This is a genomic window from Gabonibacter massiliensis (assembly GCA_001487125.1).
Classification (GTDB): Bacteria; Bacteroidota; Bacteroidia; order Bacteroidales; family Marinifilaceae; genus Gabonibacter; species Gabonibacter massiliensis.
Genome location: LN913010.1, coordinates 57672 through 113287 on the forward strand (window position 1 = coordinate 57672; position 55616 = coordinate 113287).

At 42.2% G+C, this 55616-nt stretch carries 30 protein-coding genes (1 of these 30 only partly in view); 17 read left to right on the top strand and 13 right to left on the bottom strand.

The window, feature by feature from the left end:
* The 17 genes from BN3283_RS00740 to BN3283_RS00820 all read left to right on the top strand — a co-directional run.
* A protein-coding gene (locus tag BN3283_RS00740) for a FecR family protein (RefSeq protein ID WP_059025325.1) crosses the window boundary here: on the top strand, positions 1–464 show its 3' portion. 724 nt of this gene lie to the left of the window's left edge; 464 of the gene's 1188 nt are visible here — the last part of the coding sequence; its start codon lies beyond the left edge, outside the window; the stop codon is at positions 462–464.
* 137 nt (positions 465–601) lie between these two features.
* Positions 602–3790, top strand: a complete 3189-nt coding sequence (locus BN3283_RS00745) for a SusC/RagA family TonB-linked outer membrane protein (RefSeq protein WP_286137422.1) — start codon at positions 602–604, stop codon at positions 3788–3790.
* 12 nt (positions 3791–3802) lie between these two features.
* Positions 3803–5308 (top strand): RagB/SusD family nutrient uptake outer membrane protein, encoded by a 1506-nt coding sequence (locus BN3283_RS00750; RefSeq protein ID WP_059025327.1) that lies wholly within the window; start codon positions 3803–3805, stop codon positions 5306–5308.
* A gap of 159 nt (positions 5309–5467) precedes the next feature.
* Entirely contained in the window at positions 5468–8866 is a 3399-nt protein-coding gene (locus BN3283_RS00755) for a SusC/RagA family TonB-linked outer membrane protein (protein WP_082667034.1), read from the top strand.
* A 35-nt stretch (positions 8867–8901) separates the two neighbouring features.
* Complete coding sequence (locus BN3283_RS00760) at positions 8902–10029, top strand: metallophosphoesterase (protein WP_070807432.1); 1128 nt, start codon at positions 8902–8904, stop codon at positions 10027–10029.
* A 269-nt stretch (positions 10030–10298) separates the two neighbouring features.
* The gene (locus tag BN3283_RS00765) at positions 10299–10883 is read left to right on the top strand and encodes an RNA polymerase sigma-70 factor (RefSeq protein ID WP_059025330.1); all 585 of its coding nucleotides are present in this window, start codon (positions 10299–10301) and stop codon (positions 10881–10883) included.
* A gap of 135 nt (positions 10884–11018) precedes the next feature.
* Positions 11019–12206, top strand: coding sequence for a FecR family protein (locus tag BN3283_RS00770; RefSeq protein ID WP_059025331.1), 1188 nt, complete (start codon positions 11019–11021; stop codon positions 12204–12206).
* Positions 12207–12485: 279 nt separating this feature from the next.
* Positions 12486–15908: a SusC/RagA family TonB-linked outer membrane protein gene (locus tag BN3283_RS00775; RefSeq protein WP_059025332.1), complete on the top strand. Its 3423-nt coding sequence runs from the start codon at positions 12486–12488 to the stop codon at positions 15906–15908.
* A 14-nt stretch (positions 15909–15922) separates the two neighbouring features.
* The gene (locus tag BN3283_RS00780; protein WP_059025333.1) at positions 15923–17431 is read left to right on the top strand and encodes a RagB/SusD family nutrient uptake outer membrane protein; all 1509 of its coding nucleotides are present in this window, start codon (positions 15923–15925) and stop codon (positions 17429–17431) included.
* Between the two features lie 9 nt (positions 17432–17440).
* A complete protein-coding gene (locus tag BN3283_RS00785) occupies positions 17441–18202 on the top strand; it encodes a DUF4843 domain-containing protein (protein WP_059025334.1) in 762 nt (253 codons plus the stop codon).
* 18 nt (positions 18203–18220) lie between these two features.
* On the top strand, positions 18221–19846 hold the full coding sequence (locus tag BN3283_RS00790) for a PKD-like family lipoprotein (RefSeq protein ID WP_059025335.1): 1626 nt from the start codon (positions 18221–18223) through the stop codon (positions 19844–19846).
* Positions 19847–19962: 116 nt separating this feature from the next.
* Entirely contained in the window at positions 19963–22299 is a 2337-nt protein-coding gene (locus BN3283_RS00795) for a S9 family peptidase (RefSeq protein WP_059025336.1), read from the top strand.
* Between the two features lie 5 nt (positions 22300–22304).
* Positions 22305–24626 carry a S9 family peptidase gene (locus BN3283_RS00800; protein WP_059025337.1) on the top strand — a complete coding sequence of 774 codons (2322 nt, stop codon included), beginning with the start codon at positions 22305–22307 and terminating at the stop codon, positions 24624–24626.
* Positions 24627–24720: 94 nt separating this feature from the next.
* A complete protein-coding gene (locus BN3283_RS00805) occupies positions 24721–27045 on the top strand; it encodes a S9 family peptidase (protein ID WP_059025338.1) in 2325 nt (774 codons plus the stop codon).
* 282 nt (positions 27046–27327) lie between these two features.
* Positions 27328–29958, top strand: coding sequence for a zinc-dependent metalloprotease (locus BN3283_RS00810; protein ID WP_059025339.1), 2631 nt, complete (start codon positions 27328–27330; stop codon positions 29956–29958).
* 74 nt (positions 29959–30032) lie between these two features.
* Positions 30033–32660, top strand: coding sequence for a zinc-dependent metalloprotease (locus tag BN3283_RS00815; protein ID WP_059025340.1), 2628 nt, complete (start codon positions 30033–30035; stop codon positions 32658–32660).
* A 92-nt stretch (positions 32661–32752) separates the two neighbouring features.
* Complete coding sequence (locus BN3283_RS00820) at positions 32753–35473, top strand: S9 family peptidase (RefSeq protein ID WP_070807435.1); 2721 nt, start codon at positions 32753–32755, stop codon at positions 35471–35473.
* Between the two features lie 160 nt (positions 35474–35633).
* Here BN3283_RS00820 and BN3283_RS00825 read toward each other — a convergent pair whose 3' ends face one another.
* The 13 genes from BN3283_RS00825 to BN3283_RS14585 form a co-directional block, all read right to left on the bottom strand.
* Positions 35634–37226: a PKD-like family lipoprotein gene (locus BN3283_RS00825; protein WP_059025342.1), complete on the bottom strand. Its 1593-nt coding sequence runs from the start codon at positions 37224–37226 to the stop codon at positions 35634–35636.
* Between the two features lie 21 nt (positions 37227–37247).
* Positions 37248–37943: a DUF4843 domain-containing protein gene (locus BN3283_RS00830; protein WP_059025343.1), complete on the bottom strand. Its 696-nt coding sequence runs from the start codon at positions 37941–37943 to the stop codon at positions 37248–37250.
* Positions 37944–37954: 11 nt separating this feature from the next.
* Positions 37955–39451: a RagB/SusD family nutrient uptake outer membrane protein gene (locus tag BN3283_RS00835; RefSeq protein ID WP_059025344.1), complete on the bottom strand. Its 1497-nt coding sequence runs from the start codon at positions 39449–39451 to the stop codon at positions 37955–37957.
* 10 nt (positions 39452–39461) lie between these two features.
* Positions 39462–42902, bottom strand: coding sequence for a SusC/RagA family TonB-linked outer membrane protein (locus BN3283_RS00840; protein WP_059025345.1), 3441 nt, complete (start codon positions 42900–42902; stop codon positions 39462–39464).
* 75 nt (positions 42903–42977) lie between these two features.
* Entirely contained in the window at positions 42978–44162 is a 1185-nt protein-coding gene (locus BN3283_RS00845; protein ID WP_059025346.1) for a FecR family protein, read from the bottom strand.
* 166 nt (positions 44163–44328) lie between these two features.
* Entirely contained in the window at positions 44329–46629 is a 2301-nt protein-coding gene (locus tag BN3283_RS00850) for a Gldg family protein (RefSeq protein WP_059025347.1), read from the bottom strand.
* Between the two features lie 18 nt (positions 46630–46647).
* Positions 46648–47580: an ABC transporter ATP-binding protein gene (locus BN3283_RS00855; protein WP_059025348.1), complete on the bottom strand. Its 933-nt coding sequence runs from the start codon at positions 47578–47580 to the stop codon at positions 46648–46650.
* Between the two features lie 50 nt (positions 47581–47630).
* Positions 47631–49931 carry a Gldg family protein gene (locus BN3283_RS00860; RefSeq protein ID WP_059025349.1) on the bottom strand — a complete coding sequence of 767 codons (2301 nt, stop codon included), beginning with the start codon at positions 49929–49931 and terminating at the stop codon, positions 47631–47633.
* 20 nt (positions 49932–49951) lie between these two features.
* On the bottom strand, positions 49952–50878 hold the full coding sequence (locus BN3283_RS00865) for an ABC transporter ATP-binding protein (protein ID WP_059025350.1): 927 nt from the start codon (positions 50876–50878) through the stop codon (positions 49952–49954).
* A gap of 200 nt (positions 50879–51078) precedes the next feature.
* Positions 51079–51633, bottom strand: a complete 555-nt coding sequence (locus tag BN3283_RS00870; protein ID WP_059025351.1) for an RNA polymerase sigma factor — start codon at positions 51631–51633, stop codon at positions 51079–51081.
* A gap of 523 nt (positions 51634–52156) precedes the next feature.
* A complete protein-coding gene (gene hutH / locus BN3283_RS00875) occupies positions 52157–53656 on the bottom strand; it encodes a histidine ammonia-lyase (RefSeq protein WP_041504878.1) in 1500 nt (499 codons plus the stop codon).
* Between the two features lie 169 nt (positions 53657–53825).
* The gene (hisS, locus tag BN3283_RS00880) at positions 53826–55187 is read right to left on the bottom strand and encodes a histidine--tRNA ligase (RefSeq protein WP_041501950.1); all 1362 of its coding nucleotides are present in this window, start codon (positions 55185–55187) and stop codon (positions 53826–53828) included.
* 200 nt (positions 55188–55387) lie between these two features.
* The coding region (locus BN3283_RS14585) for a hypothetical protein (RefSeq protein WP_286137426.1) at positions 55388–55616 on the bottom strand (229 nt) is incomplete at its 5' end.

The window sequence follows — 55616 nt, forward strand, 5'->3', positions numbered from 1 at the left end:
GAGAAACGTCAACGGAAGTATTGGGTACGAAATTTAATGTTTCTGCTTACCCGGAGGATGAAGAGGTAAAAACAACATTAATACGCGGGAGCGTCCGTTTTACGGCGAAGGTTCGGGGAAAATCATTCCTTCTGAAGCCTTCGGAGCAGGTCAGCTTTAATAAATTGTCCGGAGAAGCAAAAGTGGAAGAGGTAGATGTAGCTGATTTTATTGCCTGGAAAGAGGGATTGTTTCGTTTTAAAGATTGGCGGTTGGAAGAGATCATGGAGCAGTTGGCCAGGTGGTATGATATGAAGGTCGAATTCCGGGAAGAAGTTTTAAAAGATATCCGGTTCGGTTGTTGTTTTAATCGTTACCGGGATATTACTCCGGTATTGGAGTTGCTCGAGGAAACCTGTAAAGTGACGGTGAAGGTAGAGGGGAACACCGTCGTATTGGAAAAAGCGAATACTAAGACTAAATAAAAAACTACGTGATGCGGGAACATCGCGTAGCTCCAGTTCTTGTAAAACAAGAACTTATGTTAAACTTAACACACAAAGTTATGGAAAAAAAAAGAATTTCTTTCACACGGAAAGAATTAAAAAAGGTTTTTTTTCTGATGAGATTAGCCTTTTATGTGGTTATTTGGAGTCTGTCAGACCTATCGGCGGGAAACCTTCCCTCCGCTAACACGACAAACGAGCATGCGCCGGAACTCTGGGTGATAAAGGGGATGGTCATCGATAGTGTGACGAAAGAACCGATGCCGGGAGTTTCCGTTCGTTTAAAAGGAACGCAAATCGGTACGGCTACGGCTGCCGACGGTAAATTTGAACTTAAAATTCCGAAATCTAAGGAGATGATTATCGTGGTCTCTTTTATCGGCATGAAGACCAAAGAGATCAAAATCACTAAACCGGAAACAACGTTGAAAATTTTATTGCAAGAAGATGTGGCAAGAATAAAAGATGTAGTGGTGACCGGTTATGCGACCGTCCGCCGGGAAGCGTACACGGGTTCGGCTACCGTAATGACAGCAAGAAAGATCGAAGAGCGGCCGGTGGCCTCTTTTCAGGATGTATTGCGGGGAAATTCGCCGGGGACGTTAGTAACCTCGACCGGACAACCGGGAGTTTCCGGAACTATCCGTTTAAGAGGAATCAGTTCTATGAATGCTTCCAATGCTCCGCTTTATGTCGTGGACGGGATTGTTTGGGATGCCGCCAACATGTCGGGTAGCGCAGAGTTCCCCACCAATCCGTTGAATACCTTAAATCCTTCGGACATTGCCAGTATGACGGTTTTGAAAGATGCGGCATCGGCTTCTTTATACGGTTCGCGCGGAGCCAACGGGGTAATTGTAATTACCACGAAACAAGGCCAGATAGGGAAAAGACCGCAATATACGGTTGATATGCAATTCGGTTTTTCCAAAATATTTGAAGCCTCCAAACCGGAGTTGGTAAACGGAAAAGAGTTTACGGAGCTTTGGCTGGAAGGGGAGATGCACCGGATGGTATATGCTGCCTGTTCCAAGGAAGATGATTTCTTTGCGATCATTAAGGATTTGTATAAAGACAAGGAGGGATATAAGTTTGACGGGAAAAATTACAACGAATGGTATGCGGATGCCAAAACCGAGTTTTGTGACGTCTTTAAAATCAAAAAAGGAGCGGATAGTGACGAGTACTATACCGATCTGTTCGGGGCGGATGCCGACAGGATGCCTGATGTGAATTGGTATGACGAGGTGACCCGTACGGCTCCTTTCCAGAAGATCAATGTTTCGGCCCGGGGTGGTTCGCGTGTCGGAAAATTTTATGCTTCGTTGGAGTATTTCAATCAACAGGGAGTTTTGAAATCGAGCGAATTAAAACGTTACTCTCTACGTATGAATTTGACTTCCGATGATCCGGACAATTTCTTTAATTGGGGGCTGAATACTCAATTAACTTACTCCGCCCAATCGGGGCCCCGCCGGGATGCATTGGGGTACGCCATGTTGCATTATACGGCTTTATCTCTTGCTCCGATTGTTCCGGTCTATTTAGAGGACGGATCTTTTAATTTCAATTTTCCCAAAAATGTCAATTCGAATATGAACCCCCTGGCTGTAGCAAAATACAATAGCTACGATCGTCCGCAGACAAAAGTATTGACATCCGGTTTTTTACAGTTTAATCTTACGAAGTGGTTAAAGATAAAGAGTACTTTTGGTCTTGATTATCTGCACGCTCGTCGTCGTCAGTATTATGATAAGGATTTCGGTGACGGAGCAAAGAGTGATGGTTATTTATACGAACGGGATGCCCGTCGACGGAAGATCTCCAATACTAATTTAGCCTATCTTGAAAAAACCTTTAACGAAGTACATGAGGTATTAATCTATGGAGGAATCGAGTGGGAAGATATGAAATCTGAGTATATCAGGGCAGAAGCGACGAAGTTTCTTTCAGACGATTTTCCTTATCTAAGTGCGGCTGCCGTACCCGATGAGGTCGCTGGGGACGGAGATCGTTACTCCATGCTTTCCTGGCTGTTGAAAGGAGATTACAGTTATGATAATAAATATTTCTTTTCTGCTTCTTTCCGAAGTGACCGTTCTTCCCGCTTCCATAAAGATTACCGGGTGGGTAATTTTTGGTCCGTATCAGGAGCTTGGCGTATAAAGGAAGAGTCTTTTATGCAAGGTTTAGATTGGTTGAATAACCTGAAAGTCAAAGCCAGTTACGGTATAAACGGAACCTTGCCGAGTTCTTATTATAGCTGGCGTTCCCGTTACTCTTTCGGCTATAATTACAATGGACATTTGGGTTTAAAACCGACGGCAATTGCTTCTAAGGACTTGTCATGGGAAGAGAATAAAATCTTTAATATCGGTTTGGAGATGGGCTTTTTCAATCGGATCGATTTGAGCGTGGAGTATTATAACCGAAGGACGGAAAATTTATTACAAGATCTGCCGATCTCTTACGTAACGGGACATAAAGAACGTTTGGTGAACTCTTCTGCCGGACTGAAAAATCGGGGATGGGAAATCGAATTACATGCGTCGATTGTTCAGGAGCGTCAGATCAATTGGGATTTTAATATCAACATAGCCACGTTGAGAAATGAATTTTTCGGTTTGACCAACGATGATATCGGTACTCAGATCAAACGTAACGGAGAGAGTTATTACTCCTGGTACTTGAGGGAGTGGGCCGGTATAGACCCGCAGACAGGGGAACAGCAGTGGTATAAAAAGGACGATCAGGGGAATAAAGTAATCACCAAGGATTATGATGAAGCAGACCGGGATATCCGGGGGACGGCACTTCCGAAGGTAAACGGAGGGTTCTCCAGTACCGTTTCGTATCGGGGGTTGGAGTTGAGTTTCCTGTTTACCTATGCTATGGGGCATAAGGTGTTGGATTATACCGGTCGTACGGCCACGAAAAATGACGGGGCCCGGGATATTCGGGCGATTGAAAAAGATCAGCTGGATCGTTGGACTCCTGATAATCCTACCGGGAAAAATCCGCTACGGATCAATTCCAAGAAATGGAGTCGCTGGACCTCTACCCGGTACTTGTATAAGGGAGATTATTTGAAATTGAAGAATATTAAATTGCAATACGATTTTCCAAAACCCTGGATGGATAAATTGACATTGAGAAGCGCCAAAGTTTTTGTACAGGCGGAGAACCTGTTTGCCCTTTCCAAATTGAAAGGATATGATCCCGAAATGACCTTAAACGGTTATCGTAATCCGGACGATTATCCTTCGGCTATGACGTTTACGGCAGGTTTACAGATTAACTTCTAAAATGATACAGTTATGAAAAAGATATATCTATTAGGAATATTGGTGGTCATGTTATCCGGTTGTGATCACTTTCTGGACCGGACACCTTACGATAATATGGATGAAGATATTGTATTCGAGAAATTGGAGCATGTACAGGGGGCTTTGTATGGAGTGTATGATGCGATATCTCATGAAAATTATTATGGACGCCAAGTGTATGCTTATGAGGCGGCAAAAGGCCCTGACTTTTACGTAAACAGCGGGACGGGAAACCGTTTCGAACGGGAGAATGGTTACCAGGAGTCCTCTTCTTCCGGCGGATTTGCGATCGATACGTGGGAACAGCTTTATGGCGTGGTAAAGGCTACGACCAATATCATCGGACGTATCGATAATGTTCCCGGTAATGAGGAAGAGAAAAAACGGATAAAAGGAGAGGCTCATGCTTTACGCGGATTGACCTATTTCGATTTGATGCGGATGTTTGCTTATCCTCCGATCTTCTCTTGTCCGGGAGGGGCTAAGTACGAAGATAAATATAAGAAGGGAGTACCTGTAGTTTTGACGATCGAGGAGTTGAATAGTGTGATTACTACACCTATCGGTCGTTCGGATGCAGCCACTTGTTATGAGAAAATTCTCCATGAGTTGAATCAGGCGAAGACTTGTTTGAAGGGAATGCCGGTAAAACAGGGAGAGATCTCTTATTATGCCGTTTGTGCTTTGCTTTCCCGGGTATACCTTTATTTGGGGAAATGGGAAGAGGCGATCACGGAAGGGGAGTTGGCTTTAGGGGGAAAAAGTAAGATGATGGATTATAGCGAGTACAAAACGAATTATTATAAACCTTTCTGTAAGGAGAATATATGGGAGTTGGCTTATACGGCAACGGATAATTTGAGTACGGCAGCCTTGAATTATATTATACGCTATCCGACAATTGATAATCCGGAAGATCCGAAGGACGGAAAAGTTTCGGCCAAGCAGGGATATGCTGCTTATAGTATCAATTCGTTGTGGATGAATATCGTAAAAAAGGATGCAAAGGACGTGCGGAGTTATTTGATTTGTGACAATAGAAAAGGCAAGGGGTGTCGGAGATATATAGGTGATCCTACCCATTATCAACATAATATTCCTGTGGTTTGTTTGGCTGAGGTCTATCTGAATCTGGCCGAAGCTTACGCGGAGAGTAGCCGTCCCAACGGATTAAAGACGGCTTTGGATTATATGAATGAGGTGCATGAAGCTCGGACGGACGAAACGTTTGAAGGAGGATTGTTGACAAAACAGGAATTGATCGATGCCATATTATTGGAGCGTCGCAAAGAATTGGTTTTATTGGGACATACCTATTGGGATTGTTTCCGTCGGGCGATTCCTTTTAAACGGGAAAGGAAAGGATGTGTGACGGCTGCAAACGAAAATATTGATTATACTTTGCCTCAGGTAGTATATCCGATACCGGAGAATGAGATGGATGCGAATCCCAATATCCGGGGAGAACAGAACCCGGGCTATGCGCCTTATCAGTAAGTTTGGGTGAATAGATTTGCTTGTTTGTAGAGAGATTGTCCGAAAACGGGTTTCGGACAATCTTATTTGCGTCAGGGATACTACCGGGTTTATGCCGGAGAATTACAGTAATCGATAACCAGAATAAAATCGTAAGATCGAGGACGAACAGAAGCATTTATGAAAAGATTTATTAAATATCTATTGCTTTGGGTGTCTCTGAGCATGGGGGAAACTCTTCAGGCTCAGGAGCAACGGGTTAATTTGAATCTGAAGGATGTCATGTTACGGGATTTGATCTGGGAGTTGCAGCGTAAAACCGATTTGATTTTTATTTATAGTACGTCCGATGTGGAATCGGTACGACTGTCCCGGGTAAAAGAGAGAAACAAGGGGGTTCGGGCGATTCTGGATAAATACCTCGAGGGTACCGGGTTGTGTTATGATGTCCGTCACGAGGTTTTTGTACTTCGACAATGCGACAAGCAGCCTGTAAAGATGAAAATGAGAACGATACGGGGATGCGTACGGGACGAAGAGGGAGTCGTGTTGCCGGGAGTTACCGTACGGTTGAAAGGAAGTTCTATCGGAGTCGCCACGGATATAAACGGTTGCTACGCTTTGCGAGTACCGAAAGAGGGACGATCGATATTGGTTTATTCTTTTATCGGGATGGAAAGTTGTGAAGTGGAGATTACTGCAGGAGCGACCGTTGACGTGGTGTTGCGGCCGGATTGTAAACATTTGAGGGAAGTGATCATTACCGGGTATGGTCAGTATGCACGGACCGGCTACACGGGATCGGCTACGGTTATCGGATCGGAAAATATAGGAGGGCGTTCCGTCAGTTCGTTGCAAGATGTTATCCGGGGACTCTCTTCCGGTACGTTGGTCGGCGGATCGGGACAACCCGGGGTGGCTTATTCCGTTTTAATCCGCGGGGTAGGTTCCATGCATGCTTCCAAGGATCCCCTGTATGTCGTGGACGGGATGGTTTGGGATTTGATGAATCTCTCCGGTGACGATGAATATCCGATCAATCCTTTGAACACGATTAACCCGCAGGATATTGTTAATATTACGGTATTGAAAGATGCAGCTTCCGCTTCCCTTTACGGTTCCCGGGGAGCAAACGGTGTTATCGTTATTACGACAAAACAGGGAAGCGGAAACGGGAAGACCCGTTATACCCTGGATGCCCAGTTGGGGTTGTCTTCGTTGTTCTCCGGAGCAAAGCCCGATCTGGTGAATGCAGACGAGTTTACCGATTTATGGGTGGAGGGTGAAATGCACTGTTTAGTATACCAACAGATCTCTAAAAATAATTTTTTTGAAGAGGTGAAACGGTTGTATGCGGATAAAGAAAACTATCTGATCGAGGGGAAGAACTATTATGATTGGTATCATATCGCACAACAAAGGTTTAATGAGGTCTTTAAGATAAAAAGAGGAGACGGGGGGTATTACGAGGATTTGTTTGGGGTGGATCGAAGAAAGTTACCGGATGTCAATTGGTATGAGAAAGTGACTCGCTTGGCTCCGTTTCAAAAAATTAATTTCTCCATGGATGGAGGAGATCCTGCCGGAAACTACTATATTTCGCTGGAGTATCTGAATCAACAGGGAGTTATTCGGGGAAGTCAGTTGAAACGTTATTCTTTACGGGTGAATTTTGCTTCGGAACCCGCGGGAAAATCGTTTCATTGGGGAATAAAGACTATGCTTTCTCATTCCGATCAGAGAGGGCCGCGACAAGATGCTATGGGGTATGCCATGCCTCAGTATACGGCTCTTTCTTTGGCTCCGGTCGTTCCGGTTTATTTAGAGGATGGATCTTTGAATCTGGAATTTCCGTACGGACAGAATAGCAATATGAATCCGTTAGCCGTTAATAAATATAACATTTATGCCCGTCCGCAAACAGTCGTTTATGCTTCGGGATGGATACGTTGTTTGTTGTCTCGATCTCTTTCTTTTCGGGGAACCGTTTCTTTGTCGGCTTTAATGGCCCGTCGTCGTCAATATTACGATAAGGATTTCGGAGATGGACAAAAAGATGGAGGGGCTCTTTACGAACGGGATGCCCGTCGCCGGAAAATCGTGGGTACGGGAATACTTTACTATTGTCCCGTTCTGGGGAAGGGGCACGAGTGGAGTTCTTATACCGGATTTGAACTGGAAGATGTAAAGGAGGAGTATATATCGGCCAGAGGAATACGTTTCCTCTCGGATGACTTTCCTTATTTATCGGCTTCCGCCAAGGTGTCGAGAGTAGGAGGCGGCGGAGAAGGTTATGCCATGTTTTCCTGGTTGTTTAATTCGAATTATACGTACAGGCAGAAATATTATTTGTCGGTTTCTTTGCGTGGGGATCGTTCTTCTTGTTTTCATCCCGACTATCGTTTCGGATTTTTTGGTTCTGTTTCGGCGGCCTGGAGGATTTCCCAGGAGCGATTTATGCAACGGCAGGATAAGATACAAGAATTGAAATTGAAGGTCAGCTACGGAAGTAACGGCTGTTTGCCTCAGAAGCTTTATGGTTGGCGTTCCCTTTATTCTTTTGGTTATGAATATAACGGTAAACCGGGATTGAACGCCGAAACAATTGCCAATAAACGTTTGACTTGGGAAAATAACCGGATATTGAATCTGGGGGTAGAAGCCGTTCTTTTGAACCGGATGCATCTGAATCTGGAATATTATTACCGGGTGACGGCAAATTTGTTGCAGGATGTTCCTCTCTCCTACGTAACTGGTTATTCCAGCCGCTTGGAGAATACGGAAGCAGGATTGTGCAATGCCGGGATTGAGTTGGACGTGGAGTTGGATCTCCTGAAAAAGAGATTCTGGAGTTGGGGTATTGATTTTAATCTGGCAACCCTGAAGAATCGATTTTTCGGATTGAAAGGAGACTACCTCGGATTACAGATACAGCGGAACGGGGAGAGTATATATTCCTGGTATTTAAGGGAATGGGTCGGGGTGAACCGGCAGACGGGCGAACAGCAATGGGTTCATGTGGAAAAAAATGGGAAAAAGGAGCTGACAACAAAATATTCAAAAGGTTCGCGGGACGTGAGAGGTAGTGCTTTGCCTAAGGTTAGCGGAGGATTGACAAGTGTGTTGCGGTATAAGAATTGGGAATGGAGATGTTTGTTTACTTATGCCTGCGGATATAAGGTCTTGGATTATACCGGTTTTTATAGTACGAAGAATGATGGTGCCCGGAACTATCGGAATATAGAGCGGGATCAATTGGATCGTTGGACACCGGATAATCCGGCCGGGAAAAATCCGATCCGTATAAATAATGGTTGGGATCGTTATAATTCGACCCGGTATTTGTATGACGGGGATTATTTAAAGTTGAAGAGTATGAAGGTTCAATATAACCTGCCTGAAAGTTGGACCCAAAAATTTAAAATAGAGCATGCGCATTTGTTTTTGCAAGCAGAAAATCTTTTTGTGTGGACCGAATTGAAAGGATTCGATCCGGAAATCACCTTAACCGGTTATAGAAGACCGGAGGTTTATCCTTCGGCCACGACCTATACGGTCGGATTATACATGGTGTTTTGAAAATGTTTTTTTAGATTTTAATGAAAGGTATGAAAATGAACAGGATAATATGGGGATTGCTGTATTTCATAATGTGGCTCCCTGCAGATCGGGTATTTGCACAAGAAATACAAACGAAAGATACGGCCCTTTCGGTAGATGGGCCTTATATTCTACACGAGAAAGAGGGGTGGTTGAGGTTGTTGAAAGTGGATGAGGCCGGAAAATTGACGGATAGTTTGTTTTTTCCGGATGATCGCTTCTCTTTTCAGGTACGTTCGGAGGATGGAGAACACCGTTTTTCCGTCCGGTTACATGAATTTGAACGGGAGGAGTATAGAATTCCCCGGGTTTCGGATCAGGTTTTTGTAATTTCCGATCCTCACGGGAATTTGGATTGTTTTGTTTCCATATTGCAGGCCGGAAAAGTTATAGACAAGACATATAGTTGGATTTTCGGTCGAAATCGTTTGGTTATTATCGGAGATGTTTTCGATCGGGGAAAAGACGTGCTCCCGATCTTCTGGTTGATTTATAAATTGGAACAAGAGGCCCGGGAGGCGGGGGGAGCCGTTACCTTATTGTTAGGGAATCACGAAGAGATGGTATTGCGGGGAGACTTACGTTATACCCGGAAAAAATATTTGAATCTGGCCAAGCGTCTGGGGCTTTCTTATCAGAATCTTTGGCATGGAAATAGTGAGTTAGGCCGCTGGCTTCAAACCAAAAATACGGTCGCTCTTATCGGGAGAAACATTTTTGTGCATGCCGGTTTTAGTCGAGAGTTTGCCACTTTGAAGGAAGATTTGGGAGTGGTAAATCGAACCGTAAGTACTTCTTTGTTTTTATCTAAGCCGGAACGTAAGGCCGTATCCGAACTGTCCGCCTTTCTATTTTCGGGGAAAGGACCTTTATGGTACCGGGGGATGGTGCTGAACAAGAAAAAATACGATCCGATGACTTTAAAAGAGGTTAAATCCGTTATGCAGAAATTGGAAGTAGACAAGGTATGGGTAGGGCATACTATCTTTAAGGATATATCCCGGTTTTACGGGAAACGGGTGATTGCGGTAAACGTGAATAATGTAAAAAATCGGGAAGCCCAACGGGGACGCGGCGTTATGATGAAAAAGGGGAAATTATACCGGGTTTATGATTCCGGTAAATGGAGAGAGATGAGGTAATAGATTGAAGAGAGTAGGACAGATATGGTTTTTATAATTTGTGAATTTCCTTTTAATGAACAAAAAGGAAATTATTTTAAGTCGTAAATGTACAGTCATTTTCTATAAATGGGAAGAAGAGGACCTTTTTAGCTTATTTGGGGTTCTCTTTTTGTATTTATTGAGCTATTTTTGTATTGTTTTTATTAGTATTTTTTCTTAATTTTTCTATTTTGTTCATATCGTTTTCACGTGAGAAATTGGTTACTTTATCACCATTTTTGTTGTGTATGAAAGACGTGTACGAGATGACTGATAGGAATTTGAAAAAGGTAAACGGATATGCATATAATGTAGAGACTGTATTTAAAGAATATTATAGTCCCTTATGTTATTTTGCATCTCAGTATATCCAGGATGACAGTATTACGGAGGACATAGTGCAGGATGTTTTTATCAGTTTATTGGAGAAGAAAGTTACTTTTCAGACAGAACTTCATTTGAAAAACTTCCTGTATCTATCTGTGCGGAATGCTTGTTTAAATGCTTTGAGGAATAAGGTTTCCAGGGAAAAGTATATAGAGTTTATTACCCGGGAGGAGTCTTCTGAGAATTTTGAAGATAACCTGATTCTTACCGAGGTTCATAAAGAGTTGGCCGAAGCGGTGGAGAAGCTGCCGTCCGAGTGTCGTAAAGTGTTCGATCTTTCCTATTTTCAGGGAAAGGACAATGAAACCGTGGCGGAAGAGTTAGGACTAAGCGTGAATACGGTGAAGGCTCAAAAAGCGCGCGGGAAAAAAATTTTGAGAGAGGGGTTAAAAGACATTTTTCCTTTCGTGATGTTTTTTTTGAATATTTTGGATAAATATAGTTGATGTGATTATTAACTTGTATACAAGGATTTTATGATGTATTTGTTTTTAGGATAATTGTTCCTGAAGCGGAGGCAAAAACTTTTTTCGAAAAAAACGAAGATTCATTTAATCCTTTTGAATACCCTTCGTGTAATAATGATGATGAAAAGAGAAAACCGGACATATCAGTATGACATTGCCGCCATAATAGTTTCCTATTTGCGGAATGAAATCAATGAGGCCGACCAACGGAAGTTAGATGCGTGGGTGGCTTCTTCAGTTCGTCATAAGGAGCTCTTTTCACGGATTTGTGACGAGACGATGCAGTTGGAGGAGATTCGGAAAATTCTGTCTCATGATGCCAACAGTGCATGGGTGGTGTTAAAGATAAAAGCCGAAAGGCGCCGTAAACAACGTTTATTCAGGATATACAAGGTTGCAGCTTCTGTCGTGGTCTTGTTCGGTGTGTCTATGATTTTGTGGTTGAAATCTTCGAATAAGCTTGCGGAGGAGGAGAAACTGGCCGTTCGAGAAGAGATCGTGCCGGGACGTTCGATGGCGAGGTTGACGGTTGCTTCAGGGATTACATATCAATTGGATACGTTGGGAGATTTGATGTTGGCAAGTTCTGCAGCAGAGAATAACGGACGGGAAGTGGTGTTTAAGGATTTAGATGAAGTACTGCAGGATTCGTTACCCCAATATGGAAAAATGGAGATTCCGCGCGGAGGAGAATATAGAATGGTTTTAAGCGACGGCACCAAAGTTTATTTGAATTCGGCGACGGTGTTGCGTTTTCCGGAGAGTTTTGCGGGCTGTAAGGAACGGGTGGTGTATCTTTCGGGAGAGGCCTTTTTCGAGGTGGCTAAGGATGCCGATCGGCCTTTTGTCGTTGTGTGTTCAGCTTACGATGTCCGGGTTTTGGGAACCTCTTTCAATGTTTCCGCTTACGAGGACGATGAAGATTCGAGGACAACGTTGGCTTCTGGGAAGGTCGAAATAAATACGCGTAATAACAAGCAAATCGTATTGAAACCGGGGGAGCAGGCCATAGTGACGGATAGAGGTGTGGATGTGAAAGGAATAGATGTGGAACTTTACACTACGTGGATGCACGAGAGCTTCCGCTTTAAAGGCGGTAGTATAGAGGAGATCATGAAAAAATTGGCTCGATGGTACGTGGTGGATGTGTTTTATGCCAATCAAGCGGTAAAAGATTTTCATTTTACCGGTTTTTTGCCTCGTTATGCAAAAATCGAAGATGTGTTGGAATTGTTAAGTTTGACGACAAAAAATATAGCGTTTGAAGTGAAAGGTAAAAGTGTATGGGTTAGGGAAAAATAAAAGAAAGGGTATAAGAAAAGGGCCAGAGCTGCAACCCTGACCCTTAAATGTGTACTAAAAATAAACCAAAAGGGATTACAAATATACTCTTTTTTTTCCCATAAACAAATATTAAGCAAATTTTCTCACGATAATTTTGAAAAAAATTATGCGGGAGAAAGGGGGTTTGTGGTGTATTGAATTTTTATAAAACATCAATTACTTGATTCAGAGAATACTATGGTAACTTTCTGACTCTGGTGATATGTACTAAAAATGACCTAAATAAATTAAAAATCAATGAGAAGTAAAATGAAAAACTGGTTGTTTGGTCATAGTCGATTTTCGTTAGGCTCGAAACTGACGTTAATGCTATTGCTAATCACGCACATTGCTTTTTCAAGCGAAAAAGCTTTCAGTCAACAGAACATTACAGTTCAGTTTGAAAAACAGTCCTTGAGTGAGGTGTTGAATGTACTGAAAACGAAGACTACGTATGAGTTTTTGTACAATGACGAAGAGGTGAAGAATATCACGAACATTACCCGTTCCTTCACGGACGCGACGATTTCTGAAATATTGAAGTCCTGTTTGTCCGGAACGAAGTATGATTTTAAGATCGTGAATAACATCATCATCATTACTCCGGACGATCAAAAGAAAGAAGAAGTAAAGGCTGTTACGGTAAAAGGTAAGGTTTTCGATGAAAAGGGCGAACCTCTACCCGGTGTTGCGGTTATTTTGAAAAAGACAACTTTGGGTGTCGTTTCGGACATTGATGGTAAATTTGAAATTAAGTTTCCCAAACGGGATACGATGATTCTGGTCTTTTCTTTCCTTGGAATGAAATCCCACGAAGTGGATGTTAACAAGATCAAGGATCTGAGCAAAGATGTTATCGTAAGATTGCAACCGGATGTAACGGAAGTGGACGAGGTTGTGGTTACCGGATACGGACAGATCAAGAAGCAAAGTTTTACCGGTAGTGCGCAAACGATTGAGGGTAAAGAGTTGCTGAAGGCTTCTAAAAGTAATGTGATAAAAGCATTGCAGGCTTTTGATCCTTCTTTTAGAATACAGACGAATAATCAATGGGGATCCGACCCGAACGCATTGCCTGAAATGTATATCCGGGGACGTTCCGGTATCGGTGTGAAAGAGTTGAATAAAGATCCGTTATCTAAATCAGCCTTGCAGAATAACCCGAACCTACCGACGTTTATTTTGGATGGTTTTGAGGTAGATGTACAGAAGGTATACGACTTGGATATGAACCGGGTTGCCAATATTACGATTTTGAAAGATGCTGCTGCAACGGCTATGTACGGTTCTCGTGCTGCTAACGGTGTGATCGTTATCGAGTTGATCGCTCCGAAACCGGGAGAAGTGACGGTTTCTTATACCGGAAAAGCCACGGTAACCATGCCTGACTTGTCCGATTATAATTTGGCAAATGCAAAGGAGAAGTTAGATATCGAGGTGCTTTCCGGCTTATACGATCCGGCTAATTATAATGGTTTGGACGATGCCATGAAGGCATACAATAGACGTTACGAAAGGCTTGTAGAGGGTGTGGATACCGATTGGATGTCGATGCCATTGCGTAATGTCGTTGAACACCAACACAGTTTGTATGTTGAAGGAGGTAACAATGATTTGCGTTACGGTTTGGATGCCCAATTCAACAACAGAGGCGGTGTAATGAAAGACTCTTATCGTAGAACGATGGGTGTGGGATTTTCCGTGGATTATCGTTTGAACAAGAAGTTCCAGGTAAAGAATACAATCTCTTATACCTACACGAAATCGCAAGAGTCTCCTTACGGTTCCTTCAGCGATTATACGGAGTTGTTGCCCTACGATCGTCCATACGATAAGAATGGTAAATTGGTAGAGAAGTTGGATTTCTCCGTGGATGCCTCCAATTCAGGTTTGAACAACCCGTTGTATGAAGCTACTTTGAATAATTTCGAGTATAGCAAATACGACGAGTTTATCGATAACCTCAGTATGAACTGGTATGTTAATGATTTCTTGTCAGTCAAAGGACAATTCAGTATCACCAAGCAGTATACGAAAGGAGAACGTTTTTACGATCCTCTTTCCAACAAGGTATCTGCCAAGGATTCTGACGATAGCGACGGTCTTTTGGGAGATTTGTACTGGAATAAAGGAGAAAATACGAACTGGAATGCCAATGTATTCGTTTATTACAACCGTTTGATCGGTGCCCACAGTGTGAACTTTTCTTTGGGTATGAATGCCCGCTCTACGAAAACGACCACGACCTCCATTCACTACAGAGGTTTCCCGTCCGGAGAGTTGCATTCACCGAACTATGCTGCCGAAGTATACGATAAACCTTCCAAGAGTGAGAACCAGACCCGTTTGGTCGGTTTTATCGGAAGTTTGAACTATACTTATAATGATATTTACCTGTTGGACGCTTCCGTACGTTTTGACGGTTCTTCCGAATTCGGACGTAATCAACCTTGGGGTTCTTTCTGGTCCGGCGGTTTGGGTTTGAATATTCATAATTTCGAATTCATGAAAGACAACGGAATTTTCGATCAGTTGAAAATCCGCGGATCTTACGGACAAACCGGTAAGGTGAATTTCTCTCCGTACAGTGCAATAACTACTTACGAAGCTCAAACGGACGAGTGGTACAAAACCGGATACGGTGTGAAATTGAAAGCTTTGGGAAACAAAGATTTGACCTGGGAAACCACGAATGAGTTGAATGTCGGTTTGGATATGACCGTGTTTAACCGGTTCACGTTGAATTTCGACTTCTACAATAAGAAAACGGTTGACTTGATCAATGATGTGACGCTTCCGACCTCATCCGGTTTCTCTTATTATGTAGACAACGTGGGAGAGAACCAAAACCGCGGATTTGAAATTCAACTTCGCGCGGATATCATTAAGAAGCGGGATTTGAACATCGCTCTTTGGGGAAATTTAGCCCACAATAAAAATAAGATTTTGAAAATCTCCGAGTCGTTGAAAATGTACAATGACCAGGTAAACGACTATTATAAAGATGCCGAGGATGATCAGGTTAGTGCTTCTTGGATTAGTAAAGATCCCAAGTATTCCAAGCCGATTATGAAATACGAAGAGGGCGGTTCTTTGACCTCTCTATTTGCGATGCAATCTTTGGGTATCGACCCGAGTAACGGAAAGGAACTTTTCCTGAATCGCGACGGATCCGTTACTCATACCTGGAGTGCAACCCAACAGGTAATCGTTGGAAATACCGAGCCGGATGCTCAGGGTTCTTTCGGTTTGAATGCCATTTATAAGAACTTCACCTTGTTTGTTAACTTTATGTATCAATGGGGTGGACAGGCTTATAACCAAACGTTGGTCGACCGGGTTGAGAATGCAAAAGTGGAAAACAGAAACGTGGACAAACGGGTATTGACCGATCGTTGGCAAAATCCGGGAGACGTGACTCCTTTGAAAGATATTAAGAATCGTGACGTGACGACTTTGCCCACCTCTCGTTTCGTGCAGGATGATAATTTCCTCACCTTGTCTTCCATCTCTTTGACGTATGATTTCAACGAATCATTTGTAAAACGTCTTAGAATGAGCCGGATGAGTTTTGAGGTAAGTATGGAGGATATCGTAAGATGGTCCAGTATTCGTCAAGAACGGGGACTTAGCTATCCGTTTGCACGGGGTGTAAGCTTCTCGTTAATGGTCAACTTTTAATTAATTAGAAAACTATGAAAAGATATAAGTTAATATTACTTTCTGTTTGCGTGTTGCCTTTTGTGTTGGCTTCGTGCAACAAGTGGCTGGATGTCTCTCCGGAGGATCAGATCACGGAGGAAGAACTTTGGAGTAAGGGAGAGGGATTCCGGAATGCCTTGAACGGTGTTTATAAATCGATGGCCGCTTATAACCTTTACGGTCGTAATCTGACTTGGGGATTGGTAGATGCTTTGGGACAATGTTATAATATGAATTACGCGGCGGATAATGCTACCAGGGATATGAAGAAGGCCGTGGAGTACGAGTTCGAAGACGAAGCTTTGAAACCGGTTATCGAAACGATCTGGGAAGAGGCTTATAATACGGTAGCCAATTGCAACAACATATTGAATAATGTGCCTCAGGCTGATCCTGAAATTTTTGCAGCCGGAGAACGGGAAAAGAATATGATATGGGGAGAAGCCTTGGCTTTACGCGCCTTTATCCAGTTCGATATGTTGCGTTTGTACGCGGCAGCTCCGGTAACGAATCCGACCACGAAATATATTCCTTACGTGGATACTTATCCCTCTTTGATCTCTAACAAGAAAAGTGTAAACGAATGTTTGGATTTGATTATCAGAGATCTGAAGGATGCAAAAGCGTTTTTGTGGAAGAGCGATTCTGCTTACACGTTATCTACTTCCAATCGTTTTGAGGTTGCCGGAAGTTTGACCAACCGCTTTATTTCGACCCGGGGCTACCGGATGAACTATTATGCCGCTTGTGCTGCATTGGCCCGGGTATACCTGTATGCAGGTCAGACGACCAACGCGTATAACGAAGCTACTGCTTTGATCGAAATGGAGAAGAAAAATAACTATTTCTCTTTCAAAAATTCGGCCAGCAATGGAGATTTGAAATTCTATAGCGATATCATTATGGGATTGTATGCTCCCAAGTTAGGAGATTGGGATCGGGCTGCCAATGAGGTGATGAGCGGAAGCAGCATGTATTATTTGAGACTGACGAACATTAAAAAAATCTTTGCTCCGGACTTAAAGGGTTCTTATGAAGATATAACGAGTGACGATTATCGCTTTAAGTATCAAATCGAGAACTACATGGGATACGAGTATTTCCGTCCTTTGAAATACAAAGAACAAACGGCGACTACGACCCAGACAAAGGTTGCTAACTATTTGGTTCCGATGTTGCGTATGAGCGAAGTATATTATATCGCCGCGGAGGCTATTTGTGGAACCAATTTGGACGAGGCTAAGGAGTATCTGTTTAAAGTAAAATCCGGAAGAGGAATCAGATCTGCTGCCGTGACGGAACAAAAACAGGCTATTAAGGATAAAGATACCTTTATTGAAGCTTTGCGTAACGATATGCGTAGAGATTTGTGGGGAGAAGGACAATTGTTCTTTATGTTTAAGAGATTGAACGAAGCTATTCCTTCGGATTACGAGACCTTCGGTCCTTCGGATGAGTATTTTGTACTTCCGGTACCCGATAGTGAAATTACTATTAAATAAAATCGAATTATGAAGACAAATATTATATTACTTCTTTTATTGTCCCTGTTTTCTCTGTCGGCTTGCGACGAGCAAGGTTTATGGGAGAATTCGAATGATGTGACTTATATCTATTTCTCTAAGGATGCGACAAAAGACAGCACGGCGACTTCTTTTAAATTGTTTGCCGGAGAGAACCGGATTACGATTCCCGTGGAGGTAACGGTTGCCGGTAAGTGGCCGGATCAGGATATCGAGTATACCGTATCTGCGGATTTGAACGAAACCACCTTGTATCCAGAGAACTATGTTATTCCGGAAAAATTCGTTTACCGCGCCGATCATAAGGTTGATACGATCTTTATCGAATTTATCAACCATCCCGATTTGGCCACGAAAAATTTGAGATTGGTTTTGAAAATCGATCCGAAAGGAGATGTTTTGGAAGGACCGGTTATCAATCAAAGAGCGATTATTTCTATCACGGACCGGATTTTCCAACCGGAGTGGTGGACCGTATGGGATTTTATCGGTACGAACGGACAACCTCTCTTTAATATAGCGGAAGCTTATTATATCGGAGAATATTCGGATACGAAATACCTGATGTTCCTGGATATACTGGACGGTGAGCCTTTTGACGGAAAGGACCGGAACAAATTGAGGGGTTATTGTTTGCAATTGAAGTACAAGATCGAGGAGTTCAACAATGATCCGGCTAATCAGGCTGCCGGGTTGACACCGTTGAAGGATGAGAATGGTAAAGTAATAACTGTTCCTATCAAGGGATAATTAAAACGAGAAAATAAGATGAGACATAATTTTTTATGGATTGTAATGCTGCTGATGGCAGTGAGTTGTTTGGACGATAAAAACAACTACAATTACAAGGATATAAATACGGTTGGAGATTCTAAGATTACAGGATTAAGAAGTGTTTATACTTGTTTCCCCGGCGAAGAGGTGCATTTGGTTCCCGAAGTAAAGCTTTCCAAAGACACGTTGAATCCGGATGTAAGCTACTCCTGGTATGTTAACGGTGCTTTAACCGAACATACGGAGCCCACGTATACGTTCAAATCGGATGTTATCGCCACACATAAGATCGTTTTTTGTGTGACCGATAATCAGACCGGTGTTCAGTTTGTGGCAGGAACTCAGGTTTCCGTTGACTCTCGTTGGCTAAAAGGGTGGATGATCTTGTCCAAGGGGGCCGGAGACGCTTCTCAGGTATCCATGGTGTTGATGAGAAGAAGCGAGGTCGCTTTACCGGAAAATCAAACCAAAGATACGATTTACTATGATGGCCAGGATATCAATATTGTAAAGGATCTGGGAACGGGACCGAAGAAATTGAGAGAATCTTTTATGATTTACGATTATGGTTTTGACGGAGCCATGGATGAAATTGTTGTGTTACAAGATAACAAATGCGCAGAATTACACGGGAGCGACTTGCATAAGGTAATTAACACGGAAGAAGAATTCTCGGGAGCCGTTCCCTCCAACTTCCGTCCTTTGGATGCTATTATGTCCACCGGATTAAAATGCGTATTGGATCAAAACGGTTATGTATACACGAGTACGGGAGCCGTAATCACCGATTTCCATGCCGGAAGATATCCGTCCGAGCCGGCCTTCAACGGAAGAAAATTTAAAGCTCTTTACCAATCCAACCGGAATAACGCTACGTTTTTCTTAGCTCTGGACCAAAATAATACCTTGGTCGGAATCGTAGACGATGCTACCGCCAGATACGGTAGTCAGGATATTCAAATGGGGGGTAAAGCGGGAGCGTTAGCCGAGATTCGTTTCCCCGAATCGAGCTACGATAAGACTTTGTTCCAGAAAATTCCGGAAGAGGTATTGTTTACGACATGGACGGATGAACAGTACGAAGATCCTTCGTTCGTATCTTTGCTGAAAGGACAGAACGATTATTACATGCATACTTATTCTTTTGAATATAAGCGTAATCCTTCTTCGGAAGAGCCTAATTTGGATGTTACCTCGACCAACGGAAGAACACATAAAATTTCTTCTGCCATGATGGATAATTTCACGGATGCGGCTGCACTTTACTACTATAAATGTTTGATCGTGGCTAACGGCAACAAACTATACAGTTGTTCTTTGACCGACGAGAACGATCCCGGTAAGGAGTTTATGACTTTCGCCGGTAATATCGTTGCCATCGATGCCAAGGATATGGGACGAGATGCGGATAGCCCGAAATATGATTTCGGCGGTGCTCATGTCGGAGTGGCGTTGGATAACGGAGAGTTCTATATCTACGAGCTCAAGTATGACGAGGATGCGGCGAAAGTGACCGAGATGCGGGAGTTGTATCATTATGCCGGATTTGGTAGTATCGTAGATGTCATATACAAGTATGGAGAAAGTACTATGGTAACTTTCCCGTATCAGCCGAATTGATTACAAACTGGATTTTAATAAATGTGGAAGGGAGCTCAGGCTCCCTTCTATGTTCTAACGAAGGAGGGTGCGGATGTGGGGGATATAGATGGTAATTGTATGTAAATGATAATTGTATGAAAAAATGTTTGATTTTATTTCTGTTATTTTTTGTTTTTGAAAGTGGGAATGCACAGCAGAAAGCGAATTATAAGTTAGCAGAAAAATTTACCCGGATGGGGTTGAGCGGGGTCGTGTCGCAGAATAGCACGCGGGTCGTTCCCCGGTATATCCATAACGGAGAAAAATTTTGGTTTGAATTCAGAACGGACGAGGGGAAGAAATTTTATTTTGTAGATCCGGAAAAAGGAGAAAAGCGTCTGCTTTTCAATAATACGGATATCGCCCGGGGAGTGAGTGAGTACACCCGCAGGGCTTATGACGAGAAAAATTTAGTATTGTCGGATATCGATTTCTCCAAAGATTTGTCGAAAATGACCTTTTCCATGGATAACGGAGAATACGAATACAACATGAAAACGAAGGTTGTACGACAATTGCCGAAGCAGGAAAAGAAGGAGGAACCCGAGAGGTATACCTGGATGTCGCTGTCTCCGGATAGCAGTTATATTTTATACGCGAAAAATCATAACCTCTATGTCAGAGGAAATAAATATAAAGGTCGGGATACGACCGAAATACAGTTGACAACCGACGGGGAACAATATTTTTCCTATGCCCGGGATAACCAAAGTATGGACTCCACGGAGACGGAAATGGAGGGACGTTGGTTTAAGTTCGCCAATAAAGCTTACGTTTTACGCCGGGATCAACGGAAAGTGGAAGAGATGGCCGTGATCGACGTATTGGCTCAACCGAGACCCAGGGCAATAAGTTATAAATACGATATGGCCGGGGCGAAAGAGCTGTCTAAATGGGAATTGTCCGTTATCGATGTTGAGAAACGCAAAGTATTGAAGATCAATGCAGATAAATGGCAGGATCAGGATATGGAAGTGTTATACACGACCAAAAAGGGAGATAAAATTTTCTTTGAGCGTTACAAGAGGAAGCGGGATGAGGTGGAACTTTGTGTTGCCGATACCGAGACCGGAGAGGTGAAAGTATTGATCCACGAGGAGGACAAGCCCTATATCGATTACCATATGCGGAATATCGTCTTCCTGAATGAAGGAAAGGATATCCTTTACCGTTCGGAGCGAACCGGATGGGCCCATTACTATCATTACGACGGGGAAGGAAACCTGAAGAATACGATTACCTCAGGCGATTGGGTGGCCGGACAAATTGCGGCCATAGATACTGCCGGCCGGACCGTCTATCTATATGCGCACGGGTATGATAAAAAGATGAATCCTTACTATTACCAAGTAGTAAAAGCCCATATCGACAGGGAAGGGGTTTCTTTGTTATCTCCCGAAGACGGTCAGCATAAAGCTACCTTTTCCGAATCCAGAAAATATTTTATAGATACCTATTCAAGGGTAGACCTGGAACCGAAGTTTGTTTTAAAAGACAATAAGGGACGAGTGATTATCCCGGAATTGGCAAAAGCCGATTTCAGAAGGGCTTACGAGATGGGGTGGAAGGCTCCGGAACGTTTCACCGTGAAAGCGGCAGACGGTTTGACCGATCTTCATGGAATCATGTGGAAGCCGGCCGATTTCGATCCGAACAAGAAATATCCGATCATCTCTTCCGTTTATCCGGGACCTTTCTTCGAATATGTTTCTACCGGATTCAGTTTGAACGACAGCTACAATATGAAGTTGGCGCAGCTCGGATTTATCGTGGTGTCTATGGGACATCGCGGAGGAAGCCCGATGCGGGGTAAGTTTTACCACCGTTACGGATACGGAAACTTAAGGGATTATCCTTTGGCCGACGATAAATATGCCATAGAACAGTTAGCCGATCGTTATCCTTTTATAGATATCACGAAAGTCGGTATATTCGGGCATTCCGGTGGCGGTTTCATGTCCACGGCTGCCATCTGTACCTATCCTGATTTTTACAAAGCAGCGGTTTCTTCTTCGGGAAATCACGATAATAATATCTATAATAACGGTTGGGTCGAAATTCATCATGGCGTGAGAGAGAGGAAAGAGGTGATCAAGGACAGCATCAACGGAGACCGGGAAGTGTCGGAATTCAGCGTGAAGGTTGCTACGAATATGGAGCTTGCGAAAAATCTGAAGGGACATCTTTTGTTGGTCACGGGGGATATGGATAAAAACGTTAATCCGGCTCATACCTTGCGGATGGCTCATGCACTGATAGAAGCCGGGAAAAATTTTGATATGTTGGTATTGCCCGGAAAAGGCCACGGATACGGAAATGACGACTATTTCTTTGAACGGAAATTGTGGTATCACTTTGCCAAATATCTATTAGGCGATACGACGGCCGATCATTTTGGAACTATAGATCAATATAAAGAAACGGAAAATTGAAAGCGATGATAAAGAATATAGTGTTAGGGATGCTGTTATTGGCAGGTTTTAGTCTTTCTGCCCAACAGAAAGCGAATTATAAATTGGCCGATCGTTTTACCTTTAAAAATTTCCGGTATGCCGACCGGAACAGTTTATCTATTTACCCGGAATTTATCAACGACGGGGATTGTTTCTGGTTTTCCTTTACGACGGAAGAGGGTAAAAAGTATTATTACGTGGATCCGGCTAAACGGGAAAAAAGGTTGTTATTCGACACGGGAAAGTTATTGGGACAATTGAGTGAGGAGACCCGTAAGGCATACGATACAAAGGATTTTACTCTTCAGGGAGTCGAGTTTGATAAGAAAAGGTCCTCTTTCACCTTCGTTTTTGAGAAAAACAGGTATCGTTACGATATGAAAACGGGGCTCGTTGAAAAGGTGGATACCGTGATCAGCAAGGGATGGGGAGAATCTTGGAAAAAGTATTCTCCGGATAGTTCTTATATCGTTTATGCCAAAAATCATAATCTGTTCCTGATGGGGAATAAGGAGAAAGGAAAAGATACGACCGTTGTACAATTGACGACGGATGGGGAGAAATATTATACTTACGCGAAAGAGGAGGCGGATACGTTTCCGACGGCTCCTGTTGCCGTATGGTTGAAAGATTCGAAGAGAATCTTTGCCGTTCGCGAGGATATGAGAAATATGAAAGAGATGGGTATCGTGGATGTATTGGCGGAGCCTCGTCCCAAACTGAAAACCTATAAATACTCAATGCCGGGAGATCAGGAAGCCGGCCGTACGGAAATGGTGATTATCGATGTAGAGACGAAAGAGATCAAAAATATCGATATACAAAAATGGAACGGAGAATATTTTTCTGTTTTACATACTTCGAAGAACGGCGATAAAATCTTTTTCGAGCGTCGTCCCCGGACATTTGACGAACAGGAAGTTGGCGTTGTGGATACGAAAACGGGAGAGGTGAAAGTGTTGATTCATGAGGTCGATAAGCCTTTTATGGACTATAAGATGGCCAATATCATGTTTTTGAATGACGGGAAAGATATTATTTATCGTTCGGAGCGTACCGGTTGGGGACATTATTATCTTTATGACGGGGAGGGTAATTTTAAACATGCCATTACCTCGGGAGCTTGGGTGGCCGGTCCTGTGTCCGATATCGATACGGTGGGACGCACGCTCTATTTTTATGGTTTGGGGATAGATAAAAATATCGATCCTTATTACTATACCTTGTGTAAAGTGGATATCGACAAACCGGGAAGCGTGAAGCAACTGACTTTTGAAAATGCGACCCATATGGTTCATTTTCCTAAATCCTATGACTATTTTGTGGATATATACAACCGGGTAGATATGGTCCCCCGTATTGTACTCAAAAATAAGAAAGGTAAAGAGTTAATGGAGTTAGCCAGACCGGATATCCGGAGAGCGGTGGAGATGGGATGGAAAGCCCCCGAAAGATTTAAGGTAAAAGCCGCCGATGGCGTGACTGATTTGTACGGTGTAATGTGGAAACCTTTCGATTTTGATTCCACGAAACAGTATCCGATTATCTCTTCGGTTTATCCCGGACCGTTCTACGAGTATGTTCCGACCCAGTTCGCGTTGCTGCATGACGATAATACCCGTTTGGCTCAGCTCGGTTTTATCGTGATTGCCGTGGGACATCGCGGGGGAACTCCTATGCGGGGTAAGTTCTATCATACTTATAGCCACGGTCGTTTACGGGATTATCCCTTGGCGGATGACAAATATGCCATCGAACAGTTGGCGGACCGTTATTCTTTCATCGACGGTACGAAGGTCGGTATATACGGCCATTCGGGAGGTGGTTTTATGTCCACGGCAGCTATTTGTACCTATCCTGATTTTTATAGTGCTGCCGTGTCTTCTGCCGGAAATCACGACAATAACATCTATAATTCCTGGTGGGGAGAGGTTCATCACGGGGTAAAAGAGGAGAAAAAAGTGATTAAAGACAGTATCAACGGCGATCGGACGGAGAGTACCTTTAAATTTAGTGTCCCCACGAATATGCAATTGGCCAAGAATTACAAAGGCGGTTTGTTGCTGATTCACGGTTGGGTGGACGATAATGTGCATCCGGCACATACCTTGCGGATGGCGGATGCCTTGATCCGTGCGAATAAAAACTTTGATATGATTATTCTACCTGCTGAAAATCACGGTTTTGGAGGCGCTGCCAATACCTTCTATGAGCGGAAAATGTGGTTTCACTTTGCCAAGCATCTGTTGGGTGACGAAACGGGTGATTTTTATTACGAGATAGAGCAGTACAAGGATCGAAACTAAAAGATTCGAAGAGGATGTAATTTAGAGATTCTGTGATTACTTCATTCGATCACAGAATCTTTTAATCGTTAAATCATAAATAATATTATATGTGATGCGGAGTATTTTAATATGTATACTATTATCAGGGATCGTATTTTGCAGTACGGCGCAACAAAGGGCGAATTACGAGTTGGCGGAACGTTTCCGGTGTCTTACTCGGGTGCCTGTCGTGAAAAATTCGTTGGAGATACGTCCCCGTTATATCAATAATACCGACCGTTTCTGGTATAATTTCCGGACGGAAGAGGGGAATAGGTATTATTTGGTCGATCCGTCGAAAAAAAGTAAACGTTTGCTCTTTGACAACGCGGAGTTGTTGATGAAAATCAGCGAGATTACCCGTAAGGCTTATAGCGATAAAGAGTTGGATATAAATTTTGAATTTGCTCCCGACGGGAAGACCATTTATTTCAACTTTGACCGGAATAATTTTGCCTATAATACGGAAACCAAAGTGCTGAAAACGGAAGAGAAAACGAGAGGTTATTACTCTTCCTCTCCTTATTGGATGTACTATTGTGCGGATAGTTCCTACATGCTTTTTGCTAAAAGACATAATCTTTACGTGGTCGGGAATGCTGAAAAAGGAAAGGATACGACAGAGGTACAGCTGACAAAGGATGGAGAACGTTATTATACTTTTAACCGGGAGGACGAAGGAGAGATCGACGATCGTTTCGGTTGTTCCGCCAAATGGTTTAAGCAGGGGCATAAGTTTTATGCCATAAGGGAGGATTCCCGTTTAGTAAAGGAACTGTGGTTGGTCGATGCGTTAGCGGAACCGCGTCCGAAACTGAAAACTTACAAGGCTGAATTAGCTGGGGACGAACATGTGATCCAATATGAACTTCTGATCGGAGATGCAGATAAAGGGGAAGTGAAGAAAATAGATATAAGCCGGTGGAAAGATCAGTATATTGACGTGTTGTATACCAGTAATGATGGGAAAAGACTTTATTTCCAACGTTACAAGAGAACCTGGGATGAATGTGAAATCTGCTGTGTGGACACGGAAAGCGGAGAGGTGAAAGTGTTGATTCATGAGGTTGATAAGCCTTATTTGGATTACCAGATGAGAGGTATCTCTTTTCTGAATGACGGGAAGGAGATTTTATTCCGTTCGGAACGTACCGGATGGGGGCATTATTATTTATATGACGAAAACGGGAACCTGAAGAATCAGGTGACTTCCGGGGCCTGGGTCGCCGGACCGATTATGAAAATCGATACGGTAAAGAGACAAATCTATTTTATCGGTTTGGGTAAAGAGGCAAACGTGGATCCTTATTACTACGTGCTATACCGGGCCGATATAGATAAAACGAATGCGATAACCTTGCTGACTCCCGAGAACGCAACGCATGATATCAGTCTGTCTCCTTCATGCAACTATTTTACCGATAGTTATTCGAGGGTAGATATGGAGCCTGTAAATGTGGTTCGCGACCGGAAAGGGAGAGTTATTATGGAGTTGGAAAAACCGGATTTACGCCGTCTTTATGAATTGGGATGGAAAAAACCGGAACGCTTTAAAGTGAAAGCGGCTGACGGGGTTACCGATTTATACGGGACGATGTGGAAACCGGCCGATTTTGATTCGACCAAGTGTTACCCGATTATCTCTTCCGTGTACCCGGGACCTTTTTTCGAGTATGTCCAGACTCGTTTTACCTTAAATGATGATTTGAATACCCGTTTGGCACAGGTCGGTTTTATCGTAATCTCTGTCGGACACCGGGGGGGAACACCTATGCGGGGTAAATTTTATCATACCTATGGCTATGGTAATCAACGGGATTACCCTTTGGCAGATGATAAATACGTTATCGAACAGTTAGCAGACCGTCATGCATATATCAACGGGAAGAAAGTCGGAATATTCGGCCATTCCGGGGGCGGTTTTATGTCTACGGCGGCTTTATTGACTTATCCCGACTTTTACAGTGCGGCTGTATCTTCCGCGGGAAATCACGATAATAATATTTATAATAAGGGATTCGTGGAGATCCATTATGGCGTGAAGGAGAACAAGAAAATCGTTAAGGATAGCGTTAACGGAGACCGGGAGGAGATTACATTTACGACTAAAAGTAAGAGCAATGCGGAGTTGGCCAAAAATTACAAAGGGGGGTTGTTGATCGTTACCGGAGATATGGATAAGACGGTTCATCCGTCACATACGTTACGGGTCGTGGATGCTTTGATAAAGGCGGGGAAAAATTTCGATATGTTGGTATTACCGGGCAATACGCACGGTTTTAGCGGAGAAGCGGAAGATTTCTTCGAACGGAAATTGTGGTTTCATTTTGCAAAGCATCTTTTAGAAGACGATTCCGCTGATTACGAAGGCGATATCAATTATTTTATGAAGCGTTAATGTTTGTGGGGAGGGATATAGCTATGGGGTTAACCGGGAATAACACCCGGTTAACCGCTGTCCCGGAACTCCGTTTTGTTATAAGTTTAACGGAACGGGGTACTTTTGTTAAACTTATGTTATATATGTTATATTGCAAGTTTGTCTAAATTAAAATTATTTCATTTGTATAATGAGTTGTGATGCCGGATGTGTATGTAGAAAAGGGGTCTAACAAGGGCATGCGGCATGACGGATCGAACAATTAATGTGTACTATATTTTAAACCAAAATTGATTTATTATGAGACTGAAAACTATCGTTTTTGTTGTTGTCGGTCTTTTCTTGTTGCAAAGCAGTGTGACTTTTGCAGGAGAAAGGAAGAAAAAGAAATCGAAGGAAGAGAAAGTTGAAGTAAAGAAAGAGTCTGCTTATGACAAATTATTTAAAGGTCAGAAGTGCGAGACTGTAAAGGGAATGATTACCATTCACAAAATGGACGGGAAAGTTTATTTTGAATTTCCATTGAATTTATTGAATAAGGATATGCTTTTGGGATCAACGATTACCCAGATTACCAATAACGGTTTTGGTAGTGTTGGTGAAAAACCGTATGATCCTTTGCACATCACCTTTGTGAAAAGAGATTCTTCCATGAATCTTTGTGCCGTTAACACCAATTATACGACCAAAGATGAAAACATTGGCAAGCGGATTGAGGAGAGTACGATTCCCGCCGTTATGCAGACCTTTAAGATTATGGCTTACAATGCGGACAGTACGGCTGTCGTATTCGATGTGACGGATTATTTCCTTTCCAACGAAGATAACATCGGACCGTTCTCACCGTATGCTCCTATTTTATATCGTCGTCGTTTGGAGAAAGAGTTTAAAAAACAGGATTCCCAGATTACCGGTATTAAAGCCTATGCTGATAATGTTAGCGTGGAGTCTTCATTGAGTTATGTTGTCAGCGTAAGCGATCAACGTTACTATTATATTTATAAGGCTCCTTTCAATGCGGTAATGACCCGGAGTATTATCTTGCTGCCGGAAGAGCCGATGCGTCCCCGTTACGCCGATCCTCGTATCGGAATCTTCGTGGGAGGTCGTTCTGAATTTACGAGTGACGGTTCCGGTATACAGCCTCGTTATTTTGCTAACCGTTGGAGATTGGAGCCTTCTGACGTGGAAGCGTATAAGAGGGGAGAGTTGGTAGAGCCGGTAAAACCGATCGTGTTCTACGTGGATAACACTTTCCCGGAAGCTTGGCGTAAATACATCAAAGAAGGTGTAGAGCAATGGCAGGCTGCTTTTGAAGCTATCGGCTTTAAAAATGCGATTATCGCTAAGGATTTTCCCACGGATGATCCTGAATTCGATCCGGATAATTTGAAATATTCTTGTGTGCGTTATTCTCCCTCCTGGACGGCTAACGCGATGGGACCCTCCTGGACGGACCCTCGTACCGGAGAGATTTTGAATGCTTCCGTATACCTGTATCATAACTTGATCGAGTTAGTACAGAACTGGCGTTTCATCCAAGGAGGACCTGCAGATCCTTCCGTTCGTAAAATGGTATTGGATGAAGAGACTTTGGGAGATTGCATCCATTATGTGGTAGCTCACGAGATCGGTCACTGTTTGTCATTGATGCATAACATGGGATCTTCTTCCGCTATTCCGGTAGACTCTTTGCGTTCTCCGTCGTTTACTCAAAAATACGGAACGACATACTCTATTATGGATTATGCCCGTAACAATTATGTAGCGCAACCGGGAGACGCCGAGCGGGGTGTGAAAATGACCCCTCCTGATTTGGGTGTTTACGATATGTATGCTATCCATTGGTTGTATACTCCGATATTCGAAGCTAAAACATCCGAAGAGGAGGTGCCTGTATTGGATAAATGGATTACGGAAAAATCCCATGACCCGATTTATCGTTACGGAAAACAACAGATCAATTACCGGATCGACCCGAGTGCTATGGAAGAAGATTTGGGTGACGATGCGATAAAGGCTGCTACTTACGGTGTGAAGAACTTGAAATATCTGATGAAAAACCTGAACAACTGGATCGGTGATGAAGATAAGGACTTCCGTTTCCGCGAGAATATTTATAATGAGGTGATTTATCAATATTTCCGCTATATCAATCATGTGATTTTCAATATAGGTGGTATCTATTTGAACGAGCGTTATGCACAGGATGCACGTCCGAGCTATAAATCCGTGGAGACGGAGAAACAAAAACGGGCAACTCAATTTATGTTGGCTCAATTGAAAGATCTCGCTTGGTTGAATGACCAGTCTTTATTGAAGAATTTCGAAATCCGCAGCAATATCATTTCCGATATGGAAGATGCTATTTGGGAAGGTTTGACCAAACGTTTCGGTGCCGTTGCCATGAGTGCGGACAAAGCGGAGGAGAATCCTTACACGCAAAAAGATTATATGAAAGATTTGATGGACTTTGTATGGGCTCCTACCAAGCAAGGCAAATCATTGAGTAATATCGAGAAAAAACTGCAATTGAATTTTGTTTCTTTCACTATCGGAAATACCGGAATGAATATGATGAGAGGCAATTCTTTGAGTTTCCATGCCGAAGACCTGATGATTCAGGTTCCCGAATGCATAAAAGAGAAGAGCCGTAAAATGTATGGTGAGGTGTCCGAGCATTGGATGGGTATGTTCACGAACAAGAAAGAGATAAGTCATGACCATGTACAATGCGGTGGTGTCGAAAAACAAGGATTTGGTTGGTATGTGAGTGTTACACCTCCCTATGAACCGCTGGAACACCTTTACTTCAACGCGTTGCAAAATACGTTGACTTTATTGAAGAGTAAAGCGAATACCGGAAATGCAGATACGCGTCAACATTACAAATTGTTGATCTACAAAATAGAACAAGCGCTAAAAAAATAATTTGCGATAGAAGATCCGGGGCGGTATGTCGCCGAAATTCCCGGGTCTGAAATCATGAATCTAAAGTTTGATATATGAAAAAAGGAATATATTTATTGTTTCTTTCGTTTTTCTTGTTCGGTATCTGTACTCAAGTAGATGCCAAGCGGAAAAAAGAGACAAGCAAGGAAACCAAAAAAGCGACCGAGACAGCTTATGATAAGTTGTTCAGGGGAAAGAAATATACCACGGCAGAGGGGCTGATGAAGATTCATAACATGCAGGGAAAGATTTGGGTCGAATTCCCGGTTGCCTTATTGGATCGGGATATGGCATTGACCTCCTCTATCAGAACGATTAGCGATAACGGAGAGGGTGTTGTCGGACAGTTTGCCGGCCGTCCTATGCATTTGCGTTTTACCCGTCAGGATTCGTTATTACAAGCTCGGTTTCTTTTATTTAGTTCCCCTGTAAATACGGGAAAAGAGGTGAAAGCGAATCAGGCTTTGGTAGAATCCAATCTACCGGGTATTTTCAAATCTTTTAAAATTAAGGCTTACACTCCGGACAGTACGGCAATTGTTGTCGACATGACGGACTTGTTCCTGGAGCATTCCTATTATACCAATCCGTTTGCCGGCTATGCCGGAAACTCTTTTTTCGGTTTTGTGGCACGGACGCATAAATTCCAGGGTGACCGTTCTTCCATCTCCGGTATTAAGGCTTATGACGATAATGTCGTGGTGATGTGTAATATGGGGTACGATGTGGATCATTTGGTATTCGGGGCTTTCTTAATGAAAAAGGATGTTCCGGTAAGCGTAAACGTGGATAAAATGTTATCTCTTTTGCCGGAAGAACCGATGCGTCCCCGTATGGCCGATTCCCGTATCGGAGTCGCTTACACGGGAAAAACCGCTTATACCGGAGGAAGCGAAGGTTTCAAACCGATGTATTATACGAAACGCTGGAGAATAGAACCTTCCGACGAGATAAAATACCGGAACGGAGAGTTGGTTGAACCGAAAAAACCGATTGTATTTTATATCGATACGTTAATGCCTGCATTCTGGAAACCCTATATCAAGGCCGGTGTTGAAGAGTGGAATAAGGCTTTCGAGAAGATCGGATTTAAAAATGTATTGCGGGTAAAAGATTTTCCTGCTGATGATCCCACGTTTGATGCCAATAACATCAACTATAATACCATTCGTTACGCTCCCTTGTGGATGTATTTTATTCAAAACTCCATGTTTACGGATCCTCGTACGGGAGAAATTTTACAGGCATCCATGTATATTCACGATAATGTGGTTATCGGTTTGCATGAGGATCGTTTGATCACGACAATGGCTGCTGATCCTTCCGTTCGTACGTTCGATCCGACCCCGGAGTTGGATGGAGAGGCTCTTCGTTTGAAAGTGATGCAAATTGTTGGTAAATGTCTTGGTTTAACGGAAAATATGGGAGCTACGGCTGCCTATCCGACCGATTCTTTGCGTTCTGCTTCTTTCACCCAGAAGTACGGCTTGAGTCCTTCCATCATGGATTACTTCATGTTTAACTACGTGGCGCAACCGGGAGACGTGGAGAAGGGCGTTCGTTTAACGACTACCGGGATCGGGGCTTATGATTATTATGCCATTCAATGGTTGTATAAACCCATATATGAAGCTGCTACCCCGAAAGATGAAGAACCCGTGCTGGATCAGTGGATTCGTGAACACCAGGATGATCCGATGTATCGTTTCGGGATCAGACAAGCTTCTTACGCTTCTTATGATCCGACTTCGCTGTATGCCGATTTGGGGGATGATCCCGTGAAAGGATTGATTTATACCGTGAACAACCTGAAAACGTCTCTTCAAAATGTGTTTACCTGGTATGGGGGAGACAAGGACAGAAGTATGACGAAGAGACGTTCCATGTATTCCGGATTGACTTCCGCATTCAGGACGAAACTGGATTATGTTTTTGCCTATATCGGCGGTATGTACTTGACGGATAAACGTGCGGGAGATACCAAGCCTTCCTATCAGCCGGTACCGAAGGCAAAACAAAAGGAGATTGTGAAGTATTTGGTCGATCTTTCCCGTGATCTCTCTTGGTTGGATAATGAGGCGGTTTTGAAGGAGTTTGAAATCGGAGATAGAATAGCGTCTAAAAACGAGGAAGAGATCATTTACGGATTGTTGGATCGGATCCGGTTTATCGCCCTTTCGGCGGAACGGGGAGGAGACTATACTCCGGAAGAGTATGTAAATGATATTTATAATATCATCTGGGCTCCGACGATGAAGAATCAGAAATTGACCAATAAGGATATGAAATTACAGAGTGCCTTTTTGATGGGAATCATTACGACTTCTACGGTTAATATGTCTCCGGCCGTATTCGATGTTCCGAGGGAAGCCTTCCGTTTGGCCGATTTCGAGGATTTGAGTGTCCGGAGCATGTATCAGCATAATTTTGCTTTGCTTGAAAATGCCAAATTCCCGGTAGGGCCGATGAAAGAGGGTATGATGATTGCCGGAGAAAAAGAGGGATTCGGTATGGTGGATTATATCGAGGCAAAACCGTATTCTACCACTCATCTATTCTATAACATGCTTTTGAAAACAAAAGATATGCTGGCGCAGGCCGTGAACAGAAGTACAGGCGAGGCCAAATCTTATTATCAATTGTTATTGTTTAAGGTAGAGAAAGCTCTTGACCCGAAATAACTTTAATGCAGTATAAGATTACGGGCTGGCGGGTATATTTTTCGTACTTGGTCAGCCTGTATTCGTTTAAAGGTAAATCTAAATTGTATATTATGTGTTTAAAACGAATTTTCGGTGTATTGATCCTGTTGCTTGTCGTATGGGAAGCCGGAGCCCAAAAGAGGCCTTTGGATTTGGAGTCTTATAAACTATGGCGACGGGTGGAAGCTCAAAAGATGTCCGAGGACGGTAAATGGGTTACTTACCGTTTCGCGTATATTGACGGCGAAGGACATGATAAGGATGAACCGGTAACCTATTTACGCCATGTGGCGACCGGTAAAGAGTATGAATTGCGGAATGTTAATTACGTGAATTTCTTTAACGGGGGTAAGGGGTTGAAATATACCGTGAATAAATCTCCGTTGGATACCGCCAATCTGACATCCGACTCTACGATATTACTCTCCTTAAAGGACATGAAAAAAACGTATTGGGATAGGGAATATGCGTGTAATGAATCGCCCCGTTCACCGCTTATTACGTATACTTATTCTATCGGAGAAGCTGACGGGAAACCTGTTAACAGATTGGTAGTGTGGAATTTTGAGACAGGAGATTCCACGGTGCTCGACAGCATTGAATATCCCGTTTCTTATGACCAATACAAGACGATCGCTTACCTGAAGAATAACGGAACGCACAAGAGTCTTTACGTCGGACCGTTGAAAGGAAAGCATCGGTTGATATACGGGGACCCAAAGGCTCCGATAAAGAATTTCTCTTTGAAAATGGGAGGAAGAGAAGGTGTGTTTACGGTCGCTTCCGATACCTCCTATTTGAAAAATCCGGATCTACTGTATACGTTTTCTGTTGCCGATGGAAAATATAAATTGGTGATGGATTTGAAAGAGGTGGAATTACCGGGAGAATACAAGATCAGTCCCAGTACTTATACTGTTTTTAACCACGGTAAGTATATTTTAGTTGATGTAGAACCTAAGGTGAGAGAACCGCGTAAGCCTAAAGCAAAACCGGATACCAGTTTTGAATTGGAGTTGTGGAAATGGGACGATGAAGTTTCACAAAGCCGCCAAAGGCAGGGAGGGACCCGTCTCAGGAGGGAAATGCCGAAATATGTTTATCATGTGGAAGATAAAAAATGCATCGAGATCGCTCCGGCTGATATCGAGCGGATCTCTGCTCCCACCTGTGAGAATTATGAATATGTTATCCTTGTGGATGAAGCTCCCTATCGTAGGTTCTCCGATTGGAAAGACGGAGTGAACGCCGATTTGTATTTGGTCAGCTTAGAAACGGGGGAGCGTAAACCGTTATTTAAGGATTTCGAAGGACGTCCTGTCTGGAGTCCGAACGGACGATATGCCTTGCTGTATCGCGGGGTGGAAAAAGTATGGTACAAGTTGGATGTACGGACGGGAGAGTTGAGCGACATCTCTTCGGCCATCGGTTATCCGGTATACGATGAAGACCATGATAAGCCGAAACCTGCGGATGCTTACGGTATAGCGGGATGGTCGGAAGACGGGAATACCGTTTATCTTTACGATCGTTATGATATCTGGACCATTGATCTGACGGGGAAAAATAAAACCGTTTCCTTAACACAAGGATACGGACGCAAGCATAATATTATTTTGCGCTGGTTGAAAGCGGATTACGACACCAAAACGTTGGACGCAAGCCAGAGTCTGTTATTGCGTACGGTGAAGGTAAGTAATTTGGATATGGGAATATATCGTTTCTCTCCTAACGGAAAATTTAAGAAATTGATCGAAGGACCTTTTTCCATTTATGTCAATCAATTTTCTACAGATGGAAAATCCTGTATCTTTACGCGACAGAGTTACACGGAATTTCGTGATTTATGGTGGAGTAAATCCGATTTTACACACCCGAAACGTTTGACTTATGCCAATCCGCAACAGGAAAACTATAAGTGGGGTTCCGTTCGGTTGGTGGAATGGACCAATTACGAAGGAAAACCTAACCGGGGTTTACTCTATTTGCCGGAGGGGTACGATTCGACCAAAACTTATCCTACCATCGTGAATTTTTACGAAACTCACACGGGAGATATTCACATGTACCATGTCCCCGCTTTAAGTAGTGCCATGATCAACACGGTGACCTATGTAAGCAATGGTTATGTCGTCTTTATGCCCGATGTCCATTTTACGGTCGGGGCTCCCGGTGAGAGCAGTTATAATGCGGTAGTCAGTGGAACCCAGATGTTGATAGACAAGGGGATCGCCGATAAAGACCGGATAGGTATACAGGGGCATAGTTGGTCCGGATATCAGGTAGCTTATCTGGTGACGCGTACGAATATGTTTAAATGCGCTAATCCCGGAGCTGCCGTGTCCAGCATGGTTTCGGCTTATACGGGTATTCGTTCCGGCAGCGGGATGCCTCGTATGTTTATGTACGAAGAGACTCAGAGTCGTATGGGTAAACCGTTGTGGGGAGAAGGAAATACGGAGATGTATATTAAAAACTCCCCGATCTTTTTTGCCGATAAGATTGAAACCCCCTTGTTGATTTTCCATTGCGATGCCGATGAAGCCGTGCCCTATTCGGAAGGATTAAACCTTTTCTTAGCCATGCGTCGTTTGCAGAAACCGGCCTGGTTATTGAATTACAAGGGAGATCGTCATTTTATCTATAATCATGCTGCAGAGGTGGATTGGACTATCCGTTTGCAACAGTTCTTCGATTATTATTTGAAGGATGCGCCTATGCCTCGTTGGATGGATGAAGGAATTGACGTTAACGAGAGGGGAATTGATCAGAAATACGACTACGTGAAGTAACGGAAAAATCGATTCTACTAACGGGAGGTTGAATTCAAAAGCTTAAAACTTTTGAATTCAACTTTTTTTGTCTGGTTTCGTATCGATAATATGATTCTTGCTGAAATGAAAAGGGCTGCCTCATTGCGAGGCTGCCCTTTGCGCTATGTTAGAGAAATAATTATCCGAAGTCGCTTCCTATTCTAAAAAGAATATTAATAATTTTATCACCTAAGCTCGTTCCCTTGGGCATTTCCCAAAGTAGTTTTTCTTTTTCCAGATTCAGACCGTTCACTTCGAGTATAATGACCCGGCCGTTCTTAAGAACGATGCCTAATCTGTTTGAATTGTAATTTTCAGCGTTCATACAAGCAATTTCGCTGTCCTCGAAATGATAATACGGTTTAACTCCGTTTTCCGGGTTATTGAGATTGTAGATGAATAAATCTTTTCCTTGGGCAATCATCACGAAAGGTTTAGATTTATAGGGTAAGTTATAAATGACACAATCTTCGTATTTTAACGGGGTTCCGTCTGATGCTTGCCGAGGTAATTCCGCATATGCCGTGCCGGGGAATTCATAAGTTAAGCCGGTCGAGCTGTAATCTCTTTTGAGAATGAATTGTTCCTGGTAATACTTATTGGTTGTGTTGTCCTTCAATACTAAGAAATATTGACAAGAGGTATTACCTTGGAATATATAGCCACAATGAATCAAGGTGCTGTTTCCTAAGTTGTTTGCCGGTATGTATTGTTTGGGCCATCCGTCGTTAGGATCCGGCAACACTTCCACTTTCCCCATGGCATAAACATCCTGGAAAGTATTTTTTACGTCGAATACAACCAAGAATCTATTTTGAGGAGCTTGAGAAGTACCTTTTTCATGAACGAGACAATATTGAGTATCTCCGATTCTGGAGTGAATCAATTGTCCGTAAATTTCATGTTCCTCGATTTTCATAGGAGTCTGAATAAAAAATCCGGAATGAATCAATTCATTGGTTTGTTTGACACGCGAATAGATTTTGCCGTCGTGGTTCTGTAAAAGATCAACCCATTGCATAAACATGGCGTTTACCGGACGGAAGTCGACAGGGTAATTGCCTCCAATGAACGCTTGCTTCAAGTTTATATCTTTTTCGAATGTGGTGCTGTTAACATCGATATCGCCTTGTCCTCCTGATTGAAGTACCAGAAGTTGGGCGGGAGGTGTCGTACGGCGACCGAAATGTTCATGTAATTTTAACGGGCCGCTCCCCATCTCTTCCTTGTTTACGGTTTTATAGAGATTTTCGTAGATTCGATTGTGGTATATATTCGTCTCGTCATCTTGAATTTCACGAATATAACTTAAACTGGAATACCCGTTCTTTTCCGTTAAAATGTACCAACCGTTGTTGACGTAAGGAGTTGTAATATTCAACTGGGTCGTTTGCATGTATTGCACATTGTATTTGTGATCCGTGACCCGCAGTATGCAATAGGCTTTGGTCATGGTGTCGATAATCCATTCCAGATTCCGTTCATTGCCGATAACCTTACCTGCAAATGTCCATTCGTAACTTAACTCCACATTGCTGCTGTCGCCTTTCGAGTAAGTGAACTTCGGAACGATCCGTATGGTATCTCCGAGGGTCGGACTGGAGATATAGTTGAATTCTTCGATCTGAATCTCGTTCAGATCGGCGTAGTCGTAATTTCCTTTATCGTCGTAACATCCGATAAAACTCAGTATCAATACTGCGAGTGCATATATGATATTTTTCGATCTCATAATATTTTATTTATTATAAAGTTAGTAAGCCGGAACTCCATCTACCATCGGAAATTCATTGCCGTCCTTATCTTTTTCCATGATGTTGTTTTTAATCAGATATTCTTTGAATTTCAATGCAAGAATTCGAATTTCAGAAAAAGACATGTCGGAAAGATCGCTGACCTGGGTGGCAATAACAAAATGGTCGTACTTAGCATCGCTGTATTCTCCTAACAAAATCAACTCGACATCGTCTTTCCACCACAGCGGTTGGCTTTTAATATTGCTGAAAATAACTTTGATGTCCTGCTTGTTGTAAATTCCCGGTGAGAAATTTTCATTGGCAGTGATCCGGAAGGTAACTTTAAAGCTTCTTTCCGAAAGCTCCGGCCTGGCTTTTTTGATGTGGATATAGATGGTATCCTTATCTTGATTCGGAGCGAATTTCAATGTATTGGGTAACTCGTAATCCACGGGTAGCGCTGTTGTTAATGAATCGACGACAACCAATTTGTATTCCAGAGAGTCGTGAGACGGTTTACCGATTAAGGCAATTTCAAACGGAACGTCCAGTTCATTCGTGAGATAATGGGTAAAGGAGATCACGGCAGAATCCCGTCCTTCATCATTGGGGAAATAGAGATAGCGTGCTTCCCCTTCGTAGATGGGGGTTTCATTTGTTTCACAGCCGATTAATGCTGCAAAAAAAGCGAATAACAGAATATATTTTTTCATGGTATAGATGTTTAATTGATGAGTTCATTATCGGGTAATGGAATAACAAATCCGTTATCGGGCATCGTTCTGACCGGCTTTATGTTTAAACGTTTGTAGTAGTAAAAGAGCTGGCCTTCTTGCATGAATTCTCTTTTGGCTTCTTTTATTAATTCCTCCAGGAAACTATCTAAATCGTTGATTTTGTTGTTAAGGCCTTCTCGTTCGCATCCCCGAGCTTCTCTTAAATCGTCGAGGGTTTTCAAAGCTTCGGTTTTGTCGTTATTTCTGAAAAGATATTCGGCTTTGATATAGTACATTTCACCAAGACGAATCATCGGAATCATGTCGGCACTTCTGCTGTAATTGCCTGCACTTCCGGTAGGTTCTAACAACTTGTTGCAAGCTCTGTAACTTCCGATCAATTCCGTTACGGCATTTCCGCGGCAATCTCCTCCGTCATCGAACATCGTTTTCAGATCGGTAGTTTTGGTCATAAGGGTGAACTCTATACTGTTGTCATTGTAATTATTGACCGATTTATACCGATCCAATAACAGCGTGTTAGATAATGTAAATATGATTTCTTCGTACATTTTACGATCCTTGTTGCTTTCGACATCATAAGCATCGGTAAAACTATATACTTGGGTATCCCAGCTTCCGTAAGCGGCATCGATTACTTCGTTTGCTTGTTTGTAGGCCTCTTCGTGTTTGCCCATGTAATTGTAGACGCGGGCTAATAAGGCCGTTACCGCGTAATAGTTCATGCGATATCCGCGATACCTGTAAAATAAATCTTTAGGGACATAACTGCTTTCACCTGAAAGATAATACCTGTATTGTGCCATGTTTAGCATATCCACATGAGCGGGGATCGTGTCGAAAGAACCCACGAGGTTTTTTGCTTTTAGCAAATCCTGTTCGACCAGGTTCAGTATTTCGGTCACGGTTCTATCCGGCTCGAAAGTAGAGGGATATTTACTGAAATAAGGGATGTAACCTCTATCGTCGTTTTTGGCTGCTTCCGGCGAAGGAGCGAAAAGACGTAACATGTCGAAATGGAGTAGGGCTCTCAAGGCCAATGCTTCTCCTTCGATTAGGTTTTTCTCTTCCTGAGCTCCCGGGAAAATCAGGGGATCGGTTGTCTGTAGTTTCGTAATCAGGTTGTTACAATTAGCGATGCAATTGTATGTTTTCGTCCAGATGCCTTCAGTGATAGGCTTTACCCTTTTGTCGGTATAAGCATAGCTATCCGCAATTTTGCGATAGGCGGTAGAGCTTTTGAAGCGGGATTTGTAATAAAGTTGTCCCATGACATCGACCAAGCCCCAACTCATCTCTTGTCCGTACATGTCGTATGAGGACATTTGGCGATATACTCCGTGTAGTGCATTTCGATAACCTTCGTAAGTCGAGAAAAGTTCTTCTTCCGTTACGGTATCTTGCGGGTCTACGTCTAACCAATCATTACAGGAATTCAGCACGATCGGTAAAATACATATGATTAAGAATTTCTTTAATTTCATAACTTACAATTTAAAAACTGGCCTTTATTGAGAAACTGAAAGATCTTGCAAAGGGATAACTCAATCCGCGTTCTGCCTTTACCGTACTCCATCTGAAGATTTCGCTGCCACCTATTTCTAAACGCAACATGCTTAAGCGACAAGCTCTCATCCAGCTTGCCTCTCTGTCGAAATCATATCCGAGGGTAACGGAGTTCAAAGACAACCAGTTGTTATCTTCAACAAAACGAGAGGAAGGACGGGTCGTTTCTTCCGATTGGTTGGCTATTCCTAAATTAATTTTACGGTATTTCGCGATATCTCCGGGTTCTTTCCAACGCTCTTTCAATACGCGTTTATCCACGTTTGTGGTACGGATGTTAACATTTTCAACTTTGTCTACTAAAGTCTGGTTATAGATCTGACCTCCCCATTCATATGAAAAGGTAACGAATAAACTGAAATTTTTATACGTTGCATTCATACCGAACGATCCTTTTGCTTTGGGCTCCTCATTTCCCAGGATAACCTGATCGTTGGCATTCCACAGATCGGTTAACGTTCCGTCTTTTTTCACTAATATTTCATTGCCGCTGGCAGGATCGATTCCTAATGAGCGGACTCCGAAAATGGACGTTAGCGAGCCTCCCTCTTCAAATTGACGGAAGGGTTTGGTATTCGATCCGTCATATCGGCTACTATTCGTGAAATGATCGTTAACCTGGTTGTTATAATCTTTTAAACTTTGGGCGATTTCCAGTAGTTTGTCCTCGTTGTGAGCCAAGTTGGCAAACAGGGCGAGAAAAAGATTTCCTTTTGAGATCAGGTTACTTCTCATGTTGATTTCGAATCCGGTTTTCCGTAATTTCCCGATGTTATCCACGTAGGTCGTGAAACCGGTTGAACTGCGGATCGTTACGCTATTGACCAGATCAACGGTTTTTTCGTTGTAATAGTTGAAATCGACATAGAAAGCCTGTTTCAATAAACCTAATTCGATACCGAGGTTGATCTTATTCGTGGTTTCCCAAGTTAAATCTTTGTTTCCTAATGCTTTTAAGGATGCTCCGTATCCGGTTTTGTACCACTCTTCCGAAAGAATTTCGTACGTGGTTCTCGCTTGATAGGGGGCAAAATTTACTTTACCGGTTTGTCCGTAAGTACCTTTAATTTTCAATTGTTCGATAATGGAGTTGTTTTTTAGAAAGGCATAATTATGGATATTGATACCGGCTCCTGTTGACCAGAAGGTGGCGTATTTGTTGTCTACTCCAAATTCGGAAGAACCGTCAACGCGAATAGAGGCATCGAATAGATAGATATTGTTGTAGCTATAGTTAACTAAACCCACGAATCCGATTAACCGGGTAGAATTTTCCGAATAAGACGGTTTTTGAACGATTGTTTGTGCGTAGTTTGGAGAACAAAGACTCCCTGACGGGAAACCTCTGTAAAAGGCCGAATTTCCGGTCGTTTTGGTTGAGCGGGCGTTTATTCCGGCCAAAGCATTGATGTTGTGTTTGTTGATGTTGCGGTTATAAGATGCCTGGAAATTTAAGTTCCAGTTAAAATTTTTTCCGTCGTTGGTTCTAAGCTCTCCAGAAGAGGTATTGTAAGAGCTGAGTGGTTGAGAATTTCTTTTCGATAGCGGATCTAAGAATTTTTTACCGTCGTTCACTTCTTTGGTTATGCTGAACTCTCCTTTAATCAACAAGTGGTTTGTCGCATACCAATTGATGCTGAGATTATTGGTAATCTCTTCGGTAGAGGATTTTTCAAAACTTCCCAAAGTCGATTCGTATAGAGGGTTGGGCTTGTTCAGAGTTTCTCCCCAACCATCCAAATTTTCCAAATAACGTCCGAATTTGTCTTTGTACACATCGTAAGGTTGTGCTTTCGTGTATTCGGAGAAACTTCCGAAAGGGGACTCTTGTGATCTTACAACAGTATAGGAGACCTGATTTTTTACCTGTAAGGATTTTAACCGGTAATCTATATATAAGGCCACGCCAAATCTGTTTCGAAAAGACTCTTTCATAATACCGTCCTGATTATGGTAAGAAACGTCTAACCCGAAACGCAAGGTTTCTGAACCTCCTTCCACGAAAAGGGCATGTTTGTGATTAAAGGTTGTTCTCAAAGGTAACGAAAGCCAGTAGGTATCGACACCTTTGGCTACATTAGCCTGTTTCCTGTGATAAATCTTTTCAAGGGTTACCCTGTCATATTCGTCTTCCGCCTCGAAGATACCGGCACGAACTTCCGTTTCGAGTTTTTCCGCCGCATTCGTCAGGTTGTAATCGGTTAAGTCCGGCATGGTAATCTCACTATCGAAACTATAAGAGACATTGATACTTCCGGCTTTCGGGGCAACGGTTGTAATAACTACAACTCCGTTGGCAGCTCGCGAGCCGTACATGGCCGTGGCGGCGGCATCTTTTAGGATGGTGACCGATTCGATCCGCGTGGGATCCATATCGTATAATTTTTGTACGCTGATTTCGAAACCGTCCATGATAAACGTCGGCAGGTTCGGGTTGTCTTTTAACGCCGATTTGGAAATATAGCCTTGTGCTTGATCGGCTTTTAATTTATCCAATTCTTTTAATCCGATTCCGGAACGGCCGCGAATATACATTTCAGGCAAGGCGTTCGGGTCGGATCCCCATTCGTTATTGGTTTGAATACGAAAAGAGGGATCAAAAACCTGTAATGCCTTGATCACATTGGTCTTGGATACTTTTAACAGTTCCTCTCTGTGGATGGTTACGGAAGAACCCGTAAAACTCTCTTTACGGATATTGGCAATACCGGTAATAACGACTTCGTCGACTTCTGTTACGTCTTCTTTCATTCTGATGATCAAATCTTTATTATCATCTTTGCGATCCTCTTTTAAACGATGCTCTACGGTTTGCATCCCGATAAACGAAAAGACCAAAATCGTACTGTCTAACTTGGGTATTTCCAATTTGAATTCACCGTTTATTCCGGTAGCGATGCCGAGTGTCGTTCCTTTGATGATAACAGAAACCCCGGGCAGAGGCAAACCTTTATCGTCCATAACCTTTCCTTTGATTACACGAGGCTTGTAGTCCTCCCGAACTTTTTGTTGGGGGCGAATGATGATCACTCCGTTTTGGATTTCATATGATAGTTGGGTATTGGCTAAAATTTTTTGTAAAAATTCTTCGATGGTAGCATCTTTGATATCGATATCCCGTTTCCCGTATTTTTGGACTTCTTCGATACGATACAGAAACTTGTATTCTGTTTCTGCCCGGACACTTTTAATTAACTCATCGATGGTTGCATTTTGCATTTTTAAAGTCAACCTTCCGTGTTGTGATGTATTTCCGGCTTGTAGTGAAAACGTGGAAATCAGAGTAAGCAATAGAGTTGCTCGCAGAATGGTTAACGTTTTTTTGTATCTTTGATGTAAATCAAAGACATAGATTCGTTTTTTTTCCATAAATTTGAGAATTTATTAATAGTCGATTAATAGATTAATAGGATACAGAAGATATTACCACTATCTTCTGTATTTTTATTTATGAGTTTTATTTATAATCACATTTTTCCCGTTGATATTGAATTGAATATTGGTTGCTTTCTCAAGCATTTTTAGTACTTCACTGAAATCATCGTATCGTTCCAAATCTCCTGTAAAATGGAAACTCTTAACAGATTCGTTTGCGTAAAACAGATGAATATCGTACCATCGGCTCAATTTATTCATGATAGATTCAAGCGTTTCGTTTTCGAAAATAAATTTGCCTTCTCTCCAGGAAGATATGTGATCGGCATTTACTTCTCTGGACTTTAAAACTCGATTACTCGTATGGTAAACGGCTTGTTGGTTCGGTTTTAATTGGATCGACCGTTGTCCGTTGCTGACTAAAACAGAACCTTCGCTAAGTGTTGTTTCTATGGTATTTTCATCGGTATAGGCCTGTACGTTGAATTTTGTACCGAGAACTTTGATTGTTAATTTATCCGCCGTTCGAACGATGAATGGGGCAGAAGAATCTTTTGTCACGGAAAAAAAAGCCTCACCTTTTAAATTGACAATTCGTTTGTCTTTATCGAATCGGGTCGGGAAGGAGATTTCCGTTTCCGAATTTAACCAAACGGTGGTTTCATCCGGTAAAATTAGAATAAATTCCCCTCCGCGAGGAGTACGGATCGTATCGATCTTAACGGGAACTAAGGAATCCGTTGTTGGGAAATAAGTTACTTTTTTCCCGTCATTGGTTATTTTTGTACCGTTTTTAAGCTGAATGGCCTGTTCTTCTTCATCAATTGATGATAGAGCTATTTTTTGTCCGTAGGAGGTAATCAACATGGCTTTTGAACTTCCCGGTACAATTTGTGCCGTAGGAGTTACAGCTTTTTCCGATTGAGGAGATTGAAAGAGGATGGAAAAACCGATAAACAGACTGATAGCTGCTGCCATACCGCCATAGACAAATAACTTTTTATTTCTCTTTCGGGGTATGAATAGGCGCTTCCGGGTTTTACTCCATGCCAGGGGGATATTAATTTGTTGTATGAATTGATCTCGTTCTTTTCTGTTTTCGGTAGAACAGATATCTTCAAATAGGATTCGATTGTTTTCGTCTGTCGCTTTCCATGCCTCCAGCTCAGCCTCTTCCTTTGGGGTTATGGTTTTGGCCAAGTATTTGGCTAAAAGTTGTGAAATCCTGTAATCTTCAGAATAATGTGTAGTCATTATTTTTATTTTAATGGGACCTTTTATTGACAGAACACAGCAAAAGTTGAAAAGGATGAATGAGAGTGTTTATTTTTTATAAATAATTGATTTGATGAAGAGACTGTCCGAAATTTTAGTTTCGGACAGCTCTTGGTTGTTGATACGAATGAATTGGATTATTGTATTATCTACTTTTTCTGAACCACCACATTCTCAGACTGATAAATACTAATATGCCGGGAAGAAGTCCCATGAATAGTAGTTTTAACCAGATTTCAGAACCTTCTCCTATGTAAGCTTTATCATCAGAGGGGCGAGGTCGGCTCGTGTCTACCGGGAATTCACCGTAACTGAGATCGCCGAATGAATTTGTAATCAAGGAAAAGTTAGAACTCCTCACTCCCTCTCGCGAGGTGGTTAATTCTCCGTTTCCGATGCAGTCGGCATCTCCCCATACGAAGATACGTTGTTCCTTTTCTCCTACCCGACGCGTTAATTCGACAACAACCGGAATCGTTCGTTCCTCCTCTCCGACTTGGGAGTTGTAAATAGGTTGATTATCAATAAAATCTGTCGTTTCTAATTCGTTCCAGGCTCCTTCTTCGTTGGTGGTGACAAGAGGAGTGACTTTGAATTCTTTTTCTTCTAAGATTTTGATTCCTACGGCTCCCGGCATTGTAATTTTATATTTTCCTCTCCATAGTTTTTGATACCCTTTGGACGATTGTGCTGCTGCTTCGGTAATGTTGCCAAAAATCAAATCGGCCGTGAAATCTTTGGAGGGTTGGACTAAGATTCCTGGCATAAATTCAAGTCCGAGAAAAGAGAAAAGGGGATTCATTATGTGTTGACGGTAGGGTTCTCCCGATAGGATCATATTTCCTCCTCTGTCTATATACTCTTTGATTTTGGTTAATTCTTCCGGTGCTAAAACCGTTCTGGGTTCTGCTATGACAAGTATATCGATATCTTCCGGGATATTTTTTTGCTCGTCTAATCTTAACAAGGTTACGTCGAATCCTTGGTTCGGTAACGAGTAGCGGAAGGTGAGATCTCTGACGAAAGCTCCGTAATCCCGTTCTCCTGCCCCGTCTACGTTTCTTTCTCCGTGTCCCGTAAGGAAGGCAACTTTGGGAGGTTTCGTGACGAGACGTTTTAAAGCAGCCGTAAACTCACTTTCTGTCGGAGTGCGCCGTATGTCTTCATAAAATCGCAAGAATGATTTCTGACCGTTTTCCCGTTCGATAACCCGAACCAATCGGAATCCTTCCCCGGAGAGATCGATTTGTCGATTGATTTGTTCCGGGGTGAGGAACATGGCGGTGTCCCATTCCATGACTTTACATATTTCTTGGACCCGCTGTTCGGGGGTTAATCCGGGATAACGCCTGTCCATATAAGGATTATAGCAGGGATGATAGTAATATACGTATTTGATTTCGGTTTCCGGTTTAAAACGTACATATTTTTCAAATTCTTCGAAATCGTATTTTCTTCGATCGGGCATTGCCCGCCAATAGTTATCCTCTAAAATATTGACATAAGTAGTGATCGTTAAACCTCCTGTTAGTTTTTTCATTACCTCCTGACTGTTGGGCGTTAACGTGTTTATTTTAGTTTCTGTGGTGTCGTAGAAACTCATGAACTGGGGTCGGGAAGATATATAACCGAGTAAAAGGGCTATGATAATGACTGAAGCATACCGGAAGAGGACAACGTATGGCTTGTGCCGTTTCCGTTCAGAACCTAATTTCAGAATGGAAAGAGTTAAGAATAAAGTTATCACGATAATAAAATAAAGTACGTCTTCGCTGCAAATCAGACCATCCAACAGGGTGGATGACCGCCCCGAGATCGACAGCCAATAGGTTATTTCTCTAACAAACTCCATGTTTTGTCCTACCTCTTTGATGAAGTTTAATACAGTTAGAAGAGCTAATGTTCCTATTGCGGCAACCACTTGATAAGAGGTCAGGCAAGACATAAAGAGACCGATCGCCGCGTAAGTACACGTGACTAAAAATACTCCCAGCAATCCGGACAAAAGTTGGGGAAGATCGATGTTTTTTATGGCAAAAGCGGTAAATATGATATATATGGAGAGAATGGCAATTAGGATCAACGCGTAGATGATCATGGCCAAGTATTTTCCAAATATGATTTGTTTGTTGGTTACAGGAGAAGAGAAAAGTAATTTGATGGATCCGCTATAAAATTCTCTACTCATTAATCCCATGGTTAAAAGAGGAATATATAAATATAAATTATCGAGCATTTTAGAGAAAACTCCGTTGTAGTTGGAAAAAAGTCTGGAAGTTATACCTGAAAGGTTGTAACCCAATGCCTGATAACGTATCACGTCCGAGTATACATCCGCGTAGGTCATCCCTGCTTGAAAGGTGAAAATGATTAGAATCAGCCACGCTATCGGGGAGAAAAACAGCGTGCTTAGTTCTGTTTTGGTGATTCTGAATAATGTTCTCATAATGTATCTTTACTATTTTTATTTGTGTGATCTTTTTCCGGACAATTGAGCGAAGATTTCATCTAATGATTCTTTTTCAAGGTGAATTTCACGAAGTTCCCATCCATTGTAGATACTTTGCTCTACCATCCTTTCGGTAATGTTCCTGGGTGCGTCGAATTGAATCCGGTAAATCGAGTTATCGAGAGGTTCAACTCGTTTTACGCCTTCTAATGCCTGTAATTCTTCTATTGCGGGAGGATTATCCAGAGTAACCAGAAAGGCGGTCGGTTCCACGTAATTATCAAAATCATCCATGCTCCCCGAAAAAACGACTCTTCCTTGTTCGATCATTTTAATATTGTCACAACTGGCCTGTACTTCTGAAAGAATATGAGTGGAGAGCATGACTGTTCGGTCTGTTGCGATCTCTTTGATAAGGTTGCGAATCTCTACGATCTGATTGGGGTCTAATCCGTTTGTCGGTTCGTCTAAAACGACAAAACTGGGGTTATGAACAATGGCTTGTGCAATGCCGACCCGTTGCTGGTATCCCCCCGATAGGTTTCGGATTAGTCTTTTGCTGAAATGAGTAATGCAACATTTTTCTTTGGCTGTATCTATCGCTTTTTTTATTTTGTTTCTTTCTACCAGATGCAGATGGGCGCATAGGGTTAAATATTCGTCTACCGTCAAATCGGGATATAGCGGGGGTTTTTGAGGAAGGAAACCGATATGGCGTTTAGCCTCTACCGGATTTTCCCGTAAATTGATACCGTTTAGATATACTTCTCCTTCTGTTTGGTTTAGTACACCGCATATGATATTCATGGTGGTGGATTTACCTGCTCCGTTGGAACCTAATAATCCGAGGATACCTTTCTCTTTGATTTCGAAGTTAATATCACGGATAGCCCATTGAACACTATATCTGTGGGAGAGATGTTCTACTCTTACGACTGATTCTTCCATGTGTTTTTGATATATAATAATAGATGATGATTTACAGGATAGGATTCGCGTTATTTTCTTTTTCTTCTAATCCAAGTCATGATGCTTAATAGGAATAAACAACCCGGTATAACACCCATGGCTGCTGTTTTAATCCAGGTTGAAGCTTGAATGGACAACTTTATTTTTTTATCCGGGAGATTCGGACGATCCGTAGCGATGGGATACTCATCGTAAGAAAGCCATTTGAATGTACCTGTTACGAATTGGTGATTGGCTATATAAATTCCATTCCGTCGTTTACCCAGTTCTCCGTTGCTGATGCAGTCCGCATCGCCGACAATCATAATTCTTTGTTCTTTATCGTGGAGTTTACGACTTAAAGCGAGAACGACGGAATTGGCCTGTTCCACTTCCCCGGCTTGGGTATTGACCGTGAGTACGGCATCCTGAAAGTTGGTCGTTTCTAATTCGTTCCAACTTTTTTGTTGCGGACTCCGGGCGACGGGACATACATCGAACCCTTTGTTCGTCACGTAGTTTAAGCCGCAGGCAGAAGGAAAAGCAAAAGAATAACCGTGGTAGCGGGTCAGTCTGAATGAAGGAAATCGTTCTGCCGCTTCATCCGTAATTTCTCCGATGATTAAGGTAGGAGAAAAATCCTCTTTGTTGTCCTGTACAAGGATTCCCGGCATGAGTTGAACTCCGAAATTAGCTAAGATGGGATTCATGAATTCCTGACGTTGGGGTTCTCCCAAGATAAACAGGTTACCCCCTTTATCAATATAGCGTTTCAAACGCTCTTGCTCTAACGGGTCCAGGGGCGTTTTCATGTCGGCAATAATCAGTATGTCGATGTCTTGAGGAACTTCCTCCTCTTTAAGAGAAAGGGTTGTTACATCGAATCCTTGATTGATCAATGAATGTCTGAAATAAACATCGGTGGCAAAACGTTTGTAATAACGATCTCCGCCACTCGTGATGTTCCGTTCTTCGTGTCCGATGAGGAAGGCCAACCGGGGACTTTTTACTAAAAAGCGTTTTAAAGCTGCTGTAATCTCGGTTTCGGAAGGATGCTTCTCCATATCATCGTAAACTCGTAGTACTGCTTTTTGGCCGTTATCTCTTTCTATAAGACGAACGAAACGATTTTCTTCCGGGCTTAAATCGATTATTTTTTTTATCTCTTCGGGTGACAGGAACATGTTGAAGTTTAGTTTATCCACTTTACAAAGTTTTTCTGCTTTTTCCTTGTCGCTTAATCCGGGATAGCGACTTTCAAGAGATTCATCTTTGGCATGATCGTAATAGTAAACATACTTCATTTTAATCTCTGGCTTAAAACGAATGTATTTCTCGAACCTTTTGAAGTCGTCTTTTCTGTTCCGTGGTAGTCCTGTGTAACGGTTCTCTTCCAATAAATTGACATAGGTGGTAATTGTAAGTCCTCCTTCTATTTTTTTTACAATCTCTTGGCTGTTAGGAGTTAATGTATTGCTTTTTGTTGCTGTTACATCGTAATAGTATTTTGCATGGGGAAGAGTACTCAAATAACCGATAAATAGTGCGGAAATAATAACTGCACTGTATTGAAATATGGTTTTCGGTAAGCTTCGTTTTTTTCGTTCGGCTTGTAGCTTTATAACGGAGAGTGCGAGGAAAAGGAAAATAACGACAACAAAATAGATGACGTCTTCACTGCAGATCATACCTTCTAAAAACTCGTAAACTCTTCCCGAAATGGAGAGCCAATAGGTGATATCCCTAATGAAGTCAACGCCTTGTCCCATTTCTCCTACAAAATTCAAAAAACCGAGAACAGCAAGAGTACCCATGGCAGCGACAACCTGATAAGAGGTTAAAGTGGACATGAAAAGTCCGATGGCAGAATAAGCGCAGATCAATAAATATAAACCGAATACGGATGACAACGTCAAGGGAATATCCATATGGTCGATGGTGCATGCTCCGAATAGGATGTAAAGTAACCAAATGCAGATGAGAATAAAACCGTATGCCATCATGGAAAGATATTTACCCAAAATAATCTGTAAATTAGTGATGGGGGAAGCATAAAGTAGCTTGATGGAACCACTGCTAAATTCTCTACTCATTAATCCCATGGTTAAAAGAGGGATGTAAAGATAAAGATTACGAACCATTTTGGTGAAAATTCCCACATACCCTACGTATACTTGATGGGTTACACCGTAAAGTGAATGCCCTAAGGATTGGTTTTGTAGCTGTTTCCCGAAAACGTCGGAAAAGATCATTCCTGTCTGAAAAGCAAAAATAATGAGTACTAACCAGGCAACAGGAGAGAAAAACAATTGTCCTAATTCGGATTTTGCAAGTCTATATATAGTATTCATAAGTTATCTAATTTTGTATTTTAAAGATTCTTCCCGGATAATTGAGCGAAAATCGTATCTAACGACTCTCGTTCTAACACGATTTCACTTAATCTCCAACCGTTGGAAACACTTAATGCTGTTATTTTTTTGGTTATGTCGGGACTGTCTTTAAAGTGAACCCTGAAGCGTGTTCTGGTTAATGATTCGACATGTACGACGCCGGGTATTTGATTTAATATGGAAAGATCGGGAGGATTTTCCAATGTCATGACGAAAGTACTGGGTGCCATGTAATTATTGAAATTTCCGATGGAACCTGAAAAAACGACGTGACCGTGTTCAATCATTTTAATCTCGTCACAAGTGGCTTGTACTTCGGGCAAAATATGAGTGGAAAGCAATACGGATCGATCTTTGGCAATTTCTTTTATCAGGTTACGAATCTCCACTATTTGATTGGGATCCAGTCCGTTGGTCGGTTCGTCCAACACAACGAAACGGGGATGATGTACAATAGCTTGTGCTATACCAACCCGTTGCTGATAGCCTCCGGATAGATTTCGGATCAATCGATTGCTGACTTGGGTGATGCGACACCTTTCCATTGCTTCATCGACAGCTTGTTTTACTTTTTCTTTCTCGACAAGTCTTAAAATGGCACAATGTCGAAGGTACTCTTCAACTGTCAGATCCGGGTGTAAAGGAGGTTTTTGCGGTAAAAAACCGATATGCTTCTTGGCTTCGACCGGATTTTCGCTTAAATTAATACCGTTGATATACACCTCTCCTTCGGTTTGATTCAGAACTCCACAAATAATATTCATAGTCGTGGATTTACCTGCCCCGTTAGAACCTAACAGACCGAGGATACCTTTTTCTTTTATTTCAAAATTGATATCCTTTATAGCCCATTGAATGCTATAACGATGAGAAAGATGTACAACTTTTACTACTGATTCTTCCATACATTCAATTTATTTTACAGATTTCCATACAATCAATCTTTTTTGCCATCGACTTGGCCGGAAAACGGGAAAATTCCGTGTTCCTTTTTAGAGAACACGACAAATATTAAAAAGGATGAATGGTAGATAATTTTTTCTTCAATAGAGATCAAAAATGGATTCTTCCATGTAAATGATAGAGTGTGAATGTATCTATTAATTTATTTTTGACTCAATAAAATCAATAAGAGGTAGAAATAGTCTTTAAGACTGTATTTTAAGTTGTGTATGGCATTGTATTTTAGTGTTTTAACACTATTGACAGATATGCCCATAATTTCAGATATCTCTTTATTTTGTTTACCTTCCAAAGTTAGTTTTATAATCTTTGCACTTTGAAGGGGTAATTTCTCTATGGCTTGTGTAAGGATTCGGTAAGTTTCTTCCTCGATAAGTCGGTTATGGAAAAGGATCTCCTGCCTTTCAACCTCGGGAGAGGTATATTCGATGGTCTCCTTTCTGTCTCTCAAGTGATTAAAACATAAATTTTTAACTGAAACATATAAAAAGGTTTTCAGGTTGGGAATACTATCGTAAGCCGTTCTTTTTTCCCATAATCGGACAAATGCCTCTTGTGCGATATCTTCTGCTGCAGCCTTATTTGCAATAAATTTCATCGCGATCCTGCACATGGACGGATAAAGTTCTTCAAATAATTTCCCGAATGCGTCTATATCACCACCTTTGATAGCTTCGTATGAAATACCTTCTGCCATATGCAAGCTAAAAATGTTCGTTTAATGATATACAACCTTATTGCCAAATGAAATTTTTAATTATTTTTAAACAAACTAATTATCAATTATTTCAAAAAAAATAGCAAATCATTTTTTTTTGTTACATTTGAACGCATTAAACGAACGTTTTATGTTATTCTTTTATACTTTTTTACTTGTTGGGAACGGTAGTTTGAACGTTTGAATGCATATGTTTTACTCATTCTGCAAGATGTAAAAAGGGAGCAAATGATGGCAAGATATTAAACGTGCGGGTGTTTACGAGCGGTATCGAACGAAATCGGACGATCCTGTCCCCGCGTGAGGTGGGGCATTGTTATGTACCTGATTGAAAGAGAATGATCATTTAATCAAGTACGTGAAAATACAGAATTTTCAATTTGGGAATTGTATTTTAAGCTTGTGCGGGCGATAGGAAGAATATCGTTTGAATTTTAAATAGAAGAATATAGGTTTGCGTGAAAACGACCAAGAGGCTTTATCCCCTCGGTCGTTATATTTATTATTTAAAATTAGCGAATTCGCCTTGATTTAAAAACTCGATGGCATTTTCAATGTCTTTGTACATCACCCGATCTTCTGCATTGAAAGGAACGATGCTACGGAATTCTGCCATGAAATCTTCCAAATAGGGAGAAGTTTTAGTGGGACGTTGCAAGTCGATGGCTTGTGCGGCATTCATAAGTTCTATGGCCAAGATCCTCTCCACGTTTTCCATCACTTTTACACTCTTCGTGGCGGCATTGCCTCCCATGCTGACATGATCTTCCTGTTCGTTGGATGAGGGAATAGAATCGACGGAACACGGGGTACACAGTTGTTTGTTTTTACTTACGATAGCTGCTGCTGCATATTGCGGGATCATAAATCCGGAGTTCAGTCCTGAATTGGCGACTAAAAATTCGGGTGTTTTACGGTCGCCGGCAATAAGCCGGTATGTTCTTCTTTCCGATATACTGCCTAATTCAGCTACGGCGATGCTTAAGAAATCCAGTACTAAGGCTAAGGGTTCTCCGTGGAAATTTCCTCCGGACAGGATCAGGTCATCTTCCAAAAAGATTGTCGGATTGTCCGTAACGGAATTGATCTCTCTTTCTACGACCGAGGCGACATAATTGATCGTATCTTTGACGGCTCCGTGAACTTGCGGTATGCAACGGAACGAATAAGGATCCTGCACGTGTGTTTTCTCTATTTGTTGGAATTCGGAACCCTCTAACAGGGAGCGTATATTACGGGCCGTCTCGATTTGTCCGGGATGAGGACGAGCCTCGTGAATTTGTGGTAAAAACGGATCGATGCGGCCATCGTAAGCCTCTAAAGAGAGAGCTCCGATAATATCGGCATATTTAGCTAATTTAAAAGCCTTTAATAAGGCGTATACAGCATGAGAACTCATGAATTGGGTTCCGTTCAATAAGGCTAAACCTTCTTTCGCTCCTAAAGCAATAGGCTCCCAACCGAATTTTTTATTGATCTCTTGCGCCGGGTAGATTTTATCTTTATAAAAGACTTCTCCTTCACCGATAATCGGCAAAAAGAGATTGGCTAACGGAGCTAAATCCCCGGAAGCACCTAACGAGCCTAATTCCCGAACGACAGGGAGCACGTCGCGATTGAACATATCGATGATTCGTTCCACTGTTTGAAGTTGTACCCCGGATTTGCCTAACGAGAGGGCGTGGGCTTTTAATAATAACATCAGGCGGATGATCTCTTTATGAATGGGAGTTCCGATGCTGCATGCATGGGACATGACCAGGTTGGCTTGCAGTTGGCTTAAGTCTTCTGTCGAGATACTTATTTTGCAAAGAGAGCCGAATCCGGTCGTGATACCGTATAAGGGTTTGTCTGATGTCGCAATTTTGTTGTCCAAATAGGCTTTACAATCGTTGATTCGTTTTTTGCTTTCTTCCGATAGGGCTAATTTATATTTTTGAGTTAAGATAGCCTCGATTGTTTCAAAGGTTAAAATATCAGGTGATATATAATGAGTTTTCATCTTGTTAACAATTAAAAATTAGAAATTATCAATATGTAAAACAGAGGATAACTATCCTCTAAACAGTAGGAAGGGGATTCTCATGGGAAACGGGTATCGAATCCGTGATTCTTTAAAGGACGCTGTTCTTTTTTATAGATTTGCATAATATAGAACTTATCGGTAGAGGTTATTTTAATTTTTCATATAGACGGTTGATTGCTACACTCTCCTGTTCTCCCGTTGCCATGTTTTTCAATGTTACCGTATGATTTGCCATCTCATTTTCTCCCACTAATGCTACATAAGGGATTCCTTTTTTGTCGGCGTAAGTCATTTGTTTTTTCATTTTTGCCGTATCCGGATAGATCTCTGCATTGATGCCCTGATCCCGTAAGTTTTTCAGAAGTGGGAGACAAAATGCTTCCTCGCGTTTTCCGAAATTGACGAACAGAATACGGGTCGTAGTGGTAGTATCTTTGGGGAATAGATCCAATTGATTCATGACGTCGAAAATACGATCGGCTCCAAAAGATATACCTACGCCGGACATGTTTTTCATGCCGAAGATACCGGTTAGGTCATCGTAGCGTCCTCCTCCCGTGATGCTTCCGATTTCCGCGTCTTTCGCTTTCACCTCAAATATAGCTCCCGTGTAATAGCTTAAACCTCTGGCGAGGGTAAGGTCTAATTTTATATCGGTTGCAATGTTCAGCTCCTTTATGTATTGAAAGACCGTAATTAATTCCTCAACGCCTTTTAGACCCGTTTCGCTTTCTTGAAGTATATGCTGTAAAGAGTTCAATTTTTCTTCGTTACTACCCTGCAAATTCAATATGGGTTGCAGTTTTTGGATGGACTCTTCGGAAATTCCTTTTTCCCGCAGTTCTGCATTTACGCTTTCTGCACCGATTTTATCCATTTTGTCAATGGCGACCGTAATGTCGGTCAGTTTGTCGGAAGCACCGATTGTTTCGGCGATTCCGGCCAAGACTTTGCGGTTATTGATCAGTAGGCGTACGTTGATTTTTAAACGACGGTATACTTCATCTACGATTTGGATAAGTTCTACCTCGTTTAATAGGGAATCACTACCGACTACATCCACGTCGCATTGATAGAATTCCCGGTAACGTCCTTTTTGAGGACGATCGGCTCTCCATACGGGTTGAATTTGATAGCGTTTGAATGGAAAGCTGATTTCGTTTTGATGCTGAACGACAAAGCGGGCAAATGGGACCGTTAAGTCGTATCTTAATCCTTTTTCACAGATTTTATTCGTAAGTCGGGGAATGTTTCTCTCTTCGATCTCGTTATTGGAGACGGAGGATAGAAAATCACCGGAGTTAAGGATTTTAAAGAGTAGCTTATCTCCTTCCTCCCCGTATTTTCCCATCAATGTCGATAGATTTTCCATAGCCGGTGTTTCCAATGGAAGGTATCCGTAAAGTTTGAATACGGATTTGATCGTATCGAATATGTAATTCCGTTTCACCATGATTTCAGGTGAATAATCTCTTGTGCCTTTGGGTATGGATGGAATTTGTGCCATGGTCGGTTTTAGATTTATGTTTTTAATATATTAGGACGGACAATGTATTGCCTTTTCGCCTAAAATTTACGTTAATCTCTCATTTTTCTGCTGCAAATATAGAAGATAAAAATGATAATTGGCAATTGAAAATTGACAATTGTAAAATGCCCTTGGTCGATGTATGGAGTATTTGACCACCTTTTATGTACCCCGTGTTTTTATTCGAAGCGATCGATTCTCGATTTTCCTCTCGCGTGAAAACGCGTTAGTTTCTTTTTTTTCAAACGATTCATCCGCAGGATGATAGCTTCCCGTTTGATTTTTTCCTGTAAAAAATGTGATAAAAAATTTGGAAAAGGGGATAAAGTTGCTTTATCTTTGCACCCGCTTTCCGGAGGGGTAGCGAGATGAAACGGGCCTGGAGGTGTAGAACGAGGGGGTTGAAAA

Excerpts from the sequence above, each read along its gene's own strand:
- hisS (WP_041501950.1), bottom strand. The coding sequence starts at position 55,187 with ATGGCACAAATTCCATCCATACCCAAAGGCACAAGAGATTATTCACCT.
- BN3283_RS00750 (WP_059025327.1), top strand. The coding sequence starts at position 3,803 with ATGAAAAAGATATATCTATTAGGAATATTGGTGGTCATGTTATCCGGT.
- BN3283_RS00815 (WP_059025340.1), top strand. The coding sequence starts at position 30,033 with ATGAAAAAAGGAATATATTTATTGTTTCTTTCGTTTTTCTTGTTCGGT.
- BN3283_RS00810 (WP_059025339.1), top strand. The coding sequence starts at position 27,328 with ATGAGACTGAAAACTATCGTTTTTGTTGTTGTCGGTCTTTTCTTGTTG.
- BN3283_RS00770 (WP_059025331.1), top strand. The coding sequence starts at position 11,019 with ATGATGATGAAAAGAGAAAACCGGACATATCAGTATGACATTGCCGCC.
- BN3283_RS00780 (WP_059025333.1), top strand. The coding sequence starts at position 15,923 with ATGAAAAGATATAAGTTAATATTACTTTCTGTTTGCGTGTTGCCTTTT.
- BN3283_RS00845 (WP_059025346.1), bottom strand. The coding sequence starts at position 44,162 with ATGACTACACATTATTCTGAAGATTACAGGATTTCACAACTTTTAGCC.
- BN3283_RS00800 (WP_059025337.1), top strand. The coding sequence starts at position 22,305 with ATGATAAAGAATATAGTGTTAGGGATGCTGTTATTGGCAGGTTTTAGT.
- BN3283_RS00795 (WP_059025336.1), top strand. The coding sequence starts at position 19,963 with ATGAAAAAATGTTTGATTTTATTTCTGTTATTTTTTGTTTTTGAAAGT.
- BN3283_RS00825 (WP_059025342.1), bottom strand. The coding sequence starts at position 37,226 with ATGAGATCGAAAAATATCATATATGCACTCGCAGTATTGATACTGAGT.
- BN3283_RS00830 (WP_059025343.1), bottom strand. The coding sequence starts at position 37,943 with ATGAAAAAATATATTCTGTTATTCGCTTTTTTTGCAGCATTAATCGGC.
- BN3283_RS00850 (WP_059025347.1), bottom strand. The coding sequence starts at position 46,629 with ATGAGAACATTATTCAGAATCACCAAAACAGAACTAAGCACGCTGTTT.
- BN3283_RS00755 (WP_082667034.1), top strand. The coding sequence starts at position 5,468 with ATGAAAAGATTTATTAAATATCTATTGCTTTGGGTGTCTCTGAGCATG.
- BN3283_RS00855 (WP_059025348.1), bottom strand. The coding sequence starts at position 47,580 with ATGGAAGAATCAGTCGTAAGAGTAGAACATCTCTCCCACAGATATAGT.
- BN3283_RS00820 (WP_070807435.1), top strand. The coding sequence starts at position 32,753 with ATGTGTTTAAAACGAATTTTCGGTGTATTGATCCTGTTGCTTGTCGTA.
- BN3283_RS00745 (WP_286137422.1), top strand. The coding sequence starts at position 602 with ATGAGATTAGCCTTTTATGTGGTTATTTGGAGTCTGTCAGACCTATCG.
- BN3283_RS00785 (WP_059025334.1), top strand. The coding sequence starts at position 17,441 with ATGAAGACAAATATTATATTACTTCTTTTATTGTCCCTGTTTTCTCTG.
- BN3283_RS00835 (WP_059025344.1), bottom strand. The coding sequence starts at position 39,451 with ATGAAATTAAAGAAATTCTTAATCATATGTATTTTACCGATCGTGCTG.
- BN3283_RS00865 (WP_059025350.1), bottom strand. The coding sequence starts at position 50,878 with ATGGAAGAATCAGTAGTAAAAGTTGTACATCTTTCTCATCGTTATAGC.
- BN3283_RS00775 (WP_059025332.1), top strand. The coding sequence starts at position 12,486 with ATGAGAAGTAAAATGAAAAACTGGTTGTTTGGTCATAGTCGATTTTCG.
- BN3283_RS00805 (WP_059025338.1), top strand. The coding sequence starts at position 24,721 with ATGCGGAGTATTTTAATATGTATACTATTATCAGGGATCGTATTTTGC.
- BN3283_RS00790 (WP_059025335.1), top strand. The coding sequence starts at position 18,221 with ATGAGACATAATTTTTTATGGATTGTAATGCTGCTGATGGCAGTGAGT.
- BN3283_RS00860 (WP_059025349.1), bottom strand. The coding sequence starts at position 49,931 with ATGAATACTATATATAGACTTGCAAAATCCGAATTAGGACAATTGTTT.
- hutH (WP_041504878.1), bottom strand. The coding sequence starts at position 53,656 with ATGAAAACTCATTATATATCACCTGATATTTTAACCTTTGAAACAATC.
- BN3283_RS00870 (WP_059025351.1), bottom strand. The coding sequence starts at position 51,633 with ATGGCAGAAGGTATTTCATACGAAGCTATCAAAGGTGGTGATATAGAC.
- BN3283_RS00765 (WP_059025330.1), top strand. The coding sequence starts at position 10,299 with ATGAAAGACGTGTACGAGATGACTGATAGGAATTTGAAAAAGGTAAAC.
- BN3283_RS00840 (WP_059025345.1), bottom strand. The coding sequence starts at position 42,902 with ATGGAAAAAAAACGAATCTATGTCTTTGATTTACATCAAAGATACAAA.
- BN3283_RS00760 (WP_070807432.1), top strand. The coding sequence starts at position 8,902 with ATGAACAGGATAATATGGGGATTGCTGTATTTCATAATGTGGCTCCCT.